Genomic DNA, 41,105 nt, shown 5'->3' with positions numbered 1-41,105 from the left:
AGATAATGGCGCAGCGATTCGTTACGGAGAATTATACGGAGCAGCTGGAAGTAATATCAACTTTGTAAAAAAGATAGACGACACAACTTTCAGACTTCGTACTTACGAAAGAGGAGTTGAAGACGAAACTCTGGCTTGTGGCACTGGCGCAACTGCTGTTGCCATCGCTATGAATGCCACTGGCCAAACCGATGCAACTTCGATTAATATTGATGTTGAAGGCGGAAAACTAGTAGTTTCTTTTGATAAAACTCCAAACGGATTTACAAATGTTTTCTTGAAAGGACCTGCTAAATTTGTTTTTAAGGGAACAATTACTATTTAATTACGAATTACGATGTACGAATTGCGAATTAGGAATTTGAAATTACGAATTATTGATTAACAATTAAGTAATATGAAATCAGAGAATGTGATTCAAATTTATAATTAAGTTCAGTCTGAATTCATAATTCATAATTTCAAATTCATAATTAATTTTATAAAATTAAGTTCAGTCTAAATTCATAATTATTTATATGAAAACATTAAAAGGCGATAACATTTACATCCGCGCGCTTGAGCCCAATGATTTGGAGTTTATTTATGCTATCGAAAATGATCAGCGTATTTGGGAAGTGAGCAATACCAATACGCCTTACAGTCGTTTTTTGGTAAAGCAATATTTAGAAAATGCGCATCAGGATATTTACGAAGCCAAACAATTGCGGTTGGCGATTTGTCAGGATCAGGATTTTCCAGCTTTGGGACTCATAGACTTATTTGATTTTGATCCAAAAAATAACAGAGCAGGCGTAGGTATTGTGATTCAGGATGATGCAAACAGAAACCAAAACATTGGCACCGAAGCTTTAGATCTGCTCATTCAGTATTCTTTTTATAATCTAAATTTACATCAATTATATGCAAATATTGGCTGCGAAAACGAAGCCAGTATTGCACTTTTTACTAAATTTGGTTTCCAAAAAATTGGCGTAAAAAAAGATTGGACTCTGGTAAATGGTATTTACAAAGACGAAGCAATTTTTCAATTAATTAATAATCACACGGGCGACAGCGAACTGACGCAGTAACTTTTAAACCCCCACATTTTGAATCTAAAAAAAATAGTATCATTAGTATCAGTTGTATTGATTTCCGTATTGATGGTTTACGGATTAGTTTTAATATATCAAATTTTTAGTGGTAACACAAAATTTACCGAAAAAGAAGTGTATGTATATGTTCCAACTGGCTCCGATTATGAGAAGGTCAAGGAATTATTAGTGCCGTATGTAAAAAACATCAACCGCTTTGAAATGGTAGCTGGAAAAACAAGCTATCCCGAAAATGTAAAAGCAGGTCGTTTTTTATTGAAAAAAGGAATGAATAGCTACGAGTTGGTCAAAGCGATGAAGTTTAATGATCCAGTACGTTTGGCTTTTAATAATCAGGAACGCGTTGAGAATTTAGCCGGTCGTGTAGGTACACAAATAGAACCAGATAGTTTAGAATTACTAAACACCTTTAGAGATTCTATCTTCCTAAAAGAAAACGGTTTTACCGAAGATAATGTACTGGTAATGTTTATTCCAAATACGTATGAAGTGTATTGGAATACTTCGGCAGAGAAGTTTCGCGATAAAATGATCAAAGAGTACCATAACTTTTGGAATAAAGAAAGGACTGCAAAAGCTGCTGCTCAAGGTTTAACGCCAGTTCAAGCTACAATTTTGGCTTCGATAGTACATAAAGAATCAGTTAAAAAAGACGAAAGACCAAGAATTGCAGGTGTTTACCTGAACAGGTTGAAATTGGAAATGCCATTACAAGCTGATCCAACCGTTATTTTTGCAATGAAAAAGAAATCAAATGATTTCAATCAAGTGATCAAAAGAGTTTTCTATAACGACCTGATCATGAAATCGCCTTACAATACCTATGTAACTATTGGACTTCCTCCGGGGCCAATCGCGATGCCTGATATTACAGCTCTTGAAGCCGTTTTAAATCCCGAAAAAAACAATTATATCTATTTCTGCGCCAGTGTTGAGCGTTTTGGCTATCACGAATTTGCCGCTACTTTGGCAGAACACAATAAAAATGCCGAAAAATATTCAGCTTGGATTAATAGCCAAGGCGTTCAGAGGTAATTTTTAATAATCTTGTTTTCAAAAGCTTCAAATCTGTTCAGACAGTTTGGAGCTTTTTTTATTCTTCCAAAAGCAATATAAAACGGCATTTCTTAAAAGGTGTAATCAGAATTATTTGGGCAAGACCGCATTTAGGAAAAGGGGCTAAATTTACATGCACTTATACGCCCCTTTCCCTAAATGCGGTCGGGCTATCCATGCTACTTCGGTAGCTTATTCCTATCCCTCTTGCGGCTTTTAGGTTTCAAAATAGACATATTTGAAACATGATTGAAATAGGGGTGGAAATTGAAAAATCTCGGTATTTTAACTAAAACGTTATCGCAAAATGATAAAATTGTAATATTTTGACTCTAATTTTGCGTTTTCAAGACGTTTTATGTTTTTTTAAACAAGAATTATCTTATTTAAATTTAACTTTTTCATTGCAATTTCATTGAATTTAGAATTTTTTAACAAATTCAGAACCTCCGCAGAGTTAAGGACTTATGGTGAATTTTACGACGCTGTTTATAAAATTAACGGGTTGATTTTCAGCTTTATTTTTATAAACCGTATCTTTGAGCATAGAAATTTCTTAATGGTGACAGCGTTTAGAAGAAAACACATTTATGATAAAAAAATGGTATTTTTACACAACTTTAATTGTTGTAGTAGCTTTTTTAAGCTCAGGTTTTAAACCATCAAAATTAGAATCTACCCCCTGGTTTCTAATTAACGATTCAGATGATACATCCTACTTACTACCATCGTTAAATGTGACTGATTATACCAATTCTGAGATTCCCTATACTGGAACTTTCTTTATTGGTTACAAAGAAGCAATCGGCTTCAGAGAGTCACAAGGAAAATACAAAAAAATTAATTCTCATGGTTATTTAGGCAAATACCAATTTGGTATTGAAACTTTAAAAGCTGTTGGTATTCACGACAGTGCCGCTTTTCTAAATAATCCAAAAATGCAGGAAAAGGCTTTTATAGCTCTTTTAGCCCAAAACAAATGGCATTTGAGGTTCATCATTGAAAAATATGAAGGAACCGTTCTAAACGGAATTCGTATTACAGAATCTGGAATTTTGGCAGCTGCACATCTTGCAGGTGTTGGGACCGTCAAAAAATTTTTCAGACACCACGGGAAGCGTAATTTTAGAGACGCTTACGGAAGTTCGTTAAGAAGTTATCTGAAGAAATTTGGAGGATATGATACCTCTTTCATTGAAGCAGATAGCACTGCAAGTGTGAACTAATTTTTTTAGCTTTAAATTAAAAAGCGTCTATTTGAAATTTTAAAATAGACGCTTTTTTTAATTATAAATAAACTGTAAATTTAAAAATCAATCAATTAGGATTTCTAAAATTTTGATGGCTGCTTCGCTAATTTTGGTTCCAGGACCAAAAACGGCTACCGCTCCAGCATCAAACAAAAATTGATAATCCTGCGTAGGAATCACTCCTCCAACAATTACCATAATGTCTTCTCGTCCGTATTTTTTTAGTTCTTCAATTACTTGAGGAACCAATGTTTTGTGTCCAGCCGCAAGAGATGATACGCCAAGAATATGCACATCATTTTCTACTGCCTGTTTCGCAGCTTCGGCCGGTGTTTGAAATAAAGGGCCAATATCAACATCAAAACCTAAATCAGCATAACCAGTAGCGACAACTTTGGCTCCACGATCATGTCCGTCTTGACCCATTTTGGCAATCATTATTCTCGGCCGGCGTCCTTCTTGTTGAGCAAAGGTGTCAGCCAATTGCTTTGCTTTTTCAAAACTTTTATCGTCTTTCATCTCTTTGTTATATACACCGCTAAAAGATTTTATTTGTGCTTTATATCGACCAAAAACATCCTCTAGTGCGGAACTAATTTCTCCTAATGTACAGCGATTTCTGGCAGCTTCGATAGCGAATTCTAATAGGTTTCCGTCACCATTTTGAGCGCAATTAGTTAATTTTTGAAGGGAATCTCGAACTTTATCATTATCTCTTGCTGCTTTTATCCTTTCTAATCGTTCGATTTGTTGTTGCCGCACCATTTGATTATCTACATCCAGTATTTGTAATGGATCTTCTTTCTCTAATCTATATTTATTGACTCCTACAATAATGTCTTGGTTACTATCTATTCGTGCTTGTTTACGAGCAGCAGCTTCTTCAATTCTAATTTTAGGAATACCTGTTTCAATTGCTTTGGTCATCCCGCCTAATTCTTCTACTTCTTCAATTAGTTTCCAGGCTTTTTCGACAATTTCATTTGTTAGATTTTCTACATAATAACTGCCAGCCCACGGATCTACAGTTTTGGTGATTTTCGTTTCGTCTTGTAGATAAATCTGCGTATTTCGGGCGATACGTGCCGAGAAATTGGTTGGTAACGCAATGGCTTCGTCTAAAGCGTTAGTGTGCAAAGATTGCGTTCCGCCAAAAACAGCTGCCGCTGCTTCAATACAAGTTCGGGTAACATTATTGAAAGGATCTTGCTCTGTTAAACTCCAGCCTGATGTTTGACAATGGGTTCTCAGTGCTAGTGATTTATCGTTTGTCGGATTGAATTGTTTGATTAATTTGGCCCAAATCATTCTGGCTGCTCTCATTTTGGCAATTTCCATAAAATGATTCATTCCGATTGCCCAGAAAAAAGACAGGCGAGGGGCAAAATCATCTATCTTCATTCCAGTTGCCAATCCTGTTCGAATGTATTCTAAACCATCAGCAAGAGTGTAAGCCAATTCGATATCGGCAGTTGCTCCAGCTTCCTGCATATGATATCCTGAAATGGAAATTGAATTGAATTTCGGCATTTTTTTGCTGGTAAATTCAAATATGTCAGCGATGATTTTCATCGATGGAGTAGGAGGATAAATGTAGGTGTTGCGCACCATAAATTCTTTCAAGATGTCATTTTGAATAGTTCCCGAAAGTTGTTCTGTTCTCACTCCTTGTTCTTCAGCAGCAACGATATAGAATGCCAGAATTGGTAAAATTGCACCGTTCATCGTCATCGAAACGGACATTTCATCCAGCGGAATTTGATCAAACAGTACTTTCATATCTTCTACAGAGTCGATAGCGACACCAGCTTTACCAACATCACCAACCACTCGTTCATGATCAGAATCATAACCTCTGTGGGTTGGTAAATCAAAAGCGATGGAAAGTCCTTTTTGTCCGGCAGCCAGATTTCGTCTGTAAAAAGCATTACTTTCCTGAGCGGTCGAAAATCCTGCATATTGACGAATTGTCCAAGGTTTGCGAACATACATTGTGGTATGAGGGCCACGTAAATAAGGTGCAAAACCAGCTCCAAAATCAAGATGTTCGATGTTTTCTATATCTTTTTCGGAATATTTTTTATGAATTTCAATTCCTTCGGCAGTTAGAAAATGTGATTCCGTAGAATTAATTTCTAAATTATCGGAACTTTCAAGCTTGATATGTTGTAAATCTTTTCTTTTCATTTTTTAGCCTTAGTTCCTTAGTTTTGACCAAATTAATTTATGTTTATCTAAAACCTTATAATTAAATATCTAATATCAAAAATCACTCATTTGATAATCTTTCCTGTTCCATTTTTTCTGCCAATCTTTTTTCTATAATTGGAGTAATCAGTGTTTTTCTGGGTTTTATTTTTACAAAAGGAAACAATTCTAAATCATGTTTCATTTTGTCTTCTTTGTTGGGATATTTATTGGTGCCTAATAATGTTTCTTTTCCAGAATCGAATAGATTTTGTTCAAGATCGGCGCTTTCTTGAATTTTTCTTTTAATAATGCCTTCGTTGAGGTGTTTTAGAAATCCACCTTTAGCTTCAATATCTTTAAATAAAGCTAATGCTTTTTCAGCTAATTGATTGGTGAGGCTTTCAATATAATAACTGCCATCAGCTGGATTATCTACTTTATCAAAGTAACTTTCATTTTTTAAAATCAACAATTGATTTCTTGCTATTCGGTCACCAAATTCATTGTCTTTGTGGTACAATGCATCATAAGGCAGATTCGAAATTGCATCAGCTCCACCAAGAATTGCACTCATGCATTCGGTAGTGGTGCGAAGCATATTAACATTGTAATCGTAAATGGTTTTGTTTCGTTTAGTTGGAGTCGCAATTATGTGACAATCCAAATTGTGCCCATATTCCTGCGCTATTTTTTTAAACAAAATTCTAAATACCCGAAGTTTTGCAATTTCAAAAAAATAATTGGAGCCAACTGATATTTGAAAAATTATAGGTTTATTGATGTCCGGAATTCGGTTGAAATACTCATTGGCATGAGCAAGACTGTAAGCAATTTGCTGTACGATATTGGCTCCGGCATTTTGATACAATCCGCTATTAATACTTATAAATGATAGGGATGAGGTTACTGCAGAAAGTGTATTTAAAGTGTCAAAATTATTTTTTTCTTTAGTAGTGTACCAATTTCCATCTTTGGCTAATTGTCCTATTGGGTCTATTAGGCAATAGATTGTTGCTTCTTTTTCTTTTGCAATAGCGTCAATCTTTTTTACGAAATCGATTGATAAGAATTGGAAATGAAAATATATAGAAATTTCTTTTAAAGGCAGTTTTTCTAATAGTTTAGCAATGTTTGTATCCTCGTTCGGAATAGTGAAACGGATGCTTTCTGCGCCACGATTAATGGTGTCTAGCGCTTTTTCAATTGATTTGTCTAAGTCAAAAACAAAAATGTTTTGGCAAATTTTGAATTGAGATGCTTGTGTAGAAATGTGGTGTTTTTTAGTAAAATCTTCTTTATCATAAAATGGCTTTACTTTAATGTCTTCAGGAGAATTCCAGATTAAAGTTTCATTATAATCGGCACCATTGAGTTCAAATTGAATTTTTTGTTTCCAAAGTTTTGCTGAAACGGGACTAAAATCATCGAATAAATTCTTGGCCATTTTTAATTATAATTAGATTAATATGCGACAGAATTATTTTTTCTTCACAGTATCACCATCAAATTGAATGATATAAATATCCTCACTATCTTTTTTCATATAGTATTTTTCACGAGCATATTTTTCAATTTGCATAGGATTTTTTAACTGTTTGATGTTTTCTTCGTCCTTTTTGATTTCTTCTTGATAATAGGAAGCATTGTCCTCAAGTTCGTCAATTTGTTTGTTTAAAAAGCGATGTTCAAAGTAGGAATAATTATCAAGGAAAACCATCCAAATTAAAAATGATAACGAGACCCAAACGTATTTGTTGCTCAGAATTTTAAACCAATAGCTATCTTTAAATGGGTTTTTCATTGGGGTTTTTGCCTAATTTTAATAGTAAAAGCGAATTATGTTTTGAATTACTTCGTCTTATAAATAAGTATAAATCGATGCCTTTTTAGCAGCAATAAAATTACAACAAAATTATAAAATACGTTGATTAATTACTGCACGAACTACATCAATAGCAACCGTATTGAATTTGTCGTTTGGAATTATAATATCAGCAAAAGCTTTTGTAGGCTCAATAAATTGTTCATGCATTGGTTTTAGCGTTTGTTGGTAACGGTTTAAAACCTCGTTCATATCACGGCCTCGTTCGGTAATGTCTCTTTTCATACGACGAATTAACCGTTCATCAGAATCGGCATGAACGAAAATTTTGATGTCAAAAAGATTTCTAATTTCAGGATTTGTAAGGATTAAAATTCCTTCAACGATCATTACTTTTCGTGGATGAGTGATCACAACATCATCCGTTCTGTTGTGTTGTATGAATGAATATACTGGCTGTTCGATTGTATTTCCAGCTTTTAATTCTTTTAGATGTGCTATTAGTAATTCAAAATCGATTGCTCGTGGATGGTCGAAATTGATTTTGGAACGATCCTCGTAGCTTAAATCATGTGTCTCTTTGTAATAAGAGTCCTGCGCAATAACCCCAACTTCGGCCTCAGGCAATTCATTCATGATTTGATGTACAACGGTTGTTTTTCCAGATCCTGTTCCTCCTGCAATTCCTATAATAAGCATAACTAAATTTGTTTGTTTGTTGTGCAAAAATAGAAATAAATCTATTGATATCTAAAATTTAGTAGGTGTTGGGAAGTTATTATTCAAAAAAAAAGACTTGAATTCTTTTTATTTTGAGTTTTTGTTAATTAACATAAACTTGGAATGCAGAGCTTATTTTTTAAGAATAAAAAAACCTTCTTGATTTCAAGAAGGTTTTGTCGGGGTGGCAGGATTCGAACCTGCGGCCTCCTGCTCCCAAAGCAGGCGCGATAACCGGGCTACGCTACACCCCGTATTGCGAGTGCAAAGATAAGTTTTATTTCTGCTTTTCAAAGTATTTTTTAAAAATAATTAAAATTTATTTTAGTATCAATATTTTGGATTTATAAGGCTGTGAATTTTTTGGAATAAAGATTACATTTGTACCTCAAAAAATATAAACATGTCAGATACAATCGAAAAAATAAAATGTCTTATTATAGGTTCTGGTCCTGCAGGTTATACAGCTGCAATTTATGCTGCCAGAGCTAACATGAACCCAGTATTATATCAAGGAATGCAGCCTGGTGGTCAATTGACCACTACCAATGAAGTTGAAAATTTTCCAGGTTATGTAGATGGAGTTACTGGTCCGGAAATGATGATTCAGTTGCAACAGCAAGCGCAACGTTTTGGAGCCGATATCCGTGACGGATGGGCTACTAAAGTAGAATTTAATTCAGGAGGCGTTCAAAAAGTTTGGATTAATGATAAAATCGAATTGCACTGTGATACTGTGATTATTTCTACTGGTGCATCGGCTAAATATTTAGGATTAGAATCAGAACAACACTATTTGAAAATGGGTGGTGGAGTTTCTGCTTGTGCGGTTTGCGACGGATTTTTCTACAGAAATCAAGAAGTAGTAATCGTTGGAGCAGGGGATTCAGCTTGTGAAGAGGCGCATTATTTATCTAAATTATGTTCTAAAGTAACAATGCTTGTTCGTTCTGATAAATTTAGAGCTTCAAAAATTATGGAAGCACGTGTTCGTAAAACTGAAAACATTTCTATTTTGATGAACCACGATACTGTTGAAATTTTAGGAGATGGCAATGTAGTTACTGGCGTGAAAGCTAAAAATAAAACAACTGGTGATATTTTTGAGATTCCTGCTACTGGTTTCTTTGCTGCAATTGGACACAAACCAAATACAGATATTTTCAAAGATTATTTAACTCTTGACGAAACAGGATATATTGTAAATACTCCAGGAACTTCAAAAACAAATGTTGAAGGAGTTTTTGTAGCTGGTGATGCTGCCGATCATGTGTACCGTCAAGCAATTACCGCTGCGGGAACTGGCTGTATGGCTGCTTTGGATGCTGAGAGATATTTGGCTGCAAAAGAAGCTTAATATTATAAAGAGCTTAAGCTGCGAGATTGTTTATTAAATTAAAAAGTTCGTAACAAACCAATTTTGGTATTTGTTACGAACTTTTTTTTTTAACCTTGCTAAAAAAACTTAGCAACTCAGCAGCTTAGCAACTCAGCAACTTAAAAAAATTACTTCAACTTTTTAATCAATTGGGCTTCACCTAGAAACTTACGAACTTCTACTCTTGGTTCTCCTAATAAGAATATTTTCGAATTGCTATTAGCATCAATTATAACAGATGTATCAACTCTTAAATTAGAAATAGCATGATCTTCGACAGTAATATCTCCATTTTTGATATTAAAGTTATTTCCGGTAAACTCTGAGTTATTATCTTGACGAATAATTGCGTTAGTAGTTTCACCTTCAATTATGGCTATTGTTTTTTGATACATATCAAAAGCAAGATCAGTTGTTGAGATTAAAGCTTTGATTTGTGAATTTTTGCTCAACTGAATCTTTGATTTCTCAGCCTTTAAATTTAATTCAGTCTTTGTTTTATCATCTGAAATTAAACTGAATTTTTTAGAATTCACATTCAGATATAATTTGGCATAATCCAATGATCTAAAGATAATGTCATCTAATTGAACGGCTTCAAGAGCATTTATAATGGAAATATTTTTTGCTGTAACCGATTTTAAATCATTGGTATATTTGATTTTTAATGTCAGTTTTTTGAAGCTAGTTATTTCTTTGGTTGTATAAATTCGAAGTGTTTTTTCTTTAAGATCAAAAGAAATAACATCCTGAAGGTTGTCGTCCGATTCTATTTTAATTTCGTTTTTGGGACCTTTTTCTAAGAATACAGTTAGATTGTCTTCAATTTCCAAAGCGGTGAATTCACCAATTTCTTTTGGTTTTTCGACTACTATTTTTGACCCTTTTATTTTTTCTTTATTTTGACCAATAGCCAGCGTTGTTACTAATAGGAATAAAACAACTATTTGTGAATATTTCATTTTGTACATTTTGGGTTAAGTGCAAATATAAAAAAATCACCCATTTGAGATGGATGATTTTTTTGAATTTTAACTTTGATAAATTATTGCTGATGAACGCTTCCTCCTGAGTTTTCCTCTTTTTGAATCGATTTAGGAGTTTTGTTGTAAGAGATATTTCCACCGCTTGACGCTTCGGCTTTTAAACTCACAATAGGGGAAACCGTTGTTGACGAACCGCTTGATGCATCGGCAATAACCTCATTTACTAATAATTCGCCAGCATTCAGGACGGAACCACTAGAAGACGATGTTTCTAAACGAATTGCTTTTCCATCAATAGTTTGATTGCTGGCACTGCTACTATTTAATTGAATATTCTCATATTCTAATGTAGCATCAATAGAACCAGCACTCGAAGAAACCAGATTAATGCTATTTCCTTTTAATGTATTGTTGCAATTGATAGTTGAAGCAGAGGAGGCCTCAAGTCCTTCAATAACGGGCATTTTAACAATTATTTTTTTGGAAGTAACATTGATAAAATTTCCTTTATTGCAGGAAATAACGAGTACACCATTTTCTATTTTTGTGGTAATTTCCTTTTGTAAATTATCATCAGCAATTACTGTTATTTCGGTTTTATCCGACTGCTCGATAACCAGATCTAAAGCATTGCTTACTTCTACATTTTTAAAATCTCCTGTAACAGTTCTTTTCTCCGTAGTAACATGACCGCTCCCGGTTATAGAGTTCAGCATGTTTTGATTACATGAGCCAAAAAATAAGGCCATTAATGTAATAACAATAAATTTGGTGATTAATGTGATGACTTTTAGCATGGCAATTGGTTTTTTAGTTGATTCAATAGTTCTTGGTATCTCTTATTTGGTTTTTATGATTATACCGTCTTTGCTGATTTTCAATCCCTTAAATTCTTTTTTGTTTGTGATAACAGAATCTTTTGTGATAATGACACCGTTTTTAGTGATAGTTACACTGCCTTCTGTGTCATCATCATCTGATTCTACATCGTTATGGTCATTTTCATCGGCAGGGCAGTCCAAACATTTTACTTTTGATTCATCCACTCTGTAAGTGTATTTGTCAGAGCTGTAATGCATATTAAAAAAATCATCATTTGACCAGTCATAATTTTGTACACTGGAGTCTGTTTTAAACAAAGTTCCAGTTGGTAAATACAATGTAATTTCGACTTCTTGATCACGGAATTTATTTTTAAAATCAGTCATTAAATAATTGTCTAATATTAATTGATTTCCAACAATTTGGTAGTCATATCGAATTGCTTCTGATCTTTTTTTGGCCTCAGACAATGATTTTCCTTTGGATTCTTTTTCGATTTTAAAATAAATATATTTTTCGTCTGATTTTTGGATTTTGATATGAACATTGTTCGAATAAATAATGTCATTGTTCAATGAATCTTTGGTAACCATAAATTCGTGTCTGTCATTTACATCTTTAGCGAAATAATTATTGTGCCTGAATTTAATGAAAAGCGTATCTGCTGGTTTAATATTGATTGTTTGTGTTTTAATGGTTCTTCCGCTTACTGCGAATGCTGTAGCTTGTTGTATCCCGATAGAAATTGCAATAGAAACTGCAATTAGCCAAACTGCTAATAAAGTGTATTTTGCAATATTTCCAATAGATTTCATATTAGGAGCCAATAATTTGAAACCCAACATTGTCATGGAAAAGAACGGAATACCAATAACCAAGAACATTAACAGTCCAAAAGACCAGATTGGATAATCGGTAAAATTACCTGCTTCAACAAAACTTTGCCAAGGAAAATCCATTGAAACTGTAGTTCCCAACGTGAACACTCCAATGAAGAGTAAAACTAACACGGCCAAACCTCCAATTATCAAAATCACTCCTAAAATTTTTGCAAAAATTTTAAAAACGGTCATTATAAAATCACTAAAACCGCTTCCTATTTTTTGGGCTCCATATTTTACCTGATTGCCAAATTTGTCATAGTCACCATTTTTGAATTTGCCAGAAACACTTTCAAATTCTTCGCGAACTTTTTTTTCGATGTTCGAAATAGTGACTGGTTCTCCAGTCATTTCAAGTTTTTCAGATGTAGTTACCGCCTCAGGTGTTACAATCCAAAGAATAATGTAAAGCAAAATCCCAGTACCAAAACCAGCAAAAACAAAAATCAAAAACATAATTTTTAACCAAACCGATTCAATTCCAAAATAGTGTCCTAAACCAGTGGCAACCCCGCCAATCATACCATTTTCTTTATCTCGGTATAATTTTTTAGTCTTTCTCGGAGCAAAATAATCAGCTGTATTTGCACTTGGGCCATCTTCTTCAATAATGTAATCTTCAGGCTGTCCCATAACAGTAATAACTTCATCGACTTCTCTAAGTGTTACTACATGTTTTTCGCTTTTTTGTTTCTCTGTCAATAATTCCGAAACTCTCATTTCGATATCCTTAATGATTTCGTCTTGACCAGATGATTTCGACAGCGAACGTTTTATCGCATCAAAATAGCGGGTTAATTTTTGGTATGCATCTTCGTCAATATGGAAGAACATTCCCCCTAAGTTTATATTTACAGTTTTGTTCATGACTATTATTTTTGGTTGGTTATTAAGTTTACGGCATTAGACAATTCCGTCCACGTGCCATCCAATTCGTTTAAAAATGTTTGTCCAATTTCGGTCAGGCCATAATATTTTCTTGGCGGTCCCGATGTGGATTCCTCCCAACGATAGTTGAGCAATCCGTCGTTTTTTAGTCGGGTTAATAATGGGTAAATTGTTCCCTCTACGACCAATAATTTAGCGTCTTTCAAAGTGTCCAATATTTCTGAGGTATAAGCGTCTTTCTCTTTTAATACGGATAAGATACAAAACTCAAGAACACCTTTACGCATCTGGGCTTTAGTGTTTTCAATGTTCATAATTTTTAATTTGAGTTGATTTGTTGATTAAACTGTTCATTTTTTGATTGATTGAATTGATGATTTATTTTAAAATTTGATTGATTGATAATTTGGGCGTGACCACTTCCCGATAAAAGGGCTACTTCACTTTACCTTTATACGCCCTTTTATCGGGAAGCGGTCGGGCTATCCGCACTACTTCGGTAGTTTGCTTCTATCCCTCACGCAGCGTTTCAAATCGATTTTTCCAGTTTGTACAAGAACTTTTCTAATGACTAACGACTAATTATTTTAAAAAAGGAATGGTCAACGGATAATTATACACTTCTCCATTCGCCGCTTTTATAGTTGCAAGAATCACTAGAAAAAACTCTGCTATTTTGATACCAGCAAGAACTAACAATGCCAAAACACCAATCGTTAGTAATCCAATACTATTTCCATAATCGAAGTTGATAAAAAGATCATGATTATCATTGATTAAATCATTAAAAGAGATATTTCTAAAAACGGTTACCAAAAACACAGGAACAGCAATTAGAATTAAAACCAATGAATAAACTAACATACTCAACTGAAAATTCAGAGCTTGTTTACCATTATGATCTATAAATTCAGATTTATCCTTTTTTGAAGACCATATTATAATTGGAAAAATATAATTTCCAAACGGGAAAATATATTGAGTCAATGTACTTAAGTGCGTAAAAGCGGCTAGGTTTCTTTCGTTTGAAGTTTCCATTTTTTTTGATTGTTTTGATTTCGTTTTTTGATTGATGATTGATTTTTTAAAATTGCCAAATATGACTTACCTAGTAATTTCTTATACAAATATATGTTCAAAAGACAGTATCTTGTATCGCATAGTAGTGTATATTAACAAAAAATTAACATTTGTCAATTTTAATAAATGATTTTTTGTATTGAAAAAGACATGATAAATTTATTGACTCCTCTCTGTAAACCATTGTTTTGTCTAGCATTCTTCATTTTTTTCTATTTCATGAATAACTAATCAACAATCATTTATATGCGCGCATAGTATTTTTTGTATTTTAGCAAAAAAAAATCACTATGGGATTAACAGTTTCAAAATTGAATCAGTTTGTTTTTTTCAAATTACCATCTGCATTTATCTGTGGAGTACGTGTAAAATCAATCGACAAAGACCAATGTGTGGTAACTGTAAAACACAGATGGATTAATCAAAATCCGTTTAATTCGATGTACTTTGCTGTACAAGCAATGGCAGCCGAGTTGACTACGGGAGCATTGGTAATTGATAAAATTCAAGATAGTGGAAAAAAAATATCAATGCTGGTTGCTAATAATAAGTCCAATTTCTCTAAAAAAGCAACTGGTCGAATTACTTTCGTTTGCAAAGACGGACATTTGATAGAAGATGCAATTCAAAAAACAATTGCCAATGGAGAAGGACAAACATTTTGGATGAAATCAATAGGAACAAATGAGGACGGAGTGCAAGTTTCAGAAATGGATTTCGAATGGAGCATACGTGTAAAATAGGCAGATTTTAAAAATAAAAAAAAGCTTCGTTATCTTAAAACGAAGCTTTTTTTAATATAAGGCAATAGGTGAATTAATAATTATAAATAGAAGACAACCTTAGATTCAAATTTGACGATTGCATTCTTGGGGCTAGAATATAAATCTTGCATCAAATATAAGCAAAACTATATCGTAATAGTCTTAAAATTTTATTAATTTTTGGTAAAGTGAAATCAATTTTAAAATCTACAGTCTAATTAAAGTGTGACAATTTGACATTTTATAAGTTTTGGCAGTACTTTTGCAATCAAAAATTAACGAATAAAACTATGTTTAAGAATTTTTTTAAAAATAAAAGTAATATGACTACAGAAAATACAGAATTCGATCAAGAAATAGATGACGTGGCATCAGAAAATAATGCAAATGATACTGCAAATGATGAGCAAAATATTATTGAAGAATTAAGTGTTGAAGAGCAATTAGCACAAGACTTAGCTAAAGAAAAAGATAAATTCTTGAGATTGTTTGCCGAATTTGAAAATTACAAAAGACGTACTACTAAAGAAAGAATCGAATTATTCAAAACTGCTAATCAGGAAGTATTACTTGCGATGTTGCCAGTATTAGATGACTTTGATAGAGCAATTGTAGAAATCAACAAATCTGATGATGAGTTATTGGCTAAAGGTGTGGAATTAATTCACGAAAAGTTGAAGAGTACTTTGGTTACCAAAGGTTTGGAAGTTGTTGATGTAAAACCTGGTGATGCATTTAACGCTGATTTTGCTGAAGCAATTACACAAATACCTGCTCCTTCTGATGATATGAAAGGGAAAGTTGTAGATGTTCTTGAAAAAGGTTACAAACTAGGAGACAAAATTATTCGTTTTCCAAAAGTGGTAATTGGGAGCTAAAAAAATAAAATCCCAAAAATAAAATCCCAAATTCCAACTCCTTTAAATTAATGTGTTTTAATGAAAAGGTTTGATTTCCTAAGTTGGAATTTAGAATTTAAGATATTGGAATTTACTTTATATTATTATGAAAAAAGATTTTTACGAAATATTAGGCATTTCAAAAAATGCAGATGCTGCTGAAATTAAAAAAGCTTATCGAAAAAGCGCATTGAAATACCATCCTGACAAGAATCCAGACGACAAAGAGGCAGAAGAAAAATTCAAATTGGCTGCCGAAGCTTATGAAGTACTGAGTGATCCTGCCAAAAAAGCAAAATATGATCAATATGGTCATCAGGCTTTTGATGGTGCTGGAGGATTTGGCGGTCATGGTGGCATGAATATGGATGACATATTTAGTCAGTTTGGAGATATTTTTGGAGGCGGTTTCGGCGGATTTGGAGGCGGAGGCGGAGGTTCTCGCCGCGTAAAAGGAAGCAATCTACGCATCAAAGTAAAATTGACTATTGACGAAATCGTAAATGGTGTAGAGAAAAAAGTAAAAGTAAAACGTAAAGTTCAAGCACCAGGAGTAACTTATAAAACTTGTTCAACTTGTAATGGTCAAGGACAAGTAATGCGTGTAACCAATACTATTTTGGGACGTATGCAATCGGCTTCAACTTGTCCTACATGTGGTGGTTCTGGTCAGATTTTGGATAAAAAACCAAATAATGCCGATTCTCAAGGTATGATTTCTGAAGACGAAACGGTTTCAATAAAAATTCCAGCTGGTGTTGCTGATGGAATGCAATTGAAAGTTTCCGGTAAAGGTAATGACGCTCCAGGAAATAGCGTTTCTGGCGACTTAATTGTTGTTATTGAAGAAATAGAACATGAGTTTTTGAAACGTGAAGGCGAAAATCTACACTACGATTTATACATCAGTTTTGCAGAAGCTGTTCTTGGAATTTCAAAAGACATTGATGCTGTAAACGGAAAAGTAAGAATCAAATTGGAAGAAGGAATTCAATCTGGTAAAATTCTCAGATTAAAAGGAAAAGGTATTCCAAGTATCAACGGTTACGGTAGCGGGGATTTATTAGTTCATGTAAATGTTTGGACGCCAAAAACGTTAAACAAAGAACAAAGACAATTCTTTGAAAAAGCATTAACGGATGATAACTTCACCCCAAGCCCTGAAAAATCAGATAAATCATTTTTTGAAAAAGTAAAAGATATGTTTTCTTAAGTTTTTTTGAAAAGTTTAAATACTAAAAATCCCCATTCTAGATTGGTTTTAGAATGGGGATTTTTTATTTTTTGACACAGATTAAAAATTATTCTCACAGATTAATTGAGATAATCATTTTTAATCTTTGTAAATTTTGTTAGCTGTTTGTAGGTGAGGGAATATTTGGTTTTTCAGATATTATTTTATTTTTTCTCATTGATAAAAACCTTCCATAAGTTAAACTACGCCAAAGCCATTCTAAAGGACCAAAAGTGAAATATTTTAGCCATACAACTGCAATAACGATTTGTACAAGATAAATTCCGATTCCCAATAATTCTACTTGCCATAAAGTCATTGTGGCATAATAACCCAATGCATAAGGGTAAAAAATGATTATTCCGAATATGGTTTGGCATAAATAACTGCTAAATGACATTCTTCCAACGTATTTTAAACCTACCATGACTTTTTTTCCGAGATTGGATTCATAAAGCATTGATAAAAGTGAGATATATGAAAACGACAAACTCACTTGTCCGAAACTAGATATGATTTTGTAAAGGATATCATTCCAATTTGACGGAAATTCAGCCATACTTCCCGTTATTTGTTTTGCTGTATATGTAAGCACAAGTCCAACGCTAAGATAGGTAAGCATTAGTGTTATAGAAGTTGATTTTTTACTGAAGTAATTACTATCCATCATGCAAAAACCTACAATAAAAAAAGCAAAGATTTTAAAAAGTCTTCCTGCTGGCATAAGATCAAAATACCGCCATAGAACATGATGAAAATTCGCTTTAGTAACCTCCCAAAATGTTCCGTGTTGGAATGGTGCGATTACATCTGCAGGAGTTAAATCTGCATAAGTATGAAGTGCAAGTCTTTGTTCGGAAACCATAAAACCTGGTGAATAATACAACATGAATATGTTTGTAAATATTGGAATTATAAATGCAATTGCAGCAATTACAAGTAATTTTTTAGTTTCAAAATTTCGGAACTGTACAAAAACAAAACCCACTAAAGCGTAGATAAAAAGAATATCACCCGACCAGAAAAAAGTATGGATTAAACCAAACAGCATCAAAAAAGAAAGACGTCTATAATACATCTTCATGAAACTTTCCTGATTGTTCCTGTTTTTGTTGAATTGAATATAAAATCCCATTCCAAAAAGGAGAGAAAAAATAGTGTAAAACTTCGTATCAACAAAGAAACCGTTTAATTGATAGACAAATTGGTCAACATTCAAATTAGGCCATTGTTTAATTTGAGTAAAAGGCATGAATTTAATGCCGCTCCAACTTAATATGTTGGCTAGTATTATGCCTAACAATGCAAATCCGCGTAAGGCATCAAGCACTTCTATTCTTTGATTGGGATCAGAGGGTATTGGTTTTGTCATATTTAACTTTTTAAAATTTTATATAAATGCATGAAAGTTAATTCATGTTTTTCAATTTTGTTTTGACATTAAATTTTCAAAAACTTTCAAATTCCAATGAATAAGGAAAATCTCTTTGGAGTTATTTAGGAATTTTCACAGTTGTGATTTATAAATTGGTAACTGCTTATTTATGTTAAAGATAGGAAATATTCTGAAAGATTTGTATTGGTTTAGTTGATTTATCGTAGTTTTTTAATAATTAATTTATAAAATTACGATGACACTCATTAAGCTTCAATTGTAGACAATTTTTATATAAAAATCATTTTTCTTACGCATTATTTTCTTTTGAAAAAAAGTTCAGGTAGAATGATTTTGACTTCTTGTTCCATTCCTTCTTTTTGCCAGTAAACAATAAAATTTATTCTGACATTTTTTAATTCAAAACCTCTTTTAGTCATATTTTCAATTTGTCTAATAAATTGCTGAGAGAATTTTAAAACGGATTGTCCTTTAGCGTTAAAACATTCATATCCGCTTAAAATTAAAACATCTCCGCTTTTAAATTGTGAAACTAAATGTTGTCTAGTTACAAAGTAATCTAACCAAATGTCTTTGAATGTCAAATGCATTGCAATTTCGTTTGGAGGTGAATATGTTTCTTTGTCTTCAATTTGTTCCAAATTTTCTGCTGAGAGATTGTTAAGAAAATCGGAATTCAAATGAATGGTTAAGTTTTGTTTGGCTCTGGTCATTGCGACATATAATTGTCGTTTGGCTTGCTCTGTTGTTGAATTGAAATTTTCAAGTAACAAGAAAACATTATCAAATTCTTTTCCTTTTGCTTTGTGAATAGTTGAAACGAAAATGGTTTCACCGTTTTCATTAAAGAAATCTTCCAATTTGGATTCGCGGATGAAAACTATCAAATCGGATTTGTATTTTTTCTTTGGATTTGTTGCTTCAAAATCTTTTATGATGTTCATACAAACTTCCAATTTGGTGCTGTTACGAAAAGTATTTATCAGTTGTCGTTTTGCATTGTCCCAAATGTCATTGCTTATTATAAATACATCATCTTCTAAATTTAATGCATTCAAAAAGAATCTAACTTCTGAAAGATTGAATAAACTGAAACCATCATTAGTTTGAATCAGTTTGGCTTGTATTTTATTTTTTTGAAGTAGCCCAGTAATTTGTAGCGCTTCTTCATTCGTCTTTGTTAGTACACAGGTAGTTCCTGTGAGTCCAGTTGTGAGAATATCATGCACAAGTGGAGTAATAAGATTGGAACTTTGATAACGAATCAATTTTATTTTTCCATTATCAGCTTGTTTGGCTATTATTGGAGTTTCTTTTAGTCGATTTGGAATTTGTTTCGAAAACTGATTAGTAAAAGCCACAAGATTACTTTTGCTTCGGTAGTTTTCAACCAATTCATGTTTGGCAGCTTTATTTACTTGAATAAATTGTTCCAAATATTTTGAACTTGCACCTCTAAATTCATAAATATTTTGGTCATCATCTCCAACAGCAATAACTCTCATGTCCTCGTTTTGTTCCATCAAAACATTTATCAGATGGAATTCATCCTGATCCATGTCCTGTGCCTCGTCAATTACTAGGACAGTCTTGGTAATCCGGCTGGCTTCTACTTCTTCATTTTTGATTTTTTCAATTGTCTTTTTCAAAATCAAATCTGATTTTTCTAAGCTTCCAACTTTTCCAAGTAGGTCAAAACAGTACGAGTGAAAGGTTTTTATTTCAATGAAATTGGCGGCATTTCCAATAAGTTGAAGCAATCGTTTTTTGAATTCTGTAGCTGCGGCTCTTGAAAAAGTCACCATGAGCAACTGCTCGTGCTTTACATCTTCCATCAAAAGTAGCGAAGCAAGTTTGTGTACTAAAACTTTTGTTTTTCCACTTCCGGGTCCGGCTGCAACTACAATATATTTTGTTTCATTATCAGTTATAATTTTTAATTGCGTGGGTGAAAGTTCTCCAAAAAGTTGTCTGAATTTAGCTGGTGTCAGGTTTCGCTTGATTTCATTTTGTCTGCTACCTGGAAAATATTTATTGAGAAAAGAGGAATAGTTTAATTGAAAATAATCTTCAACAAACTGCAATGCATTTTTGTAGTCAATGATCATTTTTTTAGCATATTCACCAACAATATGAATTTGTTGCACTTTATTTTCGTAAAACTGATTTAGTTTTTGATAGTCATCTTTTGTGTAGCGTTTTTTATTGTCTTGTTCCGTTCGTTCAATAGTTAAGCGGTTGTATACAATTAGAAATCCACCTTCAATTTTGACAGCCTCTATTCTTGATAAATAAAATAGTGTATCTTCAATGTCATCAATGGTGATATCCAATCTAAGATTTATGCCATTTTCATAGGCTGCTTTTAATTCATGTACTGAAAATTCAACTAAAATTTCTTCTTTATCTTTTTCTCCATTTGCAATATTCCAATTGCTTTTTTCATAAAGAAATTCAACTAGGAACTTTGCTAATTCATATCTTTTTTCTAATTTTTCTTTGAGTATTTCTTTAGGATGCAGAGAAACTATAGCAATATGATTTTTTGAATATTCAAGATTTTGTCGCTTAATCCAATTTTTGATTACCCAAAAATTGATGAGCGTTTTTATTTTGTTGGTATTTACATCAACACAACCATTTGCTTCAGCATTTTCGTTTAGTTCTTTAATGTGAAATGTTTTTTCTTGTTGTTCAAAATAAGGAAGCAAGAAGTTTTCAATTTTGCTGAATGATTCTACTATAGTAAGAGAGCGGTTTTTGTTTTCTCCTCGTTTGATAAATGCGGTCAAATCCTTTGCATCTGCTAAAATTTTTTCCTCGCGGAGTAGATTTACAATATTAATTACTTCCTCTTTTATAATCCCCAAATGGTCGCTTATGTAGTCAATTCTGGATTCAGGGGTCTCTTCATTTGACGTTTTTCTGTTTTTGCTAGAAAAGAGTTTCTTGATAATACGGACTGCTTTTTCTTTCTGTTTTTCCTCAAATCTTTCGGATGTAGTTATCTTGTCAATAGCTTCTTGTGCGGTTTTGGATAAAATACTATTAGCAAAAACTCTTGGCATGTTTTGTCCACGCTTCAAATAGCCTGCGTCTTCTAATGCGGCAACGGCAGTTGTAACTCTTGTTTCAATTTCTGCGACATTATCGTCCCATCCTGCTATTCTCGCAATTTCAAGAGCAGAATTAGAAACAGTGGATCGAAATTTTGTTATGTCTTTTATGGCTTTCCAAATTTGTTGAATTTCTTTGATAGAAAGTTTGGTTTGATTCAATAAAATAAAGTGTTTACTGAGGTCTTCTTCATTGAACAAAACAAAACAATCGGCAACAATATTTTCGTCACGGCCAGCACGACCAGCTTCCTGGATATAATTTTCAAGCGAGTCTGAAATTTCATAATGGATTACGACTCCCACATCTTTTTTGTCAACTCCCATTCCAAAAGCTGATGTTGCGACCATTATTTGGGTTTCTCCATTAATGAAAGAATCTTGATTTTCGGATTTTTCTCTTTTGTCCATTTTTCCATGATAAGGTTTTGCATTAAAACCATCTTTGGACAACCGTTCTGCAAGTAAATAGGCTTTTAGTGTTCTTGAAACATAAATGATAGTGGGACAATTCTTTTCTTCAATCAAATCTCTGGCAGTTTGATATTTTTCTTCTTCATTATCTTTTTCAAAAACTTTGTATTGAAGATTGGTTCTTGATGCTTTTGAAGTGAATAGTTCCAAGTGAAGTGAAAGTTTTTCTTTAAAATAATCACGAATATCCTCAATAACTTTTTGTTTTGCTGTGGCTGTAAAACACGATACAGGAATTCCACCTTCCAGATTTTTTTTGTCTTGAATTAATTTGATAAAATCGCCTATGTATAAATAGTCAACTCTAAAATCCTGTCCCCATGAAGAAAAACAATGTGCTTCATCAATGACAAAACGAACAATTTTTCGGCCTAAAACTAATCTTTCAATAGTTTTGGATCGTAATGATTCAGGCGAAATATAAAGAAGTGATGCTGAGCCGTCTTCAACTCTTTCGTAAGATTTGGCTCTTTCAATCGGGTCAAGTAACCCATTTATGGTAACTGAATCGGTAATTCCAATTTTTTCAAGATTATCAACTTGGTCTTTCATCAAAGATTGCAAAGGAGAAATTATGACTGTTAAACCTTTTGAGTTTTCTCCACTCATCAAGGCAGGAACCTGAAAAGTAATTGATTTTCCTCCTCCTGTTGGAAAAATAGCAAGTAATGATTTATTGTCAATTGCAGCTTTAACTGCTTTCTCTTGCAACGGATCATCTCCGTAAGTTCGGTACGAATCATAGCCAAAAAATCTTTTTAAACCCTTATGGATGTTTAATGCATTATTACAGTAAATACAGCCAGTCACACAAGGTTTGTTTCTCATCTGAAACAGTATTCGTTCTACTTCTGGATAATTTTTCAGAACCCATGGAGGTGTGATAGAATGAACTTTTTTGTAATGAATAAAAGAGTGAATTAGCGATAAACAGTAAGCAAGTTCGATGGGGTGTTCTTCTATTATTTTCGTTAAGTTAATTTGTTCGCAAATTTCATTTTTAAACTTTTGGCGAATGAGTTCTTCAAGATTTGTATTCGTGATTGAGTATCCTATGAAATGAAAAAATGCTGAGAATTCTTTTTTGTCGTTTAACAGTAAATAGAAAATTTGTTGAAGAGTTTCTTCGGTTTGTTTGAAGGAAGCAATTTCATCATTGAATAAATCTCTAGCTTTAATGGAATCATTTAAAGGATTATTTGCGTCTTCGGATTGCAGTTTGTCATCTTTTAATAAAGAATGATAGGGTGTTGTTGGGAAAAGTAATGGCGAAAGGTATAAAGTATCAATTATGTTTGCAGGATTGATATTTGCCTCATTTATTGCTTTGCCAATATATTTGATATCATGTTTGAAAATGTTGTGCCCACCAATAAATTTTGTTCCATTGAGAAAATGAGTGAATTCTGTAACTGAACCTCTGTGGAAATAACTTCCATCATTTTTAATTGCACCAATGTCAAGGATTTTTTGATTTTTAGGTTCAATTTCAGTATCGATGAATGCGATTGAAAATTCGATATGTTGTTGTTCTCCTATCAATATTTTGATTGTTTCAATGTTTATTGTTGAATTGTTTGATCTTGTTGTTTTTAGTTTACTGGCTGTCAGTTTGTTTTGGTTTTAATATTTATTGAATATAAATATACAAAACAATTAGTATGGCAAAAAATGACGCCGATAAAAGGTTAAATGACAGTACAAGAAACTTTATTTATTGAATGTATGCTAATGCACAAAAACTATGCAACTTTAAAAGTTTTAAGAATCTATTAAGATGTTTTTATCGGCTAATTGCGAACTATCTTTCAAAGGTTTGGGTTTTGTATTAGAATACTATCATAATCGGTAGTAATTGACTATTTTTGCAATTCTAAAAATGAAGCATGAATAATATACTTGAAGTAAATAAAGTGATTAAGCAGTATGGTGATCATGTCGCTCTTAATTCTGTTTCTCTTTCAGTTCCCAAAGGCAGCATTTATGGTTTGTTAGGTCCAAATGGTGCTGGAAAAACTTCCTTAATTAGAATCATCAATCAAATTACAATGCCAGATAGTGGCGAAGTTATTCTGGATGGAGAAAAGCTTCAGCCTAAACATGTTCAATACATCGGTTATCTTCCTGAAGAAAGAGGGTTGTATAGTACTATGAAAGTAGGCGAACAATGTTTGTATTTGGCACAAATGAAAGGATTGACCAAAGCCGAAGCAAAAAAACAACTTGATTATTGGTTCGACCGTCTGGGTATTCAAGGTTGGTGGAACAAGAAAATTCAAGAATTATCCAAAGGAATGGCTCAGAAAATTCAGTTTGTAGTTTGTGTTTTGCATAAGCCAAAATTGCTGATTTTTGATGAACCTTTTTCAGGTTTTGATCCCGTAAATGCAAATGTGATTAAAGACGAAATTTTGGCATTAAAAGAAGATGGCGCAACCATTATTTTTTCGACTCACAGAATGGAAAGCGTTGAGGAATTATGTGACCATATTGCTTTGATTCATAAATCGAATAAATTGATTGAAGGCAAACTCATTGATGTAAAAAGACAATACAAAACAAATACTTTTGAAGTCGGAATATTATCAGATAATGTTGAAGGCTTGATGTTTGACATTACTCAGAAATTTAAAGTAGATCAAGCTAATTTTAAATCATTGAACGATGAAATAAAATTAGAAATTCATCTAGGGACTGCTACGCCAAATGCATTGCTGACTGTTTTAACACAACGAGGTCAAGTAACCCATTTTGTAGAAAAGATTCCTAGTGTGAATGATATTTTTATTCAAACGGTTAGCCAGTAGATAGCTAATGTTTGAGTTAAAGTATAAAAAATACGACTGTTAAAATCTTTGTTTATATTTGTAAATGCAAAATTCTTTAAAAAATGAACTGCACAATATCCTTTCAGGAAAGAACAAAATTGGGTTTGGAACAATTATCCAAACAATCGCCTGTTACCTTAAAGATGGCGAAAAAACAAGCGCAACAACTGAAAACGCAAAGCATCTCAAAAAACAAGAAAGAGAGAGATTAGAAATTTATATTTCTGATAAAAATCTTTGGATAAAAGAAATAGATTTTTCTCAATATGTCAGTGAAGGTGCTGAACAAAAAGTCTATTTAAAAGACAGTCTGCATGTTTTAAAACTTAATGATGCAATATATTATAATTCTTGGAAGGATTATCTATACAATTTATTGCTTCATAATTATTTTTTCTCTGATACAGCTTATGAATTAATTGGTTTTACGAAAGACAATGAAATTTTATACGCAGTGGTACAACAAAATTATGTGTTGATTACTGCGAATACAGATTTATCTAAAGTAAAGACATTCTTAACCTTAAATGGATTTGAAAATAATAGAAATAATGATTATTATAATAAAGAATTAGGAATAATTTTAGAAGACCTGCACGACGAAAACGTACTAACACGAAATGATGTTTTATATTTTTATAGATACTGTTTTTTATTTAAAGGACGAATTCTGGCAGAAATAAATCGAAAATTAAAATTATACATCGAAATCATAAATCGTAAATAAAAAAAATGAGTATTATTTCATTAATTATAAAAAGAGAGTTTGTTTCAAAAGTTCGTAATAAGTCCTTTATAGTGATGACTTTTTTGAGTCCGTTACTATTTGTGGCAATTACGGGTTTTATAGCTTATTTAAGTTCTATGAAGCCAGAAACTAAGCTTGTTGCCATTCATGATGAGTCAGGTTTGTTTGTAAATGAGTTCATGGCTTTGAACAAAAAAGACAATGATTATAAGTACTTAGATTATTCCAGAGTTAATATTCAGGTGCTAAAGGATAGTATTACCAAAGAAAATTACGAGGCATTGCTTTATGTGCCAAAGTCATCAAATAATAAAGAATTAGAAACAAATATTCAACTGATTTCTAACGAAAGTCTGAGCATTAATTATATCGAAAAACTTCAAAGGATTATTTCTGATAAATTGACTAAGGAAAATTTGGGATTAGCACATTTGGATACTTTAGCCATTAAAAAAGCAAAAGCCAAAGCAGTTCTAAATTTATCAAAAGCTTCGGGAGAAGAAAGTCTTAGAGGTTTAAACGAAATTAAAATTGGAATCGGAGGTGCATTTGGGTATTTGATTATGATGTTTATTATCATTTATGGAAATATGGTTATGCGATCTGTGATTGAAGAAAAGACTAATCGTATTGTTGAGATTATAATTTCATCAGTAAAACCATTTCAATTGATGATGGGAAAAATTATAGGAACGTCATTAGCCGGTTTGATGCAATTTTTAATTTGGACAATAATTGGTTTGTCATTAATGTTTGCAGTTTCGGCATTTTTTGGAGTTAATATTAGTCCAACCACCAGAGTTTCTCCAGAAGTGATGCACGCAGCAGGACAAGAATTCACAGGAACAGCTCAAATGTATATCAAAGAAATGTGGAGTTTACCTATCGTAAGCATTTTGATTAGTTTTGTTGTATATTTCATTGGAGGATATTTTCTGTATAGTTCTTTTTATGCCGCAATTGGAGCTGCTGTAGATAACCAAACAGATTCTCAACAATTTTTAATGCCTATCATTATGCCTTTGATACTGAGCGTTTATATTGGATTTTTTACAGTAATCAATAACCCACACGGAACCGTAGCTGTCGTTTTCTCAATGATTCCACTTACATCGCCTATAGTAATGCTAATGCGAATTCCTTTTGGTGTACCGTGGTGGCAAATTGCAATTTCCGTATCTTTGTTATTCGCAACTTTTTTTGGTGTCGTTTGGTTTGCAGCCAAAATTTACCGCGTTGGAATTTTAATGTATGGTAAAAAACCAAGCTGGAAAGAATTGTATAGATGGCTTAAGTATTAGAAGCTTCTAAGTTTCTGAGAAGCTGAGTTTCTAAGTTTTTAGAAACACTTAGGATTTTAATAACTTGAACAAAAAAACTTAGAATCTTAGTAACTTAGATTCTTAGAAACTTTAAGAAAAAAGAATGAGTAAAATACTAATTATCGAAGACGAAGAAGCTATTAGAAGAGTATTAGTTCGAATACTTGGTGAAGAAAATGAATCTTATGAAGTAGATGCTGCTGAAGACGGGGTTATAGGACTTGAAAAAATAAAAGAGAACGACTACGATTTGGTTTTATGCGACATAAAGATGCCAAGAATGGATGGTGTCGAATTATTAGAAGCTGTAAAAAAAATTGATACCGAAATCCCAATTGTAATGATTTCCGGGCACGGAGATATGGAAACAGCCATTAATACAATGCGTCTTGGAGCTTTTGATTATATCTCAAAACCACCAGATTTAAACCGTTTGCTTAATACCGTTCGAAATGCATTAGACAGAAAAAAACTGGTTGTTGAGAATAAAATTTTAAAAAAGAAAGTCAGTAAAAAATACGAAATTATTGGCGATAGTGAATCTATCAATCTAGTAAAAGTCATGATTGATAAAGTTGCTCAAACCGATGCGCGTGTTTTGATTACGGGTCCGAACGGAACCGGAAAAGAATTAGTGGCTCATCAATTGCATGACAAAAGCGAGCGCTCTTCGGCTCCGATGGTCGAAGTCAATTGTGCTGCGATACCTAGTGAATTGATAGAAAGCGAATTGTTTGGTCATGTGAAAGGGGCGTTTACTTCGGCAGTAAAAGACCGTGCCGGAAAATTTGAAGTAGCTCACAAAGGAACCATTTTTTTAGATGAAATTGGAGATATGAGTTTGTCTGCTCAAGCTAAAGTGCTGAGAGCTTTGCAAGAAGGAATTATTACCAGAGTTGGCGCAGATAGTGATATCAAAATTGATGTTCGTGTGATTGCCGCTACGAATAAAGATTTGAAAAATGAAATTGCAGAGGGACGTTTTAGAGAAGATTTATACCATCGTTTGGCGGTTATTTTGATAAAAGTGCCTTCTTTAAATGAGCGACGAACAGATATTCCAGCATTGATAGAACATTTTGCTGTCAAAATTGCAAATGAAAATGGCAATGCAGTGAAACATTTTTCAAAAGAAGCTATTAGTTTATTGCAAGAATATGATTGGACAGGAAATATTCGTGAATTACGCAATGTTGTAGAACGACTCATTATTCTTGGTGGAAATGAAATCTCTGAAAGTGATGTTAAAGCATTTGCGAGTAAATAAATAAGCTATTAGCGAAAATCAGCAGCTAAAAGTGAAAATTATTGAGAAAAAACTTTTAACTATTGCCTTTTAGCTTTTGCCTAATATAAAAAAAATGAAATTAAAAAAAATAAATCAAGTATTACAAGAAGGCTTAATTGATGCCGGATTGACAGAGGCTAATGATTTGCAACAACAAACTTTTTCGACTATAAAAAGTGGAGCAGATGCAATTATTTCTTCTTCAAGCGGCACCGGAAAAACAACAACGATTGTATTAAACGTGATTCAGCAATTAGTTCGTGAAGGTGAGGAATCTCCTCGCGCTTTAATTTTTGTTGAGGACAAGGCCAAAGTACTTGAAATGGAAGAACTCTTCGAAAAGCTTGGAAAGTTTACCAACTTAAGAGTTTACGGAGTTCACGAAAAAGGGGATATGGAGTATGATAAAAATTATATTTCGGCTGGAATTGATGTACTGATCGGAACGCCAACAAAATTAAATGATATGTTTACGACGGCGGGATATAATGTGAATCGATTGAAAATGTTTATTGTTGATGATGCAGATTCGATTTTGAAATCACGCCATGAAACAAAAATCATGAGAATTTCTAATAGTATTGCCAAGACGCAACGCATTATTTTTACAGATCAAATTACAGAACGTATTGAAATATTAGCGGATAAAATGTTGATAGAGCCTTATGTTTTTGATTTAGATGAAGAATATGAGGAAGACGAAGAGGATTTTGATGAAGATGAATCAGTGTTTCATGAAATAGATGATTTTGATGAATCTGACGAAGAAATAGAGGACGACGAAGAATAGTGGTCAGCATTTAGTCTTTAGTGTTCAGTTAAACAAAAACGTATATGCACTTCTATTCCTTATATGGTTCAAAAATAGTTTAATCCAAAGTTTTATGTTAATTTTAAATTAGACTTTAATAATAATTTTAAAAAAATAAATAATATGGGATTAATGAAAGTGTTTTCGGGAAGCGAAATTTTGGCTTTGGCATTACAAGAAAAAATTGAAGCTGCAGGAGTAGAAACTACAATAAAAAACAATATCCAATCGGCTAGATTGTCTGGTTTTCCAAATTCAGATTCAGCGGTTGAGGTGTTTATTCAGGAAACTGATTTTGCAAAAGCAAATCCAGTTATAGAAGAGTTTAGGTTAAACATCTAGTAAATAGATTTCAATTACATTTGAATAACCTTGAGACTAATTAAGTGTCAAGGTTTTTTTTATAATATATTGTTTAATAGTAAATTGGGCATGGTAATTGCTTATTGCAGCAAGAGTTATTACCAAATACAGAATTAAAAAAGAGCCAATACTTCTAAAAACAAGAAGAGAAAATGAAACATACAAAATACAAAATGATAGTTTTGGATATGGATGACACGTTGTTAACAGACGACCACACTATATCTGAGGAGAACAAAGAATTGATTTTCAAAGCACAGGAATTGGGAGTTTATGTGGTTTTGGCTTCTGGCAGACCAACTTCGGCAATGACGGCTTATGCCAAAGAATTGAAAATGGATTTTTATAATTCATTTATGCTTTCTTATAATGGTGCTGTAATTACAGATTTAAAAGACAATAAAATTCTGTTTGAACAAACATTAACCAAAGAACAAATTCACGAATTGCATGATTATAGTTTGGAAAGCAAAACACATATTATCACTTATGTGAATGATGCGATTGTTAGTGAAACTGATTCGGAATACATTGAAATAGAAAAACATATTACAGGTTTACCACATAATAAAGTAAATAGTTTTAAAGAGGAAGTTCAGACAAATGCCGTAAAATGTATTTTGTTAGAAGAGCCTTCTTATTTAAAAACGGTTGAAGGTGATTTGAAACTAAGAATGCCACATTTGAGTGTGTCGATGTCAAAGCCGTTCTTTCTTGAAGTGGCACAACAAGGGATTGATAAGGCATTTAGTTTAAAAAAATTAGCAGAGAAATTAGATATCAATCAAAGCGAAATTATTGCTGTTGGAAACGCAGGCAATGATTTAACGATGATAGAATATGCGGGTCTTGGAGTTTGGGTTGATAATGTTGATCCCGAATTAAGAGATAAAGGAGATGTCGTTGTTGCTTCCAATAATAATCACGGAGTTGCTGAGGTGATTAGAAAGTATATTTTGAACTAGTTCATGAAAACTAGTTTAGAAACCGAAAGACTAATTTTAAGAGAGTTACTACCTACGGATGATATTGGTATGTACAAATTGGATTCAGATCCAGAAGTGCATCGTTTTTTAGGAAATAAACCCGTAATGCATATTGATGAAAGCAGGCTGATGATTGAAAATATTCGAATGCAGTACATTAAAAACGGAATCGGTCGTTGGGCAGTAATCCTCAAAGAAACTAATGAGTTTATTGGCTGGTCCGGAATAAAATTGATTAAAGATTCTATAAACAATCATCAGAATTTTTATGAAATAGAATATCGTTTTATACAAAAGCATTGGGGAAAAGGTTATGCAACCGAAGCCGGATTGGCGTTTGTTGATTTTGCTTTTAATGAAATGAAAGTTCCTGCTCTTTACGCTTATGCTGATATTGGGAACAGAAATTCAAGACATATTCTGGAAAAACTAGGAATGCAATATGTCAATTCATTTAAGTACGAAGGAGAAGAGGAAGTTTGGTATACAATGAAAAATCCAAATCTATAATTTGTTCTAAATAAGAAAGTCTGACAAACCAATGACAGACTTTCTTAACAATCATATAAAACCAACTAAGCTGTTGGTATTTTCAACTTCCATCCCGGCTGGATCAAGTCGGGATTTTTAATGATATCTTTATTTGCTTCATAAATCGCCTGCCAGGTAACTCCGTATGCTTTTCCGATTTTCGATAAGGAATCTCCGCCAACTACGGTATATTCTGTTGTTGCTCCTGCTGCCACAGTTATATTCATAACCACATCAGCAGCTCTGAAATCAGGGTCAATTTTCCCATACACATCCCAAAGTTTTTCTTTATCTGCACTCGATTTTGTAGTTCCGTCAATATATAACACATTGTCTTGTTCACGAACTTGTAAACCTGTAACTCCCAAATTATTTGCTGTAGAAATCAATTCAGCATATTTATCTTTTAAGCTCATCTTGCCGTTTATTTAATGGTTAATTGATTTTCGACTTTTTTAGGTTTTAATTCCTGTATACTCTGAATCAAAATTGGTAATTGATCTCTTTTTATTTCTCCTTTTAAGGTAACAACACCATCCAAAACTGTAGCCTTAACGCCAGAATACGTTTCAACGACTTTGCTTACTTCGGTATTCAGTACAGCATCAGAATTAATTTCTACAGGAGCAGTTGTTATGACAGGTTCCGGAGCAGCAATTTCGCAGTTATTCACTACCGATTTTACGCCTTTTACCCCTTTAGCAATGCTTTCACAACTTTCTTTACAGGCGGCATCTTTGCAAACACCGGATATGGTTGCCACACCATCTTTTACAGTAACTTGCATACCGGGCATGTCACCCATTTTGGCAGCAATCTCTTTTTGAATGTCTGCATCTTTTGGACCACAAGACAATACTAAAACCGCAATACTTAAACTACAAATAATCGATTTAATTTTCATGATTGTGTTTTTTTAAAATTATTTTTAAAGTTAACAATTTCATTTTTAACTGATTACGAATTAAATGTATTTATTTGTAGATTTTTACACCTTTTTTTGGCTTGAATACAGATTAAAAAAAAAGTCGTTCCACTCTAAATGAAACGACTGTTTTTTGAAGATTGCAGATACAAAATCGGCAGTGTATGATGTAAAATATAGATTATTTTTTAGCTACTGAAATAAAGTAATTGTTTCCGTCACCCATTGAAAGTTTAACTCTTTCATCACAAACGTCGATAACAAATTTACCGTTGTCATAACAAGTACAAGTTGTTTTTTTGTCTTTAGACATTTCATTGTCACATTTACCTGTTTTGTATTGAGCCAATTGTGGCGTGTAAAAAGAAACTAAATCTGTCGAAGCCGTTACCAATGAAATAATACTTTGAGAGTTGTCATTGGCAATTCTGTAAACAATTCTATCAGTATAATTGATGTTGTCTACAGATACTTTTCTGATATAAGTGTAAGCTGTTGATGCAGCTTCTACTGATTTTTCTTCAAATTTAAAGCCAAGAGTTCTAATGTCAAGATTGAATTTTTCTTGTGAGTTATAACTTGCCCAAGAAGTCAAAGTACTGATTGTTGGAAAAGGATTTTTGGTTGCAATTGTTGGTGTTGCTGGTGCGTTTTGCGCTTGTAAGCAAAGCGTCATTAATAGTAGGGAGATTGTGAGGCGAATTGATTTCATTTATTTTAATTATTTATTATTGACCTACTCTTTATGGTTTTCGGCAATCCCATTTATTGTTATTAAATACAGTTTTGTTTTTAAGTTAAATATCAAAAGTTTTAAAACAGAATAATACGAAAGAATTTACTCTATTCCTTAACAGATAAAGTCATATAATATTTTATACGCTCTCTATTATTTTTGAAAAAAAACTTTTTGAATTTTGCTAAACGATACAATCCACTTATTAAGTGTAATTTAAGATTGTGCCGTTTGTTTGTTTTTGGAATGGTGAAAATAATATTAAAATGAATATGAACAAAGTCTGACGGGAAAAAAATAATCTTTTCTAGAGGCAAAAAAGCAAAAATTAAAGTGAATAGCTCAAATGCAGATGAATATAAATAATTATCAGCTTCATAGTATAGATTTTTGTTTGTAAATTTGCACGCTCAATTTTTTGACAACGATTTCATTAATTGAGAATATATTATGGAAAGAAAAAAAGTAGCCTTTTATACTTTAGGTTGTAAACTGAATTTTTCAGAAACGTCAACCATCGCCCGAAATCTACAAGATGAAGGTTTTGACCGAGTAGATTTTGAAGAAGTAGCCGATATGTATGTGATTAACACTTGCTCAGTTACTGAAAATGCTGATAAACAATTCAAACAAGTAGTACGAAAAGCAATGAAACTGAACGACAAGGCTTTTGTCGCAGCAGTTGGTTGTTATGCTCAGTTAAAACCAGAAGAATTGGCCAATGTGGATGGAGTAGATTTGGTTTTGGGTGCTACAGAAAAATTCAAACTTGCAGATTATATCAACGATTTATCCAAAAATGATTTTGGAGAAGTTCATTCCTGCGAAATTGCCGAAGCCGATTTTTATGTAGGGAGTTATTCAATTGGAGATCGAACTCGCGCCTTTTTGAAAGTGCAGGATGGTTGCGATTATAAATGTACCTATTGTACAATTCCTTTGGCTCGTGGAATTTCCCGTAGCGATGAATTGGAAAATGTTTTGAAAAATGCTTACGAAATTTCAAAACAAGATATTAAAGAAATTGTTCTTACTGGTGTTAATATCGGAGATTACGGAAAAGGGGAGTTTGGAAATAAAAAACACGAACATACTTTCTTGGAATTAGTTCAGGCTTTAGATAAAGTTGAAGGAATCGAAAGATTGCGTATTTCGTCGATAGAACCTAATTTATTGAAGAATGAAACGATAGATTTTGTTTCTAAAAGCAGAACTTTTGTACCACATTTTCATATTCCATTACAATCAGGAAGTAACGATATTTTGAAATTGATGAAACGTCGTTATTTGCGCGAAGTATATACCGAAAGAGTGAATAAAATTCGTGAAGTAATGCCTCATGCTTGTATTGGTGTTGATGTTATTGTTGGTTTTCCTGGTGAAACCGATGAGCATTTCTTAGAAACCTATCATTTCTTGAACGATTTAGATATTTCCTATTTACACGTTTTTACTTATTCTGAAAGAGATAATACCGAAGCTGTTGCGATGGAAGGAATTGTTCCTGCAAATGTTCGCTCGAAACGTAGTAAAATGTTAAGGGGTTTATCTGTGAAAAAACGTCGTGCTTTTTACGAAAGTCAATTGGGAACTAACAGAACGGTATTGTTTGAAAGTGAAAATAAAGAAGGTTATATTCATGGCTTTACAGAAAATTATGTAAAAGTAAAAACGCCTTGGAATCCAGAATTAGTTAATACTTTGCACGAAATCAATTTGACAAAAATTGATGAAGACGGAAGTGTGCGTATGGAGTTTGTCTCCCAATTGGTTTAGTTTAATAAAAATAAAATAATGAGAACTGCTTGATTGTTTCAATTGAGCAGTTTTTTTTATAAATATATTTTTTCTACAAATGAAATTTTTTTAACATTCCAACTACACCCAATCTTGTCATTCCGTAGGAATCTCACGTTGGTTACTCACGTTGCGTGAGATTCCTACGGAATGACAAGATTGACGATTATTATAGAATCTGGGACAATTCGTTCTATCCGCCAAATATGAGGCAAAAAACAAGTTATTTTTTCAAAGTCAGTTTGTAAATAGTAGTTTCTAATTTATCAGTATCGTTGTCTTCACAAAGCATAAATTCAATGGCTGTATCAGTATTTTGATAAACGGTTATTCCTTCGAATTTGTGTGTGTCACTGATTTTTTTGGTGAAGTCAATTTTCATTGTTTTGGTATCAATGCAACCGATGAAGCTTCCTAGAATTTCGCCATCATCATAAGTTGATTTGGTATCTTCGGCAGTGGCAAGGAAATAAATTTTGTCATCTAACGCTACGGCATCAGTAAAACTTGATCGAACACCTTTTATTTTAGGCAATTTATATTTATTGGAAATCATGTTGAACTCATTGATGAGGTTTTTGCCTTGAATAGTAAAAACGACATTTTTTGTATCTTCTCCATTGCCGCGGTTAAATAAATACCATTCATCTCCAGTGTAAATGGCACCTTCAATATTAAATTCGTTAGGTTTTATTCCCGCAAAACTTTGCATTACGGTATACAAATCGGTAAGGTCATCTGTTCTTATTTCTTTGGCAACAGTATTGATTTGAATTAATTTATTTCTTTTTTGGGTAGAACCTGAGCCAAAAACATAAAGCGTATCTCCAAAATGTGTGATTGCTTCAAAATCTGGTTTTTCGCTTTTGATAATATTTTCAGTTGCATTTTCTATGATAGCGTGTTGTTGCAGCTTTTGTGAAGGAATTGCATATTCATACAGAAATCCACTGTTGTCGCCGATTATAAATAAATTGTTGTCTTTGTAGATAAGACCTGAAGCAGAACCAATTCCGATAATGTGAAATAGAATTTCGAGTGTGAATTTTTCCATGAATGTTGTTTTGAAAATGAGTGTCTTAGTCCAAATGCTAAAGAAAATCTTTTCGAAAAAAAAAATCATTTGCAACGAACACTTGGATTAGACTTATCAAAATTAATCTATTTTATTTGGAAGTAAATGTTATCGTAGTGATTGTAATCAAAAAAACTCTTGGTCGGAATCGCACCGTAAATGCTTAAAGTTGTAAACCAAATGTTATTTTAATCAAAAAGCCATTTCAAATGAATGAAATGGCTTTAGAATTATAAACTATTTAGGTACTTAATTTTTTATAAATTTAAAATTTTGGTTACTATCAGTTGTCAAAATATACACGCCTTTTCTAAGAGAAGATAAATCAACTGATTGAATGTTTTCTGCTTTATTGTTTACAATCACTGTTTTTCCAGAAATATCAATGATTTTGAATGATTTTATACCAGAGTTTGGAGCTATTGATAAAGAGTTTATTACAGGATTTGGATAGAAAATGATTTTGTCACTTGAAGTTTCGAATTTTGAATTTGCCAAAGTTGGATTTGCACCAACAAAGCTAATATCATCAATATAAAAAGTGTCGGTGCTTTTTCCTAAATCTAAATTTAGTCTAGTTATCGCACTTTTGGCTTGAAAAGAATAACTTATTTTTTGCCAATTCGTATTTGTAATTATTGTATTTGGCCCATAATTGGCTGAAGCGGCTGTTGTTGAAAAACGAACGGTATTACCACCATTAACGGCTTTTATCCACATGCTTGCTGTGTAAGTTCTTCCAACTTCTAGTGTCATTTCATCACTAACTAATTGCACATTAAATTCATTAGCTCCAGTTGAAACGGCTTTTAATGCTCTTGACCCACTATGTACTTCGACAGTTTCTGCTGTTAGATTTGCGCCACCATTATATTTGTTCCAATTAGTAAAAGTGTCTCCTGTACCTGCTTCCAAATCCCCATTAAGGATAAAATCTTTGGTTGGGACAGTTGATAAATTGAACATTTCGGCATCATCGATATAAAAAGTATCTGTTCCTTTTCCTAAATCTAATGATATTTTGGTAGTTGTTGCAGTTGCAGTAAATCCATAAATATATTTTTGCCAAACATCTTTTGCTACGGTATAATCTGGAGCATAAACCGCAGTTCCTCCTACTGTAGAGAATCGAACGGTATTACCACCTGCTACACCTTTTATCCAAATGCTTATTTCATAATTTACACCTACTATTGTGGCAATATCATCACTTTGTAATTGTACATTATATTCATAAGTTCCTGTAGATACTGCTTTTAGACTTCTCGTGCCACTATGGATATTTACTGTTTCGGCAGTTAAATTTGCTTGTCCATTGGTTTTTGTCCAATTTGTAAATTCATCTCCGGTTCCATTTTCGAATCCACTGTTCGATAAAAGATTTTGAGCATTCAAACTTAATATTGCACCAGATAATACAAGCAATAATGATAGGTAATTTTTTTTCATAATTAGTTTTTCAGTTAATTGATTTTACAAATACAACCGATTGTTTGCGCAACCGATTGTTTTTCAAAAATAAAAAAATATTTGATATATGTTTAAAATTTTCACGCTAATTTTTTATTTTATTTTTTTAAAAGTTAATTATTTAATGTTTTCTCATTTTTTTTAAAAAATATTTTTTCGAAATTAATGCTCCGAGTCATTATGAAATTGAAATAGGAGTGTTGTTTTCTTCAAATTATTTTTTTGAAAGAAAGACATGGAAAAGACTCTATTTGAATTTAAAATTTTTCATAAGGTATTTTTTAAAATTTCATTTTGTAGTGTTATAATATTGAAATGAAAATCTGTAAGTTATAATTGAAGTTTTGTTAATGTTGAATTCATCTTTAGTTTAAAATATGACATTTTCTTTGACGCACGCCGAAGTGAATCGCTATTCTTTCAAAACACCCACGATTCGGAACATTGCTTTAACAGCTCCTTATATGCATAACGGTGTTTTCAAAACATTGGAAGAAGTAATAGATTTTTATGACCAAGGCGGGGGAGAAGGTTTAGGATTCCATTTGCCCAATCAAACCTTACCAATAGATAAATTAAATTTAACCCCCTTAGAAAAAAAGCAATTAATCGCTTTCATGAAAACCTTGACAGATAAAAAACTGTATTAAGTTTAACGCGTTGGGTGAAATTATTTTTTACCACATAGAGGCATAGAATTTATAGTCTTTAAAAGACTTTGATAGTCGTTTTACTTATCACATAGCCAATCTAGGTGGAAAATAGGCTTATTTCTATTTATTCTTACAATGATTTGCTATTAAATCTATGTTTCTATGTGGTTAATTTTTTATTTAAACTTTGACCAGTGCGACAGCGAATTGGCAAAACAATTTTACCCAACGGGTTATTTTAAATAAAAAAAACAAAAAAAGGTGCGCCAATTACAGCGCACCTTTTTAACAACTAATTCAAAAAACCATTTCTTTATAAATCAAAACCATATGCTACACGAACACCGACTTGACCAACGCCTTTGTTTAAGCTTCCGTCATTATTTGTTCTCATAAAGTTTTCATATTGCTCATAACGCAATGAAATATCAATGTATTTGGTTGCATAACCAATACTTGGCGCCCAAAGGAACGAAGTGTTGTGATAATGAGGGTCAGTAACAAAAGCGGCACCGGCTTCACCCATTATATAAAATTGATCATTCCATACAAAAGCTTTGAAACCAGCTTTAGCAGGCACAAAACCAAGATCATCACCATCAGCTTCGCTTACAAATAGACGGCTGTAACCTGTAGTTAGCGTTAAAGAATATCTTTTTGACAGGTCATATTGCAATCTAGCATCTGCTCCTAAAGCTAATTTATATGGATCGTGTACTGCATATCCACCAGTTAAACCCAATCCAAGGCGGAATCCTTTGTCATAAGTTGATGAGTCTTGTGCATTGGTATTATTTGCAAATAATGTTGCTATTGCTACCAACATAATGAATTTGAATTTTTCTGTAATTTTCATCTGTATAAAATTTTAGTTTGTAAAAAATTGATTATAACATACATCTTTTGTAAGAGTATGTCGCAAATATATAACCGTAAATCTGGAGGCTTATTATACAATTATTTGGGTTTTTTATATGATTCGCAGTTTGATTTTTTGATTTATGAGTGATTTTTTAAAAATAAAAAAGAATGAAATTTAGTAGTCGTTTTTTATTCAATTTGGTTGATTTGTCAGGTAATCAATTATTTATGTGCTAAATTCGCAAAACTCACATGCTCTTTTATTTTTTGATTTTACGCGCCTTTCAAAACAAAAAATCAATAAAAAGCCAAGTAAGCTTTTTTCGTATTTCTGAAAACATTTTGCAGTTAAAATTCTTTAAATACTATTAATTGAAGTCAAAAAATGATAGAATCACTTTCTTCTAATTATCTTTGCCGACTCAATAAACAAAACATGAACTTATCCCAATACACTAAAGAATTTGCATACAATATAAAACTGGCGTATCCCGTAATTTTGGGAATGCTTGGACATACATTAATTGGAATTGTAGACAATTATATGGTAGGGAATTTAGGTTCGACTGAGTTGGCAGCCGTTTCGTTGGGGAATAGTTTTATCTTTTTGGCAATCGCTGTCGGAATCGGATTTTCAACTGCTATCACACCCTTAATCGCCGAAGCTCATGCTGAGAAAAATGACAAAAAAATCCGAACAACCTTTCATCATGGCTTGTTGCTGTGTAGTATTCTAGGCGTTTCATTATTTATCGTAACGGTCTTGTCCAAGCAATTGATGTACTTCATGGATCAGCCAAAAGCGGTTGTAGAGCTTGCTGCGCCTTATATTGATTGGGTAGCTTTTTCGATGATTCCAATGGTGATCTATCAGGGATATAAACAATTTGCCGATGGATTATCACTGACCAAATATTCGATGTATTCCATTATCCTGACCAATATTGTACATGTTTTTTTTAATTACGCATTGATTTACGGATTTTGGATTTTTCCAAAATTAGGCGTAACCGGAGCCGCTTTGGGTACTGTGATTTCGCGAATTATGATGGTGGTTTTCATGCATTATCTGATGAAGCATAATGTTGTTATGAATCAGTATTTTAAAAACTTTACTTTCAAAGAAATCAAGAAATCAATCATCAAAAAAATCATTAGGCTGGGATTTCCATCCTCTATGCAAATGTTGTTTGAAGTGACTTTATTTACAGCGGCAATTTGGCTTTCAGGAACTTTAGGAAAAAATAGTCAGGCAGCTAATCAAATTGCGCTGATATTAGCGTCGTCAACATTTATGGTAGCTATGGGGCTGAGCGTTACAGCGATGATCCGAGTAGGGAATTCCAGAGGAATCGCAGATTATAAAAACTTAATTATCGTGGCGCGATCGATCTTTTTATTGGCAATAATCGTCGAAAGTTTTTTTGCTTTAACCTTCGTGGTCTTTCATAATTTCTTACCGCATTTATTTTTAAACACAACTGATCCAGCACAGGCTCTCGACAATATCGAAATCATTAGTATTACATCCAAATTATTATTGGTGGCCGCAATTTTTCAAATTTCCGATGGAATTCAGGTAGTTGTTCTGGGTGCTTTGAGAGGTCTTCAGGATGTAAAAATCCCTATGTACATTACCTTCGTGGCGTACTGGGTGATCGGTTTTCCGGTTTCATTTTATTTGGGAAGATATACCGACTTAAAAGCCGTAGGCGTTTGGATTGGTCTCTTGGCGGGTTTGACTGCCGCAGCATTGTTTTTGTACATTCGCTTTGCAAGTCTGACCAGAAAGTTGGTTGTCGAACATACTAATAAAGAAATTTTGGAGCAGTAGTTTTTGTTTTCAAAACGAGTTCCCACCTGCTGTCCGCTATATCTTTCCTGCCGAACCCCGGCAGGAAAGGATGCCGCTCCCATCAGGGCTAAACGACAACTTTATTTTTTTTTTAGAAGTTTTAAAAAAAAGGAATCTCAATAAAAAACGTATTTTTACAATCTTATATTAAAATTTTCAAAACATATGGAATTACCAAAATTCTTACTAGGAGACAATACTGATTTTGCAGAGGATATATTTGTTATTCACTTAGATTACCCAAGATTTATCATCAACTTAAAAGACGATGAAGTGGAGTTCTTGGAAGAAGCAGAAGATCTTGACGAAGCAGAACTAAATGCCGAAATGGAAGGACTTATCGTTCTTGCAAATGAGTTTTATGATAGAGAAATAGCTCGTTACGAAGAGTAATTTTTAGTTATAAATTAGTTCTCGCAAAGACGCGGAGAAGCAAAGAAAAATCTCTGCGGACTTTGCGAGAAATACAATATAAAGAATCTGTATTAACGCGTTGGATGAAATTATTTTTTACCACATAGAGACATAGAATTTATAGATTTTAAAAAGGCTTTTATAGTCGTTTTACTTATCACATAGCCAATCTATGTGAAAAATAGACTTATTTCTATTTATTCTTACAATGATTTGCTATTAAATCTATGTATCTATGTGGTTCATTTTTTATTTTGGTAAATTACACCCAACGGGTTGTATTATTTCTTTGTAACGATATAATATATTCGGGTCAGACGAACATTATGCTTCTTAGCAGTTTTTGGAACATGGTTCAAATCAATATACGAAGCTTCTTTTAAAACGTA

Annotated in this window: 36 protein-coding genes, 1 tRNA gene and 1 pseudogene; 20 read left to right on the top strand and 18 right to left on the bottom strand. The window is 32.8% G+C overall.

What is annotated here, in order from left to right; genetic code table 11:
- The 4 genes from VLC96_RS03675 to VLC96_RS03660 form a co-directional block, all read left to right on the top strand.
- Positions 1 to 325 (top strand): diaminopimelate epimerase (locus VLC96_RS03675; RefSeq protein ID WP_491700812.1); only part of this gene is annotated, 325 nt, incomplete at its 5' end.
- Between the two features lie 193 nt (positions 326 to 518).
- Entirely contained in the window at positions 519 to 1,073 is a 555-nt protein-coding gene (locus VLC96_RS03670) for a GNAT family N-acetyltransferase (protein WP_325260698.1), read from the top strand.
- A gap of 18 nt (positions 1,074 to 1,091) precedes the next feature.
- Positions 1,092 to 2,132 (top strand): endolytic transglycosylase MltG, encoded by a 1,041-nt coding sequence (mltG, locus tag VLC96_RS03665; protein ID WP_325260697.1) that lies wholly within the window; start codon positions 1,092 to 1,094, stop codon positions 2,130 to 2,132.
- A gap of 611 nt (positions 2,133 to 2,743) precedes the next feature.
- Positions 2,744 to 3,379: a peptidoglycan-binding protein LysM gene (locus VLC96_RS03660; RefSeq protein ID WP_325260696.1), complete on the top strand. Its 636-nt coding sequence runs from the start codon at positions 2,744 to 2,746 to the stop codon at positions 3,377 to 3,379.
- A gap of 87 nt (positions 3,380 to 3,466) precedes the next feature.
- Here the strand turns inward: VLC96_RS03660 and scpA are convergent, their stop codons facing one another.
- The 5 genes from scpA to VLC96_RS03635 all read right to left on the bottom strand — a co-directional run bounded on the left by scpA (position 3,467) and on the right by VLC96_RS03635 (position 8,389).
- Positions 3,467 to 5,590 carry a methylmalonyl-CoA mutase gene (gene scpA, locus VLC96_RS03655; protein ID WP_325260695.1) on the bottom strand — a complete coding sequence of 708 codons (2,124 nt, stop codon included), beginning with the start codon at positions 5,588 to 5,590 and terminating at the stop codon, positions 3,467 to 3,469.
- 82 nt (positions 5,591 to 5,672) lie between these two features.
- Positions 5,673 to 7,037 (bottom strand): methylmalonyl-CoA mutase subunit beta, encoded by a 1,365-nt coding sequence (locus VLC96_RS03650; protein ID WP_325260694.1) that lies wholly within the window; start codon positions 7,035 to 7,037, stop codon positions 5,673 to 5,675.
- Between the two features lie 33 nt (positions 7,038 to 7,070).
- On the bottom strand, positions 7,071 to 7,394 hold the full coding sequence (locus tag VLC96_RS03645; RefSeq protein WP_325260693.1) for an FtsB family cell division protein: 324 nt from the start codon (positions 7,392 to 7,394) through the stop codon (positions 7,071 to 7,073).
- 111 nt (positions 7,395 to 7,505) lie between these two features.
- Positions 7,506 to 8,114, bottom strand: coding sequence for a uridine kinase (gene udk / locus VLC96_RS03640; protein ID WP_325260692.1), 609 nt, complete (start codon positions 8,112 to 8,114; stop codon positions 7,506 to 7,508).
- Positions 8,115 to 8,314: 200 nt separating this feature from the next.
- Positions 8,315 to 8,389, bottom strand: a tRNA-Pro gene (locus VLC96_RS03635).
- 149 nt (positions 8,390 to 8,538) lie between these two features.
- Between VLC96_RS03635 and trxB the strand changes: the two genes are divergently transcribed.
- Positions 8,539 to 9,492 (top strand): thioredoxin-disulfide reductase, encoded by a 954-nt coding sequence (gene trxB / locus VLC96_RS03630; protein WP_325260691.1) that lies wholly within the window; start codon positions 8,539 to 8,541, stop codon positions 9,490 to 9,492.
- A gap of 149 nt (positions 9,493 to 9,641) precedes the next feature.
- Here trxB and VLC96_RS03625 read toward each other — a convergent pair whose 3' ends face one another.
- The 5 genes from VLC96_RS03625 to VLC96_RS03605 form a co-directional block, all read right to left on the bottom strand.
- Positions 9,642 to 10,475 carry a GIN domain-containing protein gene (locus tag VLC96_RS03625; RefSeq protein ID WP_325260690.1) on the bottom strand — a complete coding sequence of 278 codons (834 nt, stop codon included), beginning with the start codon at positions 10,473 to 10,475 and terminating at the stop codon, positions 9,642 to 9,644.
- A gap of 83 nt (positions 10,476 to 10,558) precedes the next feature.
- A complete protein-coding gene (locus VLC96_RS03620; RefSeq protein ID WP_325260689.1) occupies positions 10,559 to 11,296 on the bottom strand; it encodes a head GIN domain-containing protein in 738 nt (245 codons plus the stop codon).
- 42 nt (positions 11,297 to 11,338) lie between these two features.
- Positions 11,339 to 13,069: a PspC domain-containing protein gene (locus VLC96_RS03615; protein ID WP_325260688.1), complete on the bottom strand. Its 1,731-nt coding sequence runs from the start codon at positions 13,067 to 13,069 to the stop codon at positions 11,339 to 11,341.
- Between the two features lie 5 nt (positions 13,070 to 13,074).
- Positions 13,075 to 13,404, bottom strand: a complete 330-nt coding sequence (locus tag VLC96_RS03610) for a PadR family transcriptional regulator (RefSeq protein WP_325260687.1) — start codon at positions 13,402 to 13,404, stop codon at positions 13,075 to 13,077.
- 268 nt (positions 13,405 to 13,672) lie between these two features.
- Positions 13,673 to 14,128 carry a DUF4870 domain-containing protein gene (locus tag VLC96_RS03605; protein WP_325260686.1) on the bottom strand — a complete coding sequence of 152 codons (456 nt, stop codon included), beginning with the start codon at positions 14,126 to 14,128 and terminating at the stop codon, positions 13,673 to 13,675.
- Between the two features lie 332 nt (positions 14,129 to 14,460).
- On the opposite strand from VLC96_RS03605, the gene VLC96_RS03600 reads away from it, so the two are divergent.
- The 3 genes from VLC96_RS03600 (at position 14,461) to dnaJ (ending at position 17,046) form a co-directional block, all read left to right on the top strand.
- Positions 14,461 to 14,913, top strand: a complete 453-nt coding sequence (locus VLC96_RS03600) for a DUF4442 domain-containing protein (protein WP_325260685.1) — start codon at positions 14,461 to 14,463, stop codon at positions 14,911 to 14,913.
- A gap of 344 nt (positions 14,914 to 15,257) precedes the next feature.
- Complete coding sequence (locus VLC96_RS03595; protein ID WP_325260684.1) at positions 15,258 to 15,812, top strand: nucleotide exchange factor GrpE; 555 nt, start codon at positions 15,258 to 15,260, stop codon at positions 15,810 to 15,812.
- Positions 15,813 to 15,939: 127 nt separating this feature from the next.
- Positions 15,940 to 17,046: a molecular chaperone DnaJ gene (gene dnaJ, locus VLC96_RS03590; protein ID WP_325260683.1), complete on the top strand. Its 1,107-nt coding sequence runs from the start codon at positions 15,940 to 15,942 to the stop codon at positions 17,044 to 17,046.
- A 139-nt stretch (positions 17,047 to 17,185) separates the two neighbouring features.
- On the opposite strand, the gene VLC96_RS03585 is transcribed toward dnaJ, so the two are convergent.
- Positions 17,186 to 18,439 carry a DUF418 domain-containing protein gene (locus VLC96_RS03585; protein ID WP_325260682.1) on the bottom strand — a complete coding sequence of 418 codons (1,254 nt, stop codon included), beginning with the start codon at positions 18,437 to 18,439 and terminating at the stop codon, positions 17,186 to 17,188.
- 320 nt (positions 18,440 to 18,759) lie between these two features.
- Positions 18,760 to 23,595, bottom strand: coding sequence for a RecQ family ATP-dependent DNA helicase (locus VLC96_RS03580; RefSeq protein WP_325260681.1), 4,836 nt, complete (start codon positions 23,593 to 23,595; stop codon positions 18,760 to 18,762).
- Between the two features lie 344 nt (positions 23,596 to 23,939).
- Between VLC96_RS03580 and VLC96_RS03575 the strand changes: the two genes are divergently transcribed.
- The 8 genes from VLC96_RS03575 to VLC96_RS03540 all read left to right on the top strand — a co-directional run bounded on the left by VLC96_RS03575 (position 23,940) and on the right by VLC96_RS03540 (position 30,909).
- Positions 23,940 to 24,860 (top strand): ABC transporter ATP-binding protein, encoded by a 921-nt coding sequence (locus VLC96_RS03575; RefSeq protein ID WP_325260680.1) that lies wholly within the window; start codon positions 23,940 to 23,942, stop codon positions 24,858 to 24,860.
- Between the two features lie 64 nt (positions 24,861 to 24,924).
- Positions 24,925 to 25,608 carry a putative polyvalent protein kinase domain-containing protein gene (locus tag VLC96_RS03570; protein ID WP_325260679.1) on the top strand — a complete coding sequence of 228 codons (684 nt, stop codon included), beginning with the start codon at positions 24,925 to 24,927 and terminating at the stop codon, positions 25,606 to 25,608.
- Between the two features lie 5 nt (positions 25,609 to 25,613).
- Positions 25,614 to 26,930, top strand: a complete 1,317-nt coding sequence (locus VLC96_RS03565) for an ABC transporter permease (protein WP_325260678.1) — start codon at positions 25,614 to 25,616, stop codon at positions 26,928 to 26,930.
- Between the two features lie 124 nt (positions 26,931 to 27,054).
- The gene (locus VLC96_RS03560; RefSeq protein ID WP_325260677.1) at positions 27,055 to 28,218 is read left to right on the top strand and encodes a sigma-54-dependent transcriptional regulator; all 1,164 of its coding nucleotides are present in this window, start codon (positions 27,055 to 27,057) and stop codon (positions 28,216 to 28,218) included.
- 94 nt (positions 28,219 to 28,312) lie between these two features.
- Positions 28,313 to 29,029 (top strand): DEAD/DEAH box helicase, encoded by a 717-nt coding sequence (locus VLC96_RS03555; RefSeq protein WP_325260676.1) that lies wholly within the window; start codon positions 28,313 to 28,315, stop codon positions 29,027 to 29,029.
- 144 nt (positions 29,030 to 29,173) lie between these two features.
- Positions 29,174 to 29,392 (top strand): putative signal transducing protein, encoded by a 219-nt coding sequence (locus tag VLC96_RS03550; protein ID WP_325260675.1) that lies wholly within the window; start codon positions 29,174 to 29,176, stop codon positions 29,390 to 29,392.
- Positions 29,393 to 29,565: 173 nt separating this feature from the next.
- Entirely contained in the window at positions 29,566 to 30,378 is an 813-nt protein-coding gene (locus VLC96_RS03545) for a Cof-type HAD-IIB family hydrolase (RefSeq protein WP_325260674.1), read from the top strand.
- A gap of 3 nt (positions 30,379 to 30,381) precedes the next feature.
- On the top strand, positions 30,382 to 30,909 hold the full coding sequence (locus VLC96_RS03540) for a GNAT family N-acetyltransferase (protein WP_325260673.1): 528 nt from the start codon (positions 30,382 to 30,384) through the stop codon (positions 30,907 to 30,909).
- A 65-nt stretch (positions 30,910 to 30,974) separates the two neighbouring features.
- On the opposite strand, the gene VLC96_RS03535 is transcribed toward VLC96_RS03540, so the two are convergent.
- The 3 genes from VLC96_RS03535 to VLC96_RS03525 form a co-directional block, all read right to left on the bottom strand.
- Positions 30,975 to 31,346 carry a LysM peptidoglycan-binding domain-containing protein gene (locus tag VLC96_RS03535; RefSeq protein ID WP_325260672.1) on the bottom strand — a complete coding sequence of 124 codons (372 nt, stop codon included), beginning with the start codon at positions 31,344 to 31,346 and terminating at the stop codon, positions 30,975 to 30,977.
- 8 nt (positions 31,347 to 31,354) lie between these two features.
- Positions 31,355 to 31,834 carry a BON domain-containing protein gene (locus VLC96_RS03530; protein ID WP_325260671.1) on the bottom strand — a complete coding sequence of 160 codons (480 nt, stop codon included), beginning with the start codon at positions 31,832 to 31,834 and terminating at the stop codon, positions 31,355 to 31,357.
- Between the two features lie 202 nt (positions 31,835 to 32,036).
- Positions 32,037 to 32,567: a hypothetical protein gene (locus VLC96_RS03525; protein ID WP_325260670.1), complete on the bottom strand. Its 531-nt coding sequence runs from the start codon at positions 32,565 to 32,567 to the stop codon at positions 32,037 to 32,039.
- Between the two features lie 471 nt (positions 32,568 to 33,038).
- Between VLC96_RS03525 and mtaB the strand changes: the two genes are divergently transcribed.
- The gene (gene mtaB, locus VLC96_RS03520) at positions 33,039 to 34,367 is read left to right on the top strand and encodes a tRNA (N(6)-L-threonylcarbamoyladenosine(37)-C(2))-methylthiotransferase MtaB (protein ID WP_325260700.1); all 1,329 of its coding nucleotides are present in this window, start codon (positions 33,039 to 33,041) and stop codon (positions 34,365 to 34,367) included.
- A gap of 244 nt (positions 34,368 to 34,611) precedes the next feature.
- Here the strand turns inward: mtaB and VLC96_RS03515 are convergent, their stop codons facing one another.
- Together VLC96_RS03515 and VLC96_RS03510 are read right to left on the bottom strand one after the other, a co-directional pair.
- Positions 34,612 to 35,442: a DUF6929 family protein gene (locus tag VLC96_RS03515; protein ID WP_325260669.1), complete on the bottom strand. Its 831-nt coding sequence runs from the start codon at positions 35,440 to 35,442 to the stop codon at positions 34,612 to 34,614.
- Positions 35,443 to 35,712: 270 nt separating this feature from the next.
- Positions 35,713 to 36,912: a carbohydrate binding domain-containing protein gene (locus VLC96_RS03510; RefSeq protein ID WP_325260668.1), complete on the bottom strand. Its 1,200-nt coding sequence runs from the start codon at positions 36,910 to 36,912 to the stop codon at positions 35,713 to 35,715.
- A gap of 437 nt (positions 36,913 to 37,349) precedes the next feature.
- Between VLC96_RS03510 and VLC96_RS03505 the strand changes: the two are divergent.
- Positions 37,350 to 37,583, top strand: a pseudogene (locus VLC96_RS03505) (cytochrome-c peroxidase); the annotation flags it as partial.
- A gap of 316 nt (positions 37,584 to 37,899) precedes the next feature.
- Here VLC96_RS03505 and VLC96_RS03500 read toward each other — a convergent pair.
- Entirely contained in the window at positions 37,900 to 38,442 is a 543-nt protein-coding gene (locus tag VLC96_RS03500; protein ID WP_325260667.1) for a hypothetical protein, read from the bottom strand.
- Between the two features lie 441 nt (positions 38,443 to 38,883).
- Here VLC96_RS03500 and VLC96_RS03495 point away from each other — a divergent pair, with 441 nt between their 5' ends.
- Positions 38,884 to 40,281, top strand: a complete 1,398-nt coding sequence (locus VLC96_RS03495; protein ID WP_325260699.1) for an MATE family efflux transporter — start codon at positions 38,884 to 38,886, stop codon at positions 40,279 to 40,281.
- A gap of 186 nt (positions 40,282 to 40,467) precedes the next feature.
- Positions 40,468 to 40,695 carry a DUF8828 family protein gene (locus VLC96_RS03490; protein ID WP_325260666.1) on the top strand — a complete coding sequence of 76 codons (228 nt, stop codon included), beginning with the start codon at positions 40,468 to 40,470 and terminating at the stop codon, positions 40,693 to 40,695.
- Positions 40,696 to 41,105 lie beyond the last annotated feature (410 nt).

The organism is Flavobacterium sp. (assembly GCF_035456085.1).
Classification (GTDB): domain Bacteria; phylum Bacteroidota; class Bacteroidia; order Flavobacteriales; family Flavobacteriaceae; genus Flavobacterium.
The sequence above is the reverse complement of the archived record's forward strand: the minus strand, read 5'-3'. Positions and strand labels throughout refer to the sequence as shown.

Coding starts and splice junctions, on each gene's coding strand:
- VLC96_RS03670 (WP_325260698.1), top strand. CDS start 519: ATGAAAACATTAAAAGGCGATAACATTTACATCCGCGCGCTTGAGCCC.
- VLC96_RS03660 (WP_325260696.1), top strand. CDS start 2,744: ATGATAAAAAAATGGTATTTTTACACAACTTTAATTGTTGTAGTAGCT.
- scpA (WP_325260695.1), bottom strand. CDS start 5,590: ATGAAAAGAAAAGATTTACAACATATCAAGCTTGAAAGTTCCGATAAT.
- VLC96_RS03650 (WP_325260694.1), bottom strand. CDS start 7,037: ATGGCCAAGAATTTATTCGATGATTTTAGTCCCGTTTCAGCAAAACTT.
- VLC96_RS03645 (WP_325260693.1), bottom strand. CDS start 7,394: ATGAAAAACCCATTTAAAGATAGCTATTGGTTTAAAATTCTGAGCAAC.
- udk (WP_325260692.1), bottom strand. CDS start 8,114: ATGCTTATTATAGGAATTGCAGGAGGAACAGGATCTGGAAAAACAACC.
- trxB (WP_325260691.1), top strand. CDS start 8,539: ATGTCAGATACAATCGAAAAAATAAAATGTCTTATTATAGGTTCTGGT.
- VLC96_RS03625 (WP_325260690.1), bottom strand. CDS start 10,475: ATGAAATATTCACAAATAGTTGTTTTATTCCTATTAGTAACAACGCTG.
- VLC96_RS03620 (WP_325260689.1), bottom strand. CDS start 11,296: ATGCTAAAAGTCATCACATTAATCACCAAATTTATTGTTATTACATTA.
- VLC96_RS03615 (WP_325260688.1), bottom strand. CDS start 13,069: ATGAACAAAACTGTAAATATAAACTTAGGGGGAATGTTCTTCCATATT.
- VLC96_RS03610 (WP_325260687.1), bottom strand. CDS start 13,404: ATGAACATTGAAAACACTAAAGCCCAGATGCGTAAAGGTGTTCTTGAG.
- VLC96_RS03605 (WP_325260686.1), bottom strand. CDS start 14,128: ATGGAAACTTCAAACGAAAGAAACCTAGCCGCTTTTACGCACTTAAGT.
- VLC96_RS03600 (WP_325260685.1), top strand. CDS start 14,461: ATGGGATTAACAGTTTCAAAATTGAATCAGTTTGTTTTTTTCAAATTA.
- VLC96_RS03595 (WP_325260684.1), top strand. CDS start 15,258: ATGACTACAGAAAATACAGAATTCGATCAAGAAATAGATGACGTGGCA.
- dnaJ (WP_325260683.1), top strand. CDS start 15,940: ATGAAAAAAGATTTTTACGAAATATTAGGCATTTCAAAAAATGCAGAT.
- VLC96_RS03585 (WP_325260682.1), bottom strand. CDS start 18,439: ATGACAAAACCAATACCCTCTGATCCCAATCAAAGAATAGAAGTGCTT.
- VLC96_RS03575 (WP_325260680.1), top strand. CDS start 23,940: ATGAATAATATACTTGAAGTAAATAAAGTGATTAAGCAGTATGGTGAT.
- VLC96_RS03570 (WP_325260679.1), top strand. CDS start 24,925: ATGCAAAATTCTTTAAAAAATGAACTGCACAATATCCTTTCAGGAAAG.
- VLC96_RS03565 (WP_325260678.1), top strand. CDS start 25,614: ATGAGTATTATTTCATTAATTATAAAAAGAGAGTTTGTTTCAAAAGTT.
- VLC96_RS03560 (WP_325260677.1), top strand. CDS start 27,055: ATGAGTAAAATACTAATTATCGAAGACGAAGAAGCTATTAGAAGAGTA.
- VLC96_RS03555 (WP_325260676.1), top strand. CDS start 28,313: ATGAAATTAAAAAAAATAAATCAAGTATTACAAGAAGGCTTAATTGAT.
- VLC96_RS03550 (WP_325260675.1), top strand. CDS start 29,174: ATGGGATTAATGAAAGTGTTTTCGGGAAGCGAAATTTTGGCTTTGGCA.
- VLC96_RS03545 (WP_325260674.1), top strand. CDS start 29,566: ATGAAACATACAAAATACAAAATGATAGTTTTGGATATGGATGACACG.
- VLC96_RS03540 (WP_325260673.1), top strand. CDS start 30,382: ATGAAAACTAGTTTAGAAACCGAAAGACTAATTTTAAGAGAGTTACTA.
- VLC96_RS03535 (WP_325260672.1), bottom strand. CDS start 31,346: ATGAGCTTAAAAGATAAATATGCTGAATTGATTTCTACAGCAAATAAT.
- VLC96_RS03530 (WP_325260671.1), bottom strand. CDS start 31,834: ATGAAAATTAAATCGATTATTTGTAGTTTAAGTATTGCGGTTTTAGTA.
- VLC96_RS03525 (WP_325260670.1), bottom strand. CDS start 32,567: ATGAAATCAATTCGCCTCACAATCTCCCTACTATTAATGACGCTTTGC.
- VLC96_RS03515 (WP_325260669.1), bottom strand. CDS start 35,442: ATGGAAAAATTCACACTCGAAATTCTATTTCACATTATCGGAATTGGT.
- VLC96_RS03510 (WP_325260668.1), bottom strand. CDS start 36,912: ATGAAAAAAAATTACCTATCATTATTGCTTGTATTATCTGGTGCAATA.
- VLC96_RS03500 (WP_325260667.1), bottom strand. CDS start 38,442: ATGAAAATTACAGAAAAATTCAAATTCATTATGTTGGTAGCAATAGCA.
- VLC96_RS03495 (WP_325260699.1), top strand. CDS start 38,884: ATGAACTTATCCCAATACACTAAAGAATTTGCATACAATATAAAACTG.
- VLC96_RS03490 (WP_325260666.1), top strand. CDS start 40,468: ATGGAATTACCAAAATTCTTACTAGGAGACAATACTGATTTTGCAGAG.